Source organism: Kitasatospora sp. NPDC098652, from assembly GCF_044760155.1.
In the GTDB taxonomy this organism is placed as follows: domain Bacteria; phylum Actinomycetota; class Actinomycetes; order Streptomycetales; family Streptomycetaceae; genus Kitasatospora.
In genome coordinates this window covers 243,917-294,469 of the sequence record NZ_JBIWAQ010000011.1, presented here as the reverse complement: position 1 = coordinate 294,469, position 50,553 = coordinate 243,917, and the positions used below count along the sequence as shown (strand labels likewise).

At 70.8% G+C, this 50,553-nt stretch carries 15 protein-coding genes and 1 tRNA gene; 8 read left to right on the top strand and 8 right to left on the bottom strand.

Annotation, left to right across the window (positions count from 1 at the left end; all coding sequences use genetic code 11):
* Together ACIQWA_RS24420 and ACIQWA_RS24415 are read left to right on the top strand one after the other, a co-directional pair.
* The coding region (locus tag ACIQWA_RS24420; protein ID WP_402485686.1) for an acyl-CoA dehydrogenase family protein at nt 1-509 on the top strand (509 nt) is incomplete at its 5' end.
* An 87-nt stretch (nt 510-596) separates the two neighbouring features.
* Nucleotides 597-1,340, top strand: coding sequence for a TetR family transcriptional regulator (locus ACIQWA_RS24415; RefSeq protein WP_360245516.1), 744 nt, complete (start codon nt 597-599; stop codon nt 1,338-1,340).
* A 64-nt stretch (nt 1,341-1,404) separates the two neighbouring features.
* Here ACIQWA_RS24415 and ddaH read toward each other — a convergent pair whose 3' ends face one another.
* The 3 genes from ddaH to ACIQWA_RS24400 form a co-directional block, all read right to left on the bottom strand.
* Entirely contained in the window at nt 1,405-2,271 is an 867-nt protein-coding gene (ddaH, locus tag ACIQWA_RS24410) for a dimethylargininase (protein ID WP_402485683.1), read from the bottom strand.
* 86 nt (nt 2,272-2,357) lie between these two features.
* Nucleotides 2,358-2,570: an MbtH family protein gene (locus tag ACIQWA_RS24405; RefSeq protein ID WP_360245522.1), complete on the bottom strand. Its 213-nt coding sequence runs from the start codon at nt 2,568-2,570 to the stop codon at nt 2,358-2,360.
* 165 nt (nt 2,571-2,735) lie between these two features.
* The gene (locus ACIQWA_RS24400; protein WP_402485679.1) at nt 2,736-3,437 is read right to left on the bottom strand and encodes a thioesterase II family protein; all 702 of its coding nucleotides are present in this window, start codon (nt 3,435-3,437) and stop codon (nt 2,736-2,738) included.
* 766 nt (nt 3,438-4,203) lie between these two features.
* On the opposite strand from ACIQWA_RS24400, the gene ACIQWA_RS24395 reads away from it, so the two are divergent.
* Nucleotides 4,204-5,271 carry a ParB/RepB/Spo0J family partition protein gene (locus ACIQWA_RS24395; protein ID WP_402485676.1) on the top strand — a complete coding sequence of 356 codons (1,068 nt, stop codon included), beginning with the start codon at nt 4,204-4,206 and terminating at the stop codon, nt 5,269-5,271.
* An 87-nt stretch (nt 5,272-5,358) separates the two neighbouring features.
* Here ACIQWA_RS24395 and panD read toward each other — a convergent pair whose 3' ends face one another.
* Genes panD through ACIQWA_RS24380 form a run of 3 tightly spaced genes read right to left on the bottom strand, consistent with a single transcriptional unit; the run spans nt 5,359 to nt 7,814 of the window.
* Nucleotides 5,359-5,766 carry an aspartate 1-decarboxylase gene (panD, locus tag ACIQWA_RS24390; RefSeq protein ID WP_402485674.1) on the bottom strand — a complete coding sequence of 136 codons (408 nt, stop codon included), beginning with the start codon at nt 5,764-5,766 and terminating at the stop codon, nt 5,359-5,361.
* Nucleotides 5,767-5,797: 31 nt separating this feature from the next.
* Entirely contained in the window at nt 5,798-6,469 is a 672-nt protein-coding gene (locus tag ACIQWA_RS24385; RefSeq protein ID WP_402485671.1) for an FMN-binding negative transcriptional regulator, read from the bottom strand.
* On the bottom strand, nt 6,456-7,814 hold the full coding sequence (locus ACIQWA_RS24380) for a lysine N(6)-hydroxylase/L-ornithine N(5)-oxygenase family protein (protein WP_402485669.1): 1,359 nt from the start codon (nt 7,812-7,814) through the stop codon (nt 6,456-6,458). Before ACIQWA_RS24380 ends, ACIQWA_RS24385 begins: the two co-directional genes overlap by 14 nt.
* A 489-nt stretch (nt 7,815-8,303) precedes the next feature.
* Between ACIQWA_RS24380 and ACIQWA_RS24375 the strand changes: the two genes are divergently transcribed.
* A complete protein-coding gene (locus ACIQWA_RS24375) occupies nt 8,304-45,512 on the top strand; it encodes a non-ribosomal peptide synthase/polyketide synthase (RefSeq protein WP_402485666.1) in 37,209 nt (12,402 codons plus the stop codon).
* 177 nt (nt 45,513-45,689) lie between these two features.
* Here the strand turns inward: ACIQWA_RS24375 and ACIQWA_RS24370 are convergent.
* Nucleotides 45,690-45,777, bottom strand: a tRNA-Leu gene (locus ACIQWA_RS24370).
* A 303-nt stretch (nt 45,778-46,080) separates the two neighbouring features.
* On the opposite strand from ACIQWA_RS24370, the gene ACIQWA_RS24365 reads away from it, so the two are divergent.
* The 3 genes from ACIQWA_RS24365 to ACIQWA_RS24355 all read left to right on the top strand — a co-directional run bounded on the left by ACIQWA_RS24365 (nt 46,081) and on the right by ACIQWA_RS24355 (nt 49,093).
* Nucleotides 46,081-47,412 carry a M20/M25/M40 family metallo-hydrolase gene (locus ACIQWA_RS24365; protein ID WP_360246117.1) on the top strand — a complete coding sequence of 444 codons (1,332 nt, stop codon included), beginning with the start codon at nt 46,081-46,083 and terminating at the stop codon, nt 47,410-47,412.
* Between the two features lie 312 nt (nt 47,413-47,724).
* On the top strand, nt 47,725-47,967 hold the full coding sequence (locus ACIQWA_RS24360; protein WP_402485714.1) for a chaplin: 243 nt from the start codon (nt 47,725-47,727) through the stop codon (nt 47,965-47,967).
* A gap of 283 nt (nt 47,968-48,250) precedes the next feature.
* Entirely contained in the window at nt 48,251-49,093 is an 843-nt protein-coding gene (locus ACIQWA_RS24355; RefSeq protein WP_402485663.1) for a chaplin family protein, read from the top strand.
* 147 nt (nt 49,094-49,240) lie between these two features.
* Here the strand turns inward: ACIQWA_RS24355 and ACIQWA_RS24350 are convergent, their stop codons facing one another.
* A complete protein-coding gene (locus ACIQWA_RS24350; protein ID WP_350517275.1) occupies nt 49,241-49,450 on the bottom strand; it encodes a DUF5703 family protein in 210 nt (69 codons plus the stop codon).
* A gap of 363 nt (nt 49,451-49,813) precedes the next feature.
* On the opposite strand from ACIQWA_RS24350, the gene ACIQWA_RS24345 reads away from it, so the two are divergent.
* Nucleotides 49,814-50,413 carry a hypothetical protein gene (locus tag ACIQWA_RS24345; RefSeq protein ID WP_360246125.1) on the top strand — a complete coding sequence of 200 codons (600 nt, stop codon included), beginning with the start codon at nt 49,814-49,816 and terminating at the stop codon, nt 50,411-50,413.
* Nucleotides 50,414-50,553: the final 140 nt, after the last annotated feature.

The window sequence follows — 50,553 nt, the reverse complement described above, 5'->3', positions numbered from 1 at the left end:
AGGTGTACTTCGACAATGTGCGGATCCCGGCGGACCGGATGATCGGTGCGGAGGGTACGGGTTTCGCGACGGCGATGAAGACGCTGGACCACACCAGGGTGACGATCGCGGCGCAGGCGGTCGGCATCGCGCAGGGCGCGCTGGACTACGCGAAGGGCTATGTGCGGGAGCGTAAGCAGTTCGGGAAGGCGATCGCGGAGTTCCAGGGTGTGCAGTTCATGCTGGCGGACATGGCGATGAAGCTGGAGGCCGCGCGGCAGATGACGTATGTGGCGGCGGCGAAGTCGCAGCGGGGGGATGCGGATCTGACGTTCTTCGGTGCGGCGGCGAAGTGTTTCGCGTCGGACGTGGCGATGGAGGTGACCACGGACGCGGTGCAGTTGCTGGGTGGTTACGGGTACACGCGGGACTACCCGGTGGAGCGGATGATGCGGGACGCGAAGATCACCCAGATCTACGAGGGCACCAACCAGGTCCAGCGGATCGTGATGGCCCGCAACCTGCCGTAACGACGGCCCGACGGGCCCCGACGGCCGGCCGGTGCAGCCGACCGGCCGTCGGGGCCGCCCCGTCGAGCCGATGCTAAGTTCCGGAGAATGAGCGAGAAGGAAGAGCAGGACCTGCCCATGAACGACGGGCCCTCGAAGCCGGCCATGCGCGAGGCGCTGGTGGCCGCGGCCTTCGAACTCTTCCTGGAGCGCGGCTTCGAGCAGACGACGGTCGACGACATCGTCTCGCTCGCCGGCGTCGGCCGGCGCTCCTTCTTCCGCTACTTCCCGGCGAAGGAGGACGTGGTCTTCCCCGACCACGAGCGAAGCCTCGCCGAGATGACGGAGTTCCTGGAGTCCGGCACCGGCGAGGAGGACCCGGTCCGGCACGCCTGCGAGGCGGCCCGGCTGGTCCTGCGGATGTACGCGGAGCAGCCCTCCTTCTCCGTCCAGCGCTACCGCCTCACCCGCAAGGTCCCCGGCCTGCGCGCGTACGAGCTGTCGGTGGTCTGGCGCTACGAGCACACCCTCGCCGCCTACCTGCGCGGCCGCTTCGCCGACCGCCCGGACGGCCCGCTGCGCGCCGACGTGATCGCCGCCGCCGTGGTCGCCGCGCACAACCACGCCCTGCGCACCTGGCTGCGCTCGGGTGGCGAGAGCGACTGGGTGGCCGAGGTGGACGCGGCGATGGCCTTCGTCACCTCCACCTGGAGCGACCGCCCCGCCGACGCCGCCCCGGAGGGCGAGAGCCCGGCCGACGACGTGGTGGTGCTGGTCGCCAGCCGTCGCGCGCCGCTCTGGCGGATGGTCCAGGGCATCGAGAGCGCCATCGGCGACTCCCGCCGGATCTGACGCGGATCTAACGCGGATCTGACGCCGGATCTGACGCCGGATCTGACCGCGGCGGCTCCGCCGCTCAGCCGTTACGCAGTTCCAGGGTGCAGCACTTGACGCTGCCTCCGGCCTTGAGGAGTTCCGACAGGTCGACGCCGATCGGCTCGAAGCCGCGCTGCCTCAGCTCGTCGATCAGATGGACCGCCGACTGGGGCAGCACCACGTGGCGGCCGTCGGAGAACGCGTTCAGGCCAAAGACGAGGGCGTCCTCCTCGGTCGCCAGGATCGCGTCGGGGAACAGTTCCCGGAGCACCTTCCGGCTGCTCTCCGAGAAGGCCGCCGGGTAGTACATCACTTCGTCGTCCGAGAGCACCGCAAGGGCGGTGTCCAGGTGGTAGAAGCGGGGGTCCACCAGGTCCAGGGAGACCACCGGGACCCCGAAGAAGTCCTGGGCCTCGACGTGGGAGCGGCGGTCGGTGCGGAAGCCCGTCCCCGCCAGCAGCGTGCGGCCGGCGAGCAGGTAGTCGCCTTCGCCCTCGTTCACGTGCTCCGGCCAGCGGATGTCCCCGAAGCCGTGGTCCCGGAACCAGGCGAGGTAGGCAGGGCCCTCGGCCGTGCGCTCGACGCTCCGGAAGCGCGCGCCCAACACCCGACCGTCCACCACGGTGGCGCCGTTGGCGGCGAAGACCATGTCGGGCAGCCCGGGGAGCGGATCGATCACCTCCACGACATGCCCGAGAGCGCGGTACAGATCGCGGAGGCTCTCCCACTGGGCGAGCGCCACGGAGCCGTCGGTGGGCTTCTCGGGAGCCATCCACGGGTTGATGGAATAGGTGACGTCGAAATGCCGTGGAGCGCACATCAGAAGGCGTCGCCGTGTTGCCGTACGAGTCACTGCTTCCCCTGCCCTGGCGTACCCGTGATCGGTGCTGCCGGTCCTCGGTGACACGGAAATCTCCTTGCAATTCAGCAGACCAGCGGCCGGAGGCTCCGGCGTACCGAGGCCTCCGGCCGGTTGCGTGCGGAAAGCCGGGGTCAGTTGCCCTGCATGGCGGCGATGAGGGACTTCGGGCGCATGTCGGTCCAGGACTTCTCGGTGAAGGCGATGCACTCCTCGCGCCCGGCCTCGCCGAAGGCCACCTCCCAGCCTTCGGGCACCTCGGCGAAGGCCGGCCAGAGCGAGTGCTGCCCCTCCGTGTTGACCAGGACGAAGTAGGTGGCGGTGGGGTCCTCGAACGGGTTCGACATTCTTGGTTCCTCTGTCTGGGTCGGGTGTGGCTTCGAACGGTGCGGGACATCCCGGCGGGCCGGTCCGGCCGAACTCCGGGGCGACTGACGTCAGTTGGGCTCGTCAGCCGGGCTCAGTGGTCGGGCTCCGTGGTCGGGCTCCGTGGTCGGGCTCGTCGGTCGGGCTCAGCACCTGGCGGTGCGGCCGAGACCGGAGAAGAGGTCGTCGACGAGGGCCTGGGTCTCGTTCAGGAGGTAGAAGTGGCCGCCTTCGAAGGGCGTCACCCGGAAGTCCGAGCGCGTCACCCCGGCCCAGGCTTCCGCTGAATCGCGGTCCACGTCCGCGTCCTGTTCTCCATAGTAGGCAGTGACAGGGGCGTTCACCACGGCGTTGGTGCTCGTCGCCGTGTACGCCTCGATCAGCCGGTAGTCGGCGCGGATCGCCGGCAGAACCAGTTCGCGCAGCTCCGCGTCGTCGAAGGCCTGGGCGTCCGTCCCGCCCAACTCGGTGAGTTCCTGCATGAGTTGGGAGTCCGTGGCCTCGGAGAGCGGACGGATCCGCTCCCGCCCGGGCCCCGAGCGGCCGGAGACGAAGAGGGCCGACAACGAGAAGCGGTGCTCCTCCTGCAGGCGCAGCGCCACCTCGTAGGCGACCGAGGCGCCCATGCTGTGGCCGAAGAACGCCAGCGGGGCGTCGAGCAGGCGGGCGCACTCACGGGCTATCGGTACGGAAAGCTCGTCCATCGTCCGGGCGAGGGGTTCGAGGAGCCGGTCCTCCCGGCCGGGATAGCGGACCGCCAGCAGTTCCACGCCGGGTGGAACGAGCCGGCCCCAGGGGTGGAAGAAGCTCGCCAGGCCGCCGGCATGGGGGAAGCAGATCAATCGCATCTGCGGATTCGGGCACGGCCGGACCTTCCGGAACCATCGGCCGACCCGCATGTCGTCCTGGCTGCGCATACCACTCTTCCTCGGGTTGGAGCGGACGGCCGCTCCGGATGATTTCCGGTGCCGGGCTGTGGTTCCGGTGCCGGGCTGTGGTTCCGGTGTCGGGCGGTGATTCCGTTGCGGGCCCCGAGGTGCTCTCCTCGAATGGTTCGGAATGGGTCCGGACCGTAGTCGGACGGAAACAGCTGCAGCGCCGTATTCGGAATTCCGGTGAGCCCGAACAATCCGCGGGCGGGACGGCCGTCCCGAATCGGGGTGCGGATTCGCCTCGCCGTTCCGGGGGGCTTGCTCCGGAGAAATCCGATCGCGGTGATCGCGAGTCCGATGATGCTTCGACGCGTCTCCCGGTGTCAATGGGCCTCGTGCGTCGCCGGTTGGGCGTCACCGCCGGTTCACCGTTCGGCTACGGCCCGTGCTCCACCGGCAGGCCTGGTGCGGGCGCCTGAGAGCCCGTCGGCCCCTGCTGCCGGCGCCCCTGCGGCCGGTCGCGGCGCCCCGCCGCTGGGACACCGTGGGGCGGAGCCCGGCCGGACCCCGACGGGAGGCCGCCGATTGCAGTAAGTGCTCGACCGACCAGGCAATATGACGCAAAGTAATTTCGAGCTGATCACTGCGCAAGTGCTTACGATAGGTCCGTTCTTCGTACCCGGCCGGAACTCGGCCCAGGGGGCAAGAAGACCAGTCAGGCGATACAGGGGAGGCAGTTGCCGTGGCTAGTCGTATTGATGGTGCGAATGCATTGGGTGCGGATCGTGAAGATGGACGTTTAAGGCCGCTATCCGGGTCCCGTACCAGGACGATTCCGGTCAGCTCACTCCTACCCGGCGATTCCCCCCGGCTTCTGGGGCCGGACGAGCGGCATGTCGAAACCCTCGCGCAGGTCGACGAGCCGCTGCCGCCGATCCTGGTCCACTGGCCGTCCATGAAGGTCATCGACGGGCTGCACCGCCTGCTCGCGGCGCGGTCCAGGGGTGACCAGGAGATCGAGGTCAGCTTCTTCCACGGCGACGAGGAGGCGGCGTTCGTGCTCGCGGTGGAGGCCAACCGGGCGCACGGGCTGCCACTGACCCAGGCGGACCGCACCGCGGCCGCGACCCGCATCCTCAAGGCGCACCCCTACTGGTCCGACCGTGCGATCGCCGCCTCCGCGGGGCTCGCCGCCGTGACGGTGAAGGGGATCCGGCAGAGGGAGTCTGCCGGATCCCCGCTCGGGGCGCGGATCGGACGCGACGGGAAGGCACGCCCGATCAGCGCGGCACATGGGCGCCGACTGGCCGGCAAGCTGATAGCCGAGCAGCCGGGCGCCTCCCTGCGGGAGATCGCCAAGGTCGCGGGTATCGCTCCGGCCACCGTGCGGGACGTCCGCGACCGGATGCGCCGCGGCCAGGACCCCGTTCCCCCGAAGCAACGGGCGATGGAGCGCGCACCGCGGCCGCGGGCGGAGGAGAGCGTGCCGAGGTCGCACGTCATCGAAGTGGCCTTGAGCGGGCAGCCGCCCGGCATGGTGCGCAGTCGGATCGTGCCGCCCGACGCCGACGCGGTCACCCGGCCCGCGGACATCGTGGAGAGGCTCCGCCGGGACCCGTCGCTCCGTTTCAACGAGGCCCGCCGCTCGCTGTTGCGCTGGCTCGGCTCGCAGGCGACCGGCAGTCGGCAGTGGAGCGAGTTCGTGAACCAGGTCCCACCCCACGCGGCGGGCGCCGTGGCGGAGTTCGCGCGAGCGTGCGCACAGGACTGGAACTCGTTCGCCGAGGAGCTGGAAAGCCGATCGGCCTGAGCGGAGCGCCTGTTCAACTGTCCGTTCCGGGCAGTTGAACAGGCCCGGTGAGCCGGCTCCACCGCGAGCCGGCTCACCGCTGCTCGGCTAGGAGGCTCCGGACACCAGGCCGTGCCCCGGCGGTACGGCTGCCGGATCGGTGCCGGCGTCCAGGATGCGGTTGGCTTCGTCGACGAAGACGACCCTGGGGTCCATCGTGCGGGCCTCGGCGTCGTCGACCGTCGCGTACGAGATGAGGATCACCAGGTCGCCTTCGTGGACCAGTCGGGCCGCGGCGCCGTTGATCCCGATGATGCCGCTGCCGCGCGGTCCCGCGATGACGTAGGTCTCCAGGCGGGAGCCGTTGTTGATGTCCACGATGTGGACCAGCTCGCCCGCGAGCAGGTCGGCGGCCTCCATCAGGTCCTCGTCCACGGTGACCGAGCCCACGTAGTGGAGGTTGCACTGGGTCACGGTGGCTCGATGGATCTTCGACTTCAGCATCGTGCGCTGCATGGTTCGTCCTCCCGAGTGATGGTGGTGGGCGTTACGGAGCGAGGCCGCCGGGTTCGTCGGAGGCCGCGCGTTCGATCATGGCGGCCAGTTCCCGCCGCCGACTCCCGTCGTCCCGGCGGAAGTTGTCGATCACCTTGGCCACGACCTCGGGCGGCTGCTCCTGGCTGAGCTTGAACATGCTGTCGACGCTCCGGACCTCGATCTCGAACCCGCGGACCCCGGGCAGCAGTCGGTCGAAGTACTCGAGCGAGTCGCTCATGTCCCAGCCCGTGCCGACCTCCCGCTCGAAGGTGCGCACGGTGGCCCGCACGATCCCCCTGAGCTCGTCGGGGTCGTCGATCAACCGCAGTGCGCCGTGGACGTGAACGGAGGTGAAGTCCCAGGTCGGGGCCGCGGGGGACTTCTCGTAGACCGTCGGCGACAGGTAGGAGCCGGGCCCCTGGAAGACGAGTACGGCGTGATCGGCCCCGGCCAGGGCCTCCCAGTGGGGGTTGAGCACGTTCAGGTGTCCGAGGATCCGCCGGCCGACGAGGTGGTCCCCGGAGGCGGGAGATCCATCGGGCTCCTCGGCGAGCAGCACGGGGACGTGGGTGGCCCAGGGGTGTTGCGGCCCGTTGGTGGCCAGCAGGGCCAGCGGATGGGAACGGATCAGTTCGAGGGTCCAGGACGGGTCCTGCGGCCGGTACTGCTCAGGAACGTACATCGCTGAGTCCCTTCGACCTCGCCCGTCCGAGCTGCCCGGGAGCCGCGCCCCGGTCGCGTCCGGCCACCGACTCGACGATCTCGCCGGCCCTGACCGCCGTGGTCGACAGCAGCGAGGAGGACAGGCCGTGGGTGTGCTCCGTGCCGCCCTGGAGGTAGATCCCGCACTCCACCGAGCTCTCGGTCACCACCTTGTGGTCCCGCTGGACGCGTAGGAGACCGGAGGAGTCGCGCTTGCAGAAGTCGGCCGTCCCGCCGAGCACCGCGAGCGGATCCATCGGCCGGTAGCCGGTCGCGAAGACCACCAGATCGGTGTCGAGGTCGACGAGTTCGCCGCTGGGAAGGTGCTCCAGCCGGAGCCGGACCCGGTCGGGTTCCGAGGTCACCTGCCGTACCGCCGTCATGTGGCGGACGTGCAGACGGGGAACGCCGCGTACGGACTCCCGGTAGATCCGGTCGTACAGGTCCTCGATCACCTCGATGTCGACCACCGAGTAGTTCGTGTTCGCGTGGTACTGGAAGAACGTCTGCTGCACGTGCGGCGGCGCGGAGAAGAATTCGTCGACGGCCGCCGGGTCGAAGACGCGGTTGGCGAAGGGCGAGTCATCCGCGGGGCTGTAGCCGTAGCGCGAGAAAACCGCGTGGACGTCGGCGTTCGGAAAGGTGTCGTGAAGGTGCCCGGCTATCTCGGCGGCGCTCTGCCCCGCGCCGACGACCGTACACACCGACGGATCCCCCGGGAACTCCGCGAGTCGGTTGAGGAAGTCGGAACTGTGCCACAGGCGGTCCGTGGCCTCCAGTCCGAGCGGCAGAGTGGGAACGATACCGCTGGCGATCACCAGGTTCCGGGTCCGGTGCACGACCACCACGTCGGGGTTGTCGATTTCGCGCGAGAAAACATCCAGGTGGACGACCCTGCCGTCCTCCTCGACGGGGCGGACCTCGACCACTTCGGTGCCGTAGCGAACGAGTTCCGTGAACTGCGCTGCCACCCATTCCAGGTAGTCGTGGAACTCTATGCGCAGCGGGAACAACGTCTTGTGGTTGATGAACCGGACCAGTCGGTCGCGCTCGTGCAGATACGTCAGGAAGGTGAACCGACTGCCCGGATTCCGCATCGTGGCAAGGTCCTTGAGGAAGCTGACCTGCATCGTCGCCTGGTCGAGCAGCATGCCCTTGTGCCATTCGAAGCGCTGCTTGCGCTCGATGAAGCCGGCCCGCAGCGGGGCGCCCGAGGTGGCCTCGTTGTATTCCTCGACGGCTACCGCCAGAGCCAGATTGGAGGGACCGAAACCGACTCCCAAAATGTCGAAAACCGGACCACTGTACGTCGTTGTCGGTTGCATGTGGTGTTCTCATCCCGTTCTTGGGGCTGCCGTGCGCGGGAGGTAAATTCCGGGATGCCCCGTCGAAAACACATCTCCGCACATGTCCGGAGCAGGCGTCAAGAAGGGACGCTCCGTGCTGTCGGTCGGGCCGGTAGCAGTTGAACGGATACTCAGCAGTTAAACGGGTGTGCTCAGCAGTTGAACGGATGCTCAGCGGTTGAACAGGCGCTCCTTGACACGGTCCCGGCCGCCGGTGAGGATCACCGAGCGTTGCTGTCCTGGGATGTGTACCACCGGGGCGCGCACGATCCGTAGGTCAATCCTCCCGAGCAGGGGTCGAGAACCGGCGGGTGGCCGTCAAGGCCGCCGTCGGTCCAGTCGGTCTGCCCGGTCTGCTCGGTCTGCTCGCATTACCGATCCGAATCATTTCCGGTTCAGGCTTGAGATCAGTCGATGATTCTCGGAATTCCGCGCCTGGACGCTCGTCGCCTCTCCTGTGGAGTCTTCATGACCACCCCTGACAAGCGGTTTGCCGAGACCCTCCACCCCGGTGCGGACGGGGTCGTTCCCGTGCCTCCGCGCGGACAGGACCGGCTGCTGACCGACTGGGGCCGGAACCTGCGCGACGACATCGACGACGCCACCGTGCCGCGCCTGTTCGAGGCCCGGGTCGAGGCGACTCCACAGGCTCTCGCCCTGGAGGACGGCGACCGCTCCTTCACCTATGCCGAGGTCAACGCGCAGGCCAACCGGATCGCCCACTGGCTCATCTCGCGCGGCACCGGTCCGGGCCAGCTGGTCGCCGTGGCCCTTCCCCGCTGTGCCGAGCAGATCACCGCGATCCTGGGCATCACCAAGGCGGGCGCCGCCTACCTGCCCGTCGACCCGGGCTACCCGGCCGAGCGCATCGACTTCATGCTCGCCGACGCGAAGCCGACCCTCCTGCTGACCACGGCCGCCCTCGCCGCGAGCCTGTCCGGCGCCGGCGGCGAGACCGTCCTCGTCGAAGCGCTCCCCGGGCTCCTGGACGAGCAGGCCACCGACGATCCCACCGATGACGACAGGCTCGCACCGCTCGTCGTCGAGGACCTCGCCTATACGATCTACACCTCCGGTTCCACCGGCCGGCCCAAGGGCGTCGCCGTCACCCACACCGGGCTGGCCAGCCTCACCGCCGCGCTGGCCGACCGCTGCGCGGCGGGACCGGGCAGCCGGATCCTGCAGCTCGCCTCGCTCGGATTCGACGCCTCCGTCTCGGAGATCTTCCTCGCCCTGACCTCCGGCGCCACGCTCGTCCTGACCGACGCCGACAGCCTGGCCGGCCACGAGCTCATGCGGACGATGGCCGACCGGCGGATCACCCATGCCTTCGTCACGGCCTCCGTGCTGGAGACGCTGCCCGCCGGGAGCGAGGCGGCCCTGCCCGGGCTCGGCACCCTGACCATGATCGGTGAGGCCGTCCCCCCGGAGCTGGTGGAGCGCTGGTCCCCGGGCCGTCGGATGGTCAACGCGTACGGGCCGACGGAATGCACCGTGTACGCGACGGCGAGCGGGTACCTGACCGGACGCCGGGTCCCGATCGGGCGGCCGCTGTTCAACGCGCGGGTGTACGTCCTGGACGCCCGTCTCCGGCCGGTCGCCCCGGGCGAGGACGGTGAGCTCTACATCGCCGGCAAGGGCGTGGCCCGTGGCTACCTCAACCGTCCGGGTCTGACGGCGGAGCGCTTCGTCGCGGACCCGTTCGGTGAGCCGGGCGAGCGGATGTATCGCACGGGTGACCTGGTGCGCTGGAACCCGGACGGTGAACTGGACTACCTGGGCCGCAGCGACGACCAGGTGAAGATCCGCGGGTTCCGGATCGAGCCCGGCGAGGTCGAGGCCGTGCTGCAGCAACTGCCCGGTGTCTCCCAGGCCGTGGTCATCGCTCGCCGGGACCAGCCCGGCGGCACCCGCCTCGTGGCGTACGCGGTGCCGACGGCGGTCGACGGCTTCTCCTCGGAGCAGGTCCGCGAGCAACTGCGCGACGTCCTGCCCGGCTACATGGTCCCGTCCGTGGTCGTCCGACTGGACCGGATGCCGATGACGCCCAACGGGAAGATCGACCGCAGGGCCCTGCCCGCACCCGACTACGCCCTGGCGGGCACCGGGCGCGCCCCGCGCACGCCGCAGGAAGAGCTCCTCTGCACGGCGTTCGCCGAGATCCTGGGCGTGCCCGGGGTGGGCGTCGACGACAGCTTCTTCGAGCTCGGCGGGCACTCGCTGCTGGCCACCCGCCTGATCAGCCGGATCCGTACGGCCCTGGGCGTGGAGATCCCGCTGCGGACGGTGTTCGAGGCGCCGACCGCGGAGCAGCTCGCCCTCCGGCTGGCCGACCACGCGGGCGAACTGCGCCCGGCCCTGGTGCCGTTGGCCCGGCCGAAGACGCTGCCGCTGTCCTACGCCCAGGAACGGCTGTGGTTCCAGCACAAGCTGGAAGGCCCCTCCGCCACCTACAACATCGCACTCGCCCTGCGGCTCTCCGGCGAGCTGGACCAGCAGGCACTGCAGGACGCCCTCAACGACGTGGTCACCCGGCACGAGGCCCTGCGCACCGTCTTCCGCGAGATCGACGGACGGCCCGGCCAGCAGATCCTCACCCCCGACCGGGCTCGCACCGAGCTGCGCGTCCGGCAGGTCGGCCGGGCCGACCTCACCTCGGCCATGAACGGGGCCGCGGGTCACGAGTTCGACCTGTCCGGTCAAGTCCCCTTCCATGCCGAACTGTTGGCCGTCAGCCCGGCGGAGTCGGTGCTGATGCTGATCGTCCACCACATCGCGGGTGACGGTTGGTCGCTGGCGCCGCTGGCCCGGGACCTGATCGCCGCCTACACCGCGCGCCTGACCGGTGCCGAGCCGGACTGGCCTCAACTGCCGGTGCAGTACGCGGACTACACGCTCTGGCAGCGTGACCTGCTCGGTGACGACACCGACCCGGACAGCCCGTTCAGCCGCCAGTACGGCTACTGGGCGCAGCAGTTGGCCGGTCTGCCGGAGCAGGTCACCGTCCCCACCGACCGGCCCCGCCCGGCCGTGGCCAGCCACATCGGTGACACCGTCGCCTTCGGCCTCGACGCGGACCTGCACCGGGACCTCGCCGAGCTGGCCCGCACCACCGGCAGCACCATGTACATGGTGCTCCAGGCCTCCATGGCCGCGCTGATGACCCGGCTCGGCGCCGGGACGGACATCCCGATCGGCAGCGGTGTGGCCGGACGCACCGACGAGAACCTCGACGACCTGGTCGGCTTCTTCGTCAACACCTTCGTCCTGCGGACGGACACGGCGGGCAACCCCGTCTTCACCGACCTGCTCGGGCAGGTCCGCCGGACCAGCCTGGAGGCCTACGCCCACCAGGACGTCCCCTTCCAGTACCTGGTGGAGAAGCTCAACCCGCTGCGCTCCGCGGCGATCCACCCGCTCTTCCAGGTCGCGCTCGTCCTCCAGAACAACGAAGAGGCCCACTTCGACCTGCCCGGCCTGCGGGCGGACTCCGAGACCTGGCCCACCGGCACGGCACGGTTCGACGCGTTCATCAGCATGTACGAGAGCCACGACTCCGACGGCATGCCCATGGGCATGTCCGGCACGGTCGAGTTCGCGACGGACCTGTACGACCGGGCCACGATCGAGACGCTGATCGAACGGTGGACGCAGGTGCTGCGGGGGGTGGTCGCCGACCCGTCCCAGCGGATCGGTGCCCTGAGCATCCTCACCCCGCGGGAACACCCCGACCGGGCGGTGCAGCCCGAGCGGGTCGAGATCGAGGACGCGGCTCTGCCGGTGCTGTTCCAGGCCCGCGTGGCGGCCGCCCCGGACGCCGTCGCGTTGGAGGCCGACGGTGCGTCGTGGACGTATGCGGAGTTGAACGCGTGGGCGAACCGGATTGCGCACTGGTTGATCTCGCGGGGTGTCGGTGCCGAGGATCTCGTGGGTGTGGTGTTGCCGCGTAGCGCGGTGCAGGTGGCGGTGGTGCTGGGCATCGTGAAGGCGGGTGCCGGCTACCTGCCGGTGGATCCGGACTATCCGGCGGAGCGGATCGCGTACATGCTCGCGGACGCGGCCCCCGTCCTGCTGCTCACCAGTGGGGAGTTGACGCCGGGGCTGCCGGACGGACTGGCGGACGGGCTGGCGGTCGAGGAGCTGGCCGAGGTCTGGCAGGCGCAGCCCGCCACCGACCCGACGGACGCCGACCGGATCGCCCCGCTCGCGGCCGCGAACACGGCTTACACGATCTACACGTCGGGTTCGACGGGTCGGCCCAAGGGTGTGGCGGTTACGCATTCGGGGTTGGCGTCGTTGGCGGTGACGCTGGTGGAGCGGTTCGGGGTGTCGGCGGAGAGTCGGGTGTTGCAGTTCGCTTCGCCGGGGTTCGATGCGGCGGTGTGGGAGCTGGTGATGGCACTGGCGACCGGTGCGGCGTTGGTGGTGGCGGGGTCGCGGCGCTTGGCGGGTGAGGAGCTGGGCCGGGTGCTGGCCGAGCGGGAGGTCACGCATGTGACGCTGCCGCCGTCGGCGTTGGCGAGTCTGCCGGTGGGGGTCGAGGCCACTTTGCCGGGTCTGGAGACCGTGGTGGTGGCCGGTGAGGCGTGCCCGCCGGATCTGGCGGAGCGGTGGTCGGTGGGTCGTCGGATGATCAATGCGTACGGTCCGACGGAGTCGACGGTTGGTGCGACGGCCAGTGAGCCGCTGTCGGGTGCGTATGTGCCGATCGGTCGGCCGGTGGTCAACACGCGGGTGTACGTGCTGGACGAGAACCTGCGCCAGGTGCCGCCGGGCATCCCCGGCGAGCTCTACCTCGCCGGCCGGGGCCTGGCCCGCGGCTACCTGAACCGTCCCGGTCTGACGGCCGAGCGCTTCGTGGCGGACCCGTTCGGTCGGGTCGGGAGCCGGATGTATCGCACGGGTGACCTGGCGCGGTGGAGCCGGGACGGTGAGCTGGAGTACCTGGGCCGTACGGATGAGCAGGTGAAGATCCGTGGGTTCCGGATCGAGCCCGGTGAGGTCGAAGCTGCCCTCACCCGGCATGCCGAGGTCGCGCAGGCAGTGGTGGTTCCGCGTGAGGACCAGCCTGGTGACATTCGTCTGGTGGCCTATGTCGTCCCGGGGAGTGACAGTGCTGCCGAGGTCGATGCGGCTGAGCAGGTCGGGGACTGGCGGGAGTTGTACGACTCGGTGTACGGGCAGGCCACGGCGTCGTTGGGTGAGGACTTCGCGGGGTGGGACAGCTCGTACACGGGTGAGGCGATCCCGTTGGAGGAGATGCGGGAGTGGCGTGCGGCGACGGTGGAGCGGATCCGCTCCTACGGGCCGAGGCGTGTGTTGGAGATTGGTGTCGGTTCGGGTCTGCTGATGGCACCGCTGGCGGAGGAGGTGGAGTCGTACTGGGGCACGGATCTGTCTCAGGCGGTGGTGACGCGTCTGGTCGAGCAGGTCGCCGAACGCGGCTGGGAGCACGTGCGGGTGTCCTGCCAGAGCGCCGAGGACTTCACCGGTCTGCCGGCGGGCTACTTCGACACGGTCGTGATCAACTCCGTCGCGCAGTACTTCCCGAACCGTGACTACCTGACTATGGTTCTGTCGGGGGCGTTGGAGTTGCTGGCGGACGGTGGTCGGGTCGTTGTCGGTGACGTTCGCCATCTCGGGCAGTTGCGGGTGTTCCAGACGGCCGTGCAGGTGCCGAGGGCCGCTGATGTCGCGCAGCTCCACGCTTCGGTGGAGCGTGCGGTGGTGGTGGAGAAGGAACTCCTGGTCCACCCGGACTACTTCACCGCTTTCGCCGCCGAGCGTGGTGCGGGTGTGGATGTTCGGATCAAGCGGGGTTCGGCGCACAACGAGCTGACTCGTCACCGCTATGACGTCACCCTCCACAAGACCGCGGGGGCGCTGACGGATCTGAGCGGCGTGCCGGTGGTGCGCTGGGGGGCCGACGTTACGTCGCTGGAGGAGCTCGGGGAGCGTCCGGTCGAGGGCGGTCTGCGTGTGACGGGTGTCCCGAACGCCCGTCTGACGGGCGAGGTCGCTGCCGTCGATGCGCTTTCGGTGGGTGCGGATTTGGTCGGAGTGCGGGAGGCGCTGGCGGCCGGCGGGGGTGTGGATCCCGAGGTGTTCCACCGCTGGGCCACCGAGCACGGCCTCGACGCGGTCACCACCTGGAGCTCCGAGCGGCCGGCCGCCTTCGATGCGGTTCTGCTGCCGGTGGGCAGCGCTCTGGCGGTGACGGGTGTCTATCGGTCGTCGGGGGTGGCCGGTTCGGTTCTGACGAACGCTCCGGCGCGGGCGCGGACCGGTGGTTCGCTGGTGGCGGCGTTGCGTCAGGTGTTGCAGGCGCAGTTGCCGGACTACATGGTGCCGTCGGCGATCGTCACGCTGGACCGTCTTCCGTTGACGCCGAACGGGAAGATCGACCGCAAGGCCCTTCCGGCGCCGGACTACGCGTCCACCGCTGGGGGTCGTGCGGCTCGCACGCCGCAGGAGGAGGTCCTCTGCACCCTGTTTGCCGAGGTCCTGGGTGTGCCCGGGGTCGGGATCGATGACGACTTCTTCGCGCTGGGTGGCCATTCGCTGTTGGCGACCCAGCTCAGCAGTCGGGTGCGGAGTACCCTCGGCACCGAGCTGCCGCTCCAGGTGCTGTTCGAGGCGCCGACCGTCGCCCGGCTCTCCGCGCGGCTGGGCGAGGGCGCGGCGCGTCCCGCTCTGGTCGTGATGCCTCGTCCCGAGGTGCTGCCGCTGTCCTTCGCGCAGCAGCGGCTGTGGTTCCTGCACCAGCTCGAGGGCCCCTCGGCCACCTACAACATGCCGTTGGCCCTGCGGCTGACCGGTGAGCTGGACCGGCAGGCGCTGCTGGACGCCCTCAACGATGTGATCTCCCGGCACGAGGCCCTGCGCACCGTCTTCCTGGACGTCGACGGACAGGCCCGTCAGCACATCCTCGACCCCGTCGAGGCCCGCATCGACCTGGCGGTCGTCCCCACGGACGAGGACCGGATCCACGGGCAACTGGACCTGGCCGCGCGCCACGAGTTCGACCTGTCCGGCCAAGTTCCGCTGCACGCAGAGTTGTTCACGGTCAGTCCGACGGAGTCGGTGCTGTTGCTGGTGCTGCACCACATCGCCGGTGACGGTTGGTCGATGGCGTCGCTGGCCCGTGACCTGGTCACGGCCTACTCCGCCCGGCTGGAGGGCGCGGCGCCGCAGTGGCCGCAGCTGCCGGTGCAGTATGCCGACTACACCCTGTGGCAGCGTGAGCTGCTGGGCGACGACAGTGACCCGGACAGCCCGTTCGTGCGCCAGCAGCAGTACTGGGCACGGCAGTTGGCCGGTCTGCCGGAGCAGGTGACGGTGCCCACCGACCGGCCCCGCCCGGCGGTGGCCGGCTACGCGGGCGACGTCACCACCTTCGGTATCGACGCCGATCTGCACCAGGCGCTGTCCGAGTTGGCCCGTTCCAGCGGCACGACGATGTTCATGGTGTTGCAGGCGTCGTTCGCTGCCCTGATGACCCGGCTCGGTGCCGGCACGGACATCCCGCTCGGCGCGCCGATCGCCGGACGTACGGACGAGAACCTCGACCAGCTGATCGGCTTCTTCGTCAACACCCTGGTCCTGCGCACCGACACGGCGGGCAACCCGGCCTTCACCGACCTGCTCGCCCGGGTCCGTCGGACCAGCCTGGAGGCCTACGCCCACCAGGACATCCCCTTCGAGCACCTGGTGGAGGCGCTCAACCCGCACCGCTCCTCCAGCCACCACCCGCTGTTCCAGATCTCCCTGGGGCTCCAGACCGCCCAGCAGCCGTCCTTCGACCTGCCCCGGCTGCAGGTGGACAGCGAGATCTGGCCCACCGGAACCTCGATGTTCGACCTCGCCATCACCGTCGGCGAGGAGCGTGGCGAGAACGGTGCACCTGCGGGAATCAACGGGTTCGTCGAGTTCGCGACGGATTTGTACGACCGCACCACCGTCGAGGCGCTGACTGCGCGCTGGGTCCGGCTGCTCAGGTCGATTGCCGCCGATCCGTCCCGGCCGATCGGATTCCTCGACGTCCTCACGCCCGGTGAGGCCGCCCGGCTCCGGGACTGGTCGGCTGCCCCGAGTGCGGAGATCGACGACGCCACGCTGCCGGAGCTGTTCCAGGCCCGCGTGCAGGCGACCCCCGATGCCCTCGCGTTGGAGGTCGGCGAGGCGTCCTGGACGTACGCCGAGCTGAACGCGCGGGCGAACCAGGTCGCGCACTGGCTGATCGGCCGGGGGATCGGTGTCGAGCAGCTGGTCGGGGTGGCTCTGCCCCGGTGTGCCGAGCAACTCGCCGTGATCCTGGGCATCGCCAAGGCGGGCGCCGGCTACCTGCCGGTCGACCCGGACTACCCGGCCGACCGCATCGCCTACATGCTCGCCGACGCCGCCCCCGCCCTCCTGCTCACCACCGCGGAACTGGCACCGGGGCTGCCGGACGGGCTGGCGGTCGAGGAACTGGCCGAGGTCTGGCAGGCACAGCCCGCCACCGACCCGACCGATGCCGACCGGATCGCCCCGCTGCGACCGGCCAACCCGGCGTACGTGATCTACACCTCGGGTTCGACGGGCCGCCCCAAGGGAGCCACGGTCACCCACACGGGTCTGGCGTCGTTCGCCTCGACCCTGGTCGAGCGCTGCCTGACCACGGCGGACAGCCGGGTCGTGCAGCTGGCCTCGCCGAGTTTCGACGCCTCCGTCCTGGAACTGCTGATGGCTCTCAGCAACGGCGGCACGCTGGTCGTGCCCCCGCCGGGTCGTCTCGCGGGTGAGGACCTCTTCCGGGTCCTGGCCGACCGGCGGATCACCCATGCGTTCATCCCGCCGTCGATCCTGGCCACCCTCCCGGCCGGTGCCCCCGACACGCTGACCGACCTGTCCAGCCTCGTCGTCGGTGCCGAGGCCTGCCCGCCGGACCTGGCCGAGCGGTGGTCGGTGGGTCGTCGGATGGTGAACGCGTACGGTCCGACGGAGTCGACGGTCGGTGCGACGGTCAGTGAGCCGCTGTCGGGTGCGCATGTTCCGATCGGTCGGCCGGTGGTCGACACGCGGGTGTACGTGCTGGACGAGAACCTGCGCCAGGTCCCGCCGGGCATCCCCGGCGAGCTCTACCTCGCCGGCCGGGGCCTGGCCCGCGGCTACCTCAACCGGCCCGGTCTGAGTTCCGAACGCTTCGTGGCGGATCCGTTCGGCGGGGCCGGGAGCCGGATGTATCGCACGGGTGACCTGGTGCGCTGGAACCCGGACGGTGAACTGGACTACCTGGGCCGTACGGATGAGCAGGTGAAGATCCGCGGGTTCCGGATCGAGCCCGGCGAGATCCAGGCTGCTCTCACCCGGCACCCCGAGGTCGCCCAGGCCGTCGTCATCGCCCGCGAGGACCAGCCCGGCGACACCCGCCTGGTGGCCTACGTCGTCGCGGAGACGGAGTACGGCTTGTCCACCGAGGAGGTGCGCGACCGGCTGCGGGAGCAGCTGCCGGACTACATGGTCCCCGCGGCCGTCGTGGCTCTGGAGCGGATGCCGGTGACCCCGAACGGGAAGGTGGACCGCGACGCCCTGCCCGCACCCGACTACGCCCTGACCGGCACCGGGCGCGCCCCGCGCACGCCGCAGGAGGAGATCCTCTGCACGGCGTTCGCCGAGATCCTGGGCGTGCCCGGGGTGGGGGTCGACGACGGCTTCTTCGACCTGGGCGGCCACTCGCTGCTGGCCACCCGTCTGATCAGCCGCATCCGCACGGCGCTCGGCACCGAGATTCCGCTGCGCGCGATCTTCGAGGCCCCGACCGTGGCCCAGCTGGCCCGCCGGCTGGCCGACCACGCGGGCGAACTGCGCCCCGCACTCGAACCGGTCGTACGGCCGCAGGTGCTGCCGCTGTCCTACGCCCAGGAACGGCTGTGGTTCCTGCACAAGCTGGAAGGCCCCTCCGCCACCTACAACATGGCGTACGCCCTGCGCCTGACGGGCGCCCTGGACCAGCAGGCACTGCAGGACGCCCTCAACGACGTGGTCACCCGGCACGAGGCGCTGCGCACCGTCTTCCGCGAGATCGACGGACGGCCCGGCCAGCACGTCCTCGCCCCCGACCAGGCGCGCATCACACTGCGGACCGTCCCCACGGACGAGAGCCGGCTGCACGACCAGCTCCGTCGCGCCGCGCAGCACGAGTTCGACCTATCCGCCCAAGTACCGCTGCACGCACGGCTGTTCACCGTCAGCCCGGCGGAGTCGGTGCTGATGCTGATCGTCCACCACATCGCGGCCGACGGCTGGTCGATGGCGCCGCTGGCCCGTGACCTGATCTCCGCCTACAGTGCCCGTCTCACGGACGACGAGCCCGGCTGGTCGCACCTGTCGGTGCAGTACGCGGACTACACGCTGTGGCAGCGTGACCTGCTCGGTGAGGACACCGACCCGCAGAGTCCGTTCAGTCGCCAGTACGGCTACTGGGCACAGCAGTTGGCCGGTCTGCCGGAGCAGGTGACCGTCCCCACCGACCGGCCCCGGCCCGCCGTCGCCGGCAAGGCGGGTGACACCATCGCGTTCGGCCTCGACGACGGTCTGCACCGGGACCTGGCCGAGCTGGCCCGTGCCACCGACACGACCGTGTTCATGGTGCTGCAGGCCTCCCTCGCCGCCCTGATGACCCGCCTCGGCGCCGGAACCGACATCCCGATCGGTTCTCCCATCGCCGGGCGCACCGACGAGAACCTCGACGACCTGGTCGGCTTCTTCGTCAACACCCTCGTGGTGCGGACCGACACGGCGGGCAACCCGGCCTTCACCGACCTGCTCGCCCAGGTCCGCCGGACCACCCTGGCCGGCTACACCCACCAGGACGTCCCCTTCCAGTACCTGGTGGAGAAGCTCAACCCGCACCGCTCCGCCGCTCACCACCCGCTCTTCCAGGTCATGCTCGCCCTCCAGAACAACGAGCAGGCCGACTTCCGGCTGCCCGGACTGCACGTCAGCCCCGAGCCGACTCCCACCGGCACGGCGCGGTTCGACCTGTTCATCACCGTCGGGGAGGAGCACGGCGAGAACGGTGCGCCTGCGGGAATCAACGGGTTCATCGAGTTCGCGACGGACCTGTACGACCGGGTGACCGTCGAGGTCATGGCCGAGCGCTGGGTGCGCCTGCTGCGGGCCGTGGTCGTCGACCCGCGGCTGCCCCTGGACGAGGTCGAGATCCTCGACCGGGCCGAGCGCCACCGCATCCTCGGCGAGTGGAACGACACCGCCGCCGAGGTCCCGTCCGCCACGTTGCCCGAGCTGTTCCAGGCCCAGGCGACCCGTACGCCGGACACGACGGCCGTGGTGTTCGAGGGCGTCGAGCTCTCGTACGCGGAGCTGAACGCCCGGGCCAACCGTCTGGCCCACCTGCTGATCAGCCGTGGAGCCGGCCCGGAGCAGCTGGTCGCGCTGGTGCTGGAGCGCTCCGTCGAGATGGTGGTCGCACTGCTCGCCGTCACCAAGGCCGGCGCCGCCTACCTGCCGGTCGACCCGGAGTACCCGGCGGACCGCATCGCCCACCTGCTGGAGGACGGCGCCCCCGCGCTGGTGCTCGCGACATCCGCCACCGCCGGGCTCACCGCGGCCCCGGCCCTCGTCCTGGACGCGCCCGGCCTGGTCGAGGAGCTGGCGGGCCTGCCCGACGGCGACCCCGTCGACGCGGACCGGATCCACCCGCTGCGAGCGGCCAACCCGGCGTACGTGATCTACACCTCGGGTTCGACCGGCCGGCCCAAGGGTGTGGCGGTTCCGCACAGCGGCATCGTCAACCGGCTGACCTGGATGCAGAGCGAGTACCGGATCGGTGCGGACGACCGGGTCCTGCAGAAGACGCCGTTCGGCTTCGACGTCTCGGTCTGGGAGTTCTTCTGGCCGCTGCTGGAGGGCGGAACGCTCGTCCTCGCCCGCCCGGGCGGGCACAAGGACCCCGCCTACCTGGCCGAGCTGATCCAGCGCGAGCGGATCACCATCGCCCACTTCGTCCCGTCCATGCTCCAGGCGTTCCTGCACGAGCCGGCCGCGGCCGGTTGCACCGGACTGCGTGCCGTCCTGTGCAGCGGGGAGGCGTTGTCGGCCGACCTGCGTGACCGCTTCGACGACGTGCTCGACGTTCCGCTGCACAACCTCTACGGCCCCACCGAGGCATCGGTGGACGTCACGGCCTGGGCGTGCCGGGAGTCCGACACGGGTGCGAGCGTGCCCATCGGACGCCCCGTCTGGAACACCCGTGTGTACGTACTGGACGCGGCACTCCAGCCCGTCCCACCGGGCGTGCCGGGCGAGTTGTACCTCGCCGGGGTCCAGCTGGCCCGCGGCTACCTGAACCGTCCCGGCCTGACGGCCGAGCGCTTCGTCGCGGATCCGTTCGGTCAGCCGGGCGAGCGGATGTACCGGACCGGGGACGTCGTGCGCTGGACCGCTGAAGGTGTCATCGTCTACACCGGCCGCGCCGACGACCAGGTGAAGATCCGCGGTTTCCGCATCGAACTCGGTGAGGTCGAGGCCGCCCTGGCCGCCCACCCCGAGGTCGCCCACGCTGCCGTCGTCGCCCGTGAGGACCAGCCCGGTGACGTCCGCCTGGTGGCGTACGTCGTGCCCGGCACCGCCGTGGACGGCCAGGAACAGGCCGCCGCTGAGCAGGTCGAGGGTTGGCGGGAGTTGTACGACTCGGTGTACGAGCGGCCCACGGCGCCGTTGGGTGAGGACTTCGCGGGGTGGGACAGCTCGTACACGGGTGAGGCGATCCCGCTGGAGGAGATGCGGGAGTGGCGTGCGGCGACGGTGGAGCGGATTCGTTCCTACGGGCCGAGGCGTGTGTTGGAGATTGGTGTCGGTTCGGGTCTGCTGATGGCACCGCTGGCGGAGGAGGTGGAGTCGTACTGGGGCACGGATCTGTCCCAGGCGGTGGTGACGCGCCTCGTCGACCAGGTCGCGGAGCGCGGTTGGGAGCATGTGCGGGTGTCCTGCCAGAGTGCGGAGGACTTCACCGGTCTGCCGACGGGCTACTTCGACACGGTCGTCATCAACTCCGTCGCGCAGTACTTCCCCAACCGTGACTACCTGACTGCGGTGCTGTCGCGGGCCTTGGAGCTGCTGGCGGACGGTGGCCGCGTCGTCCTGGGTGACATCCGCCATCTCGGGCAGCTGCGGACCTTCCACACCGCGGTGCAGACGCCGAAGGCCGCTGATGCCGCGAAGTTGCGTGCCGCGGTGGAGCGCGCGGTGGTGGTGGAGAAGGAACTCCTGGTCCACCCGGACTACTTCACCGCTTTCGCCGCCGAGCGCGGTGCGGGTGTGGACGTCCGGATCAAGCGCGGTTCGGCGCACAACGAGCTGACCCGCCACCGCTACGAGGTCACCCTCCACAAGACCGCCGGGGCGCTGACGGATCTCACCGACGCGCAGGTGGTGCGCTGGGGGACGGACGTTACGACCCTGGAGGAGCTCGGCCGGCAGCCGGTCGAGGGCGGCCTGCGTGTCACGGGCGTCCCGAACGCCCGCCTGACGGGCGAGGCCGCCGCCGTTGAAGCGCTTTCGGTGGGTGCGGATCTGGCGGTCGTACGGGAGGCGCTGGCGGCCGGCGGGGGTGTGGATCCCGAGGTGTTCCACGAGTGGGCCGCGGCTCAGGGTTTGGACGCGGTCGCCACGTGGAGTTCGGAGCGACCGGGCGCGTTCGATGCGGTCCTGCTGCCGGTGGGCAGTGGTCTGGCGGTGACCGGTGTCTATCGGTCGTCTGGGGTGGCCGGTTCGGTTCTGACGAACGCTCCGGCGCGGGCGCGGACCGGTGGTTCGCTGGTGACGGCGTTGCGCCAGGTGTTGCAGGCACAGCTGCCGGACTACATGGTGCCGTCGGCAATCGTCACCCTGGACCACATCCCGCTGACGCCGAACGGGAAGGCCGACCGCAAGGCCCTTCCGGCGCCGGACTACGCGTCCACGGCCGACGGCCGCGCACCGCGCACGCCCCAGGAGGAGATCCTCTGCACCCTGTTCGCCGAGGTCCTCGGCCTGCCCGGGGTCGGGATCGACGACAACTTCTTCGACCTCGGCGGCCACTCCCTGCTCGCCACCCAGCTCAGCAGCCGGATCCGCAGCACCCTCGGCACCGAGGCGCCGCTCCAGGTGCTGTTCGAGGCGCCGACCGTGGCGAAGCTCGCGCCGCGTCTGACCCAGGACGGCGAGCTGCGTCCGCCGCTCCTGCCCGTCACCCGGCCCAACCCGCTTCCGCTCTCCTACGCCCAGCAGCGGCTGTGGTTCCTGCACCAGCTCGAGGGCCCCTCGGCCACCTACAACATGCCGTTGGCCCTGCGGCTGACCGGTGAGCTGGACCAGCAGGCACTGCTGGACTCCCTCAACGACGTCATCGCGCGCCACGAGGCCCTGCGCACCGTCTTCCTGGACGTCGACGGACAGGCCCGTCAGCACATCCTCGCCCCCGAGCAGGCCCGCATCGACCTGGCGGTCGTCCCCACGGACGAGGGCGGACTCGCCGACCACCTGCGCCGGGCGGCCCGGTACGAGTTCGACCTGTCCGGCCAAGTGCCGCTGCACGCCGAGCTGTTCACGGTCGGTCCGACGGAGTCGGTGCTGATGCTGGTGCTGCACCACATCGCCGGTGACGGTTGGTCGCTGGCGCCGCTGGCCCGGGACCTGATATCCGCCTACAGTGCCCGTCTCGCGGACGACGAGCCGGACTGGCCGCAGCTGCCGGTGCAGTACGCCGACTACACGCTGTGGCAGCGCGAGCTGCTGGGCGACGACAGTGACCCGGACAGTCCGTTCGTGCGCCAGCAGCAGTACTGGGCACAGCAGTTGGCCGGTCTGCCGGAGCAGGTGACCGTCCCGACCGACCGGCCCCGGCCCGCCGTCGCCGGCTACGCGGGCGACGTCACCACCTTCGGTATCGACGCCGATCTGCACCAGGCGTTGTCCGAGTTGGCCCGTTCCAGCGGCACGACGATGTTCATGGTGTTGCAGGCGTCGTTCGCTGCCCTGATGACCCGCCTCGGTGCCGGCACGGACATCCCGCTCGGCGCGCCGATCGCCGGACGGACGGACGAGAACCTCGACCAGCTGATCGGCTTCTTCGTCAACACCCTTGTGCTGCGCACCGACACGGCCGGCAACCCGTCGTTCACCGACCTGCTCGCCCGGGTCCGCCGGACCAGCCTGGAGGCCTACGCCCACCAGGACATCCCCTTCGAGCACCTGGTGGAGGCGCTCAACCCGCACCGCAGCACCACGCATCACCCGCTCTTCCAGGTCATGCTCGCCGTCCTCAACACCGAGCAGCCGAACTTCGAGCTGCCCAACCTGCAGGTCGCGGCAGACGGTGTCGCGATGGGCACGTCCAGGTTCGACATGTTCATCAACATGGGCGAGCACCGGGACGACAACGGCACCCCGGCCGGTATGTCGGGCACGGTCGAGTTCGCGACGGATCTGTACGACCGCACCACCGTCGAGGCGCTGACCGCGCGCTGGGTCCGGCTGCTCAGGTCGATTGCCGCCGATCCGTCCCGGCCGATCGGATTCCTGGACGTCCTCACGCCCGGTGAGGCCGCCCGGCTCCGGGACTGGTCGGCTGCCCCGAGTGCGGGGACCGGTGCGGCCACGCTGCCGGAGCTGTTCCAGGCCCGGGTGCAGGCCACCCCCGATGCCCTCGCGCTGGAGGTCGGCGAGGCGACCTGGACGTACGCCGAGCTGAACGCGCGGGCGAACCAGGTCGCGCACTGGCTGATCGGCCGGGGCATCGGTGCCGAGCAGTTGGTCGGGGTGGCTCTGCCCCGCTGTGCCGAGCAGCTCGCCGTGATTCTGGGCATCGCCAAGGCGGGTGCCGGCTACCTGCCGGTGGACCCGGACTACCCGGCCGACCGCATCGCCTACATGCTCGCCGACGCCGCCCCCGCCCTCCTGCTCACCACCGCGGAACTGGCGGTGCAGCTGGCACCGGGGCTGCCGGACGGACTGCCGGACGGGCTGGCGGTCGAGGAGCTGGCCGAGGTCTGGCAGGCACAGCCCGCCACCGACCCGACCGATGCCGACCGGATCGCCCCGCTGCGACCGGCCAACCCGGCGTACGTGATCTACACCTCGGGTTCCACCGGCCGCCCCAAGGGCACCGCCGTTCCCCACACCGGACTGGCCGGCGTCACCGCCAGCCTGATCGAGTGCTGCGCGACCGGGCCCGACAGTCGTGTGCTGCAACTGGCGTCCCCCAGCTTCGACGTCTCGATCATCGAGATCCTCATGGCCATCAGCCGGGGCGGCGCTCTCGTGGTACCCCAGCCCGGCCGCCTCGCGGGGGAAGAGCTCGCGCGCGTCCTGGCCGATTGCCGCGTCACCCACGCGTTCATCCCGCCGTCGGCGCTGGCGAGCATGCCCGAGGGCACCACCGCCGCACTGGGCGACCTGCGCACGGTGCTGGTGGCGGGCGAGGCGTGCCCGCCCGAGGTGGTGGAGCACTGGTCGCAGGGCCGCCAGATGATCAACCTGTACGGGACGACGGAGACCTTCGTCAGCTCCATCAGTTCACCGCTGTCGGGCCGGCACGTCACGATCGGGCGACCGATCGTCCACACCCGGCTCTACGTGCTGGACGAGTACCTCCAGTTGGTGCCGCCGGGCATCCCCGGCGAGCTCTACAACGCGGGCACCGTGATGGCTCGCGGGTACCTGGACCGGCCGGGTCTGACGGCGGAACGCTTCGTGGCGGACCCGTTCGGCGGGGCCGGGGACCGGATGTATCGCACGGGTGACCTGGTGCGCTGGAACGGGGACGGTGAGCTGGAGTACCTGGGCCGCACCGACCACCAGGTGAAGATCCGCGGGTTCCGGATCGAGCCCGGAGAGGTCCAGACCGCCGTAGCCCGGATCCCGGGGGTCGCGCAGGCGCTGGTGGTCCCGCGTGAGGACCAGCCCGGTGACGTCCGCCTGGTGGCCTACGTCGTCCCGGAGACGGAGCACGGGGTGTCCACCGAGGAGGTGCGCGACCGGCTGCGGGAGCAGCTGCCGGACTACATGGTCCCCGCGGCCGTCGTGGCTCTGGACCGGATGCCGGTGACCCCGAACGGGAAGATCGACCGCAGGGCCCTGCCGGCTCCGGTCTACGGCGCGGCCGGCGCCGGGCGCGGTGCCCGTACCCCGCAGGAGCAGATCCTCGGTGCGGCGTTCGCCGAGATTCTCGGCCTGTCGAGCGTGGGGGTCGACGACGGCTTCTTCGACCTGGGCGGCCACTCCCTGCTGGCCACCCGCCTGATCAGCCGGATCCGTACGGCCCTGGGCGTGGAGATCCCGCTGCGCGCGATCTTCGAGTCCCCGACCGTGGCCCAGCTGGCCCGCCGGCTGGCCGACCACGCGGGCGAACTGCGCCCGGCCCTGGTGCCGTTGGCCCGGCCGGAGGTGCTGCCGCTGTCCTACGCCCAGGAGCGGCTGTGGTTCCTGCACAAGCTGGAAGGGCCCTCCGCCACCTACAACATGGCCTTCGCCCTGCGCCTGACAGGCGACCTGGACCGGGAGGCGCTGCAGGAGGCCCTCAACGACGTGGTCACCCGGCACGAGGCGCTGCGCACCGTCTTCCGCGAGACCGAAGGACAGCCCGGCCAGCACATCCTCGCCCCCGGCGATCAGGCCCGGGTCGCCCTGCACGTTCAGCAGATCGACGAGGCCGACGTCACGCCGACGCTGAACCTGGCCGCTCGCCACGAGTTCGACCTGTCCGCCCAAGTACCGCTGCACGCAAGGCTGTTCACCATCAGCCCGGCGGAGTCGGTGCTGATGCTGATCGTCCACCACATCGCGGCCGACGGCTGGTCGATGGCGCCGCTGGCCCGGGACCTGATCGCCGCCTACACCGCACGCCGGACCGGCGCCGCGCCCGACTGGCCGCAACTGCCCGTCCAGTACGCCGACTACACCCTTTGGCAACGCCACCTTCTCGGCAAGGAGACCGACGTGACCAGCGCGTTCACCCGTCAGTACGAATACTGGGCCGAGCAGCTCGCTGGTCTGCCGGAGCAGGTCACCATCCCCGGTGACCGGCCCCGCCCCGCCGTCGCCAGCTACGCCGGCGATGTCGTCCGGCTGAACTTCGACGCGGACCTGCACCGGGACCTCGCCGAGCTGGCCCGTGCCACCGACACGACCGTGTTCATGGTGCTCCAGGCCTCCATGGCCGCGCTGATGACCCGGCTCGGCGCCGGGACGGACATCCCGATCGGCAGCGGTATCGCCGGGCGCACCGACGAGAACCTCGACGATCTCATCGGGCTGTTCGTCAACTCGCTCGTGCTGCGCACCAACACGGCTCGCAACCCCGTCTTCACCGATCTGCTCGCCCAGGTGCGCCGGACCAGCCTGGCGGCCCACGCCCACCAGGACATCCCGTTCCAGTACCTGGTGGAGAAGCTCAACCCGTACCGCTCCGCCGGGCACCACCCGCTCTTCCAGGTGGCCTTCGTGCTGCAGAACACGGAGGAGGCGGACTTCACGCTGCCGGACCTCCGGGTCCGCCCGGAGGAGACGCACACCAGCACCTCACGCCTCGACGTGCTCATCAGCCTGGGGGAGGAGCACGACGTCGATCGCGCCCCGAGGGGCATCAGCGGGTTCATCGAGTTCGCGACGGACCTGTACGACCGGGCCACGATCGAGACGCTGATCGAACGGTGGACGCAGGTGCTGCGGGGCGTGGTCGCCGACCCGTCCCAGCGGATCGGCGCCCTGAACATCCTGACCTTGTGGGAACGCCTCGACCGGGTGGTCAAGTCGGAGCGGGCCGAACAGCCGACGCTGCCCGAGCTGTTCCAGGCGCAGGTGCAGGCCGCGCCGTCCGCCGAGGCCGTGGACGCGGGTGAGGTGTCGTGGACGTATGCGGAGTTGAACGCGCGGGCGAACCAGGTCGCGCACTGGCTGATCTCGCGGGGTGTCGGTGCCGAGGACCTCGTGGGTGTGGTGCTGCCGCGTAGCGCGGTGCAGGTGGCGGTGGTGCTGGGCATCGTGAAGGCGGGTGCCGGCTACCTGCCGGTGGATCCGGACTATCCGGCGGAGCGGATCGCGTACATGCTCGCGGACGCGGCTCCCGCTGTGCTGCTCACCAGCGGGGAGCTGGCGTCCGGGCTGCCGTCCGGGCTGTCGTCCGGCTTGGCGGACGTGCTGGCGGTGGAGGAGCTGGCCGAGGTCTGGGAGGGGCAGTCGGTCACGGATCCGACCGATGCGGATCGGGTTGCGCCGCTGTCCTCGTTGAACACGGCTTACACGATCTACACGTCGGGTTCGACGGGTCGGCCCAAGGGTGTGGCGGTTACGCATTCGGGGTTGGCGTCGTTGGCGGTGACGCTGGTGGAGCGGTTCGGGGTGTCGGCGGAGAGTCGGGTGTTGCAGTTCGCTTCGCCGGGGTTCGATGCGGCGGTGTGGGAGCTGGTGATGGCGCTGGCGACCGGTGCGGCGTTGGTGGTGGCGGGGGCGCGGCGCTTGGCGGGTGAGGAGCTGGGCCGGGTGCTGGCCGAGCGGGGGGTCACGCATGTGACGCTGCCGCCGTCGGCGTTGGCGAGTCTGCCGGTGGGTGTCGAGGCTGCCCTGCCGGGTCTGGAGACCGTGGTGGTGGCCGGTGAGGCGTGCCCGCCGGATCTGGCGGAGCGGTGGTCGGTGGGTCGTCGGATGATCAACGCGTACGGTCCGACGGAGTCGACGGTTGGTGCGACGGCCAGTGAGCCGCTGTCGGGTGCGTATGTTCCGATCGGCCGGCCGGTGGTCAACACCCGGGTGTACGTGCTGGACGAGAACCTGGAGCAGGTGCCGCAGGGTGTTGCGGGTGAGTTGTACCTCGCCGGCCGGGGTCTGGCTCGTGGCTACCTCAACCGGCCCGGTCTGAGTTCCGAACGCTTCGTGGCGGATCCCTTCGGTGTGCCGGGCGAGCGGATGTATCGCACGGGTGACCTGGCGCGGTGGAGTCGGGACGGTGAGCTGGAGTACCTGGGCCGTACGGATGAGCAGGTGAAGATCCGTGGGTTCCGGATCGAGCCCGGTGAGGTCGAAGCTGCCCTCACCCGGCATGCCGAGGTCGCGCAGGCAGTGGTGGTTCCGCGTGAGGACCAGCCCGGTGACATCCGTCTGGTCGCCTATGTCGTCCCGGGGAGTGACAGCGCTGCCGAGGTCGATGCGGCTGAGCAGGTCGGGGACTGGCGGGAGTTGTACGACTCGGTGTACGAGCAGGCCACGGCGTCGTTGGGTGAGGACTTCGCGGGGTGGGACAGCTCGTACACGGGTGAGGCGATCCCGCTGGAGGAGATGCGGGAGTGGCGCGCGGCCACGGTGGAGCGGATCCGCTCCTACGGGCCGAGGCGTGTGCTGGAGATCGGTGTCGGTTCGGGTCTGCTGATGGCACCGCTCGCGGAGGACGTCGAGTCGTACTGGGGCACGGACCTGTCCCAGGCGGTGGTGACGCGCCTCGTCGACCAGGTCGCCGAACGCGGCTGGGAGCACGTGCGCGTGTCCTGCCAGAGCGCCGAGGACTTCACCGGTCTGCCGACCGGCTACTTCGACACGATCGTCATCAACTCCGTCGCGCAGTACTTCCCCAACCGCGACTACCTCACCTCCGTCCTCACCCAGGCCTTCCACCTTCTCGCCGAGAACGGCCGGGTCTTCCTGGGCGACATCCGCCACGCCGGGCTCCTGAGCACCCTCCAGACCGCGGTGCAGACGCCGAGGGCCGTCGATGCCGCGAAGCTGCGTTCCGCGGTGGAGCGCGCGGTGGTCGTGGAGAAGGAACTCCTGGTCCACCCGGACTACTTCACCGCTTTCGCCACCGAGCACGGTGCGGGTGTGGACGTCCGGATCAAGCGCGGTTCGGCGCACAACGAGCTGACCCGCCACCGCTACGACGTCACCCTCCACAAGAACCCGGCGGAGCCGACCGACCTGGCCGGGTCGGGTGACCTGGCCGGCGTGCCGGTGGTGCGCTGGGGAACCGACGTGACGACGCTGGAGGAGCTCGGGGAGCGTCCGGTCGAGGGCGGTCTGCGTGTGACGGGTGTCCCGAACGCCCGCCTGACGGGCGAGGCCGCCGCCGTCGAGGCCCTGGACACCGGCAAGGACCTGACCGCCATCCGTTCGGCGCTCGGCTCGGCCACCGGCATCGACCCGGAGGCCTTCCACCGCTGGGCCACCGAGCACGGCCTCGACGCGGTCACCACCTGGAACTCCGAGCAGCCGGCCGCGTTCGACGCGGTCCTGCTGCCGGTGGGCAGCGGTCCGGCGGTGACCGGTGTCTATCGGTCGTCGGGGGTGGCCGGTTCGGTTCTGACGAATGCTCCGGCCCGGGCGCGGACCGGTGGTTCGCTGGTGACGGCGTTGCGTCAGGTGTTGCAGGCGCAGTTGCCGGACTACATGGTGCCGTCGGCGATCGTCACGCTGGACCGCCTTCCGCTGACGCCGAACGGGAAGATCGACCGCAAGGCCCTTCCAGCGCCGGACTACGCGTCCACCGCTGGGGGTCGTGCGGCTCGCACGCCGCAGGAGGAGATCCTCTGCACCCTGTTCGCCGAGGTCCTGGGTGTGCCCGGGGTCGGGATCGATGACGACTTCTTCGCACTCGGCGGCCATTCGCTGCTGGCGACCCAGCTCAGCAGCCGGGTCCGGAGTACCCTCGGCACCGAGCTGCCGCTCCAGGTGCTGTTCGAGGCGCCGACCGTCGCCCGGCTCTCCGCGCGGTTGGGCGAGGGCGCGGCGCGTCCCGCTCTGGTCGTGATGCCTCGTCCCGAGGTGCTGCCGCTGTCCTTCGCGCAGCAGCGGCTGTGGTTCCTGCACCAGCTGGAAGGCCCCTCGGCCACCTACAACATGCCATTGGCCCTGCGGCTGACCGGTGAGCTGGACCGGCAGGCGCTGGGGGAGGCCATCAACGACGTCATCGCGCGCCACGAGGCGTTGCGTACGGTCTTCGAGGAGGTCGACGGGCAGCCGCGGCAGCGCGTTCTCGCCCCGGAGCAGGCCCGTGTCGACCTGCACGTCCGCCCGTGCGAGCAGGACGACGTCATGCCGGCCCTGGAGCTGGCCGCGCGCCACGGGTTCGACCTGTCCGGCGAAGTTCCGCTGCACGCCGAGCTGTTCGCGGTCAGCCCGACGGAGTCGGTGCTGTTGCTGGTGCTGCACCACATCGCAGGTGACGGTTGGTCGATGGCGCCGCTGGCCCGTGACCTGGTCACGGCCTACTCCGCGCGCCTGACCGGTGCCGAGCCGGACTGGCCGCAGCTGCCGGTGCAGTACGCCGACTACACGCTGTGGCAGCGCGAGCTGCTGGGCGACGACAGTGACCCGGACAGTCCGTTCGTGCGCCAGCAGCAGTACTGGGCGCAGCAGTTGGCCGGTCTGCCGGAGCAGGTGACGGTGCCCACCGACCGGCCCCGGCCGGCGGTGGCCGGCTACGCGGGCGACGCCACGACCTTCGGTATCGACGCGGATCTCCACCAGGCGTTGTCCGAGTTGGCCCGTTCCAGCGGCACGACCATGTTCATGGTGTTGCAGGCGTCCTTCGCCGCCCTGATGACCCGCCTGGGCGCCGGCACGGACATCCCGCTCGGCGCGCCGATCGCCGGACGCACGGACGAGAACCTCGACCAGCTGATCGGCTTCTTCGTCAACACCCTGGTCCTGCGCACCGACACGGCCGGCAACCCGGCCTTCACCGACCTGCTCGCCCAGGTGCGCCGGACCAGCCTGGAGGCCTACGCCCACCAGGACATCCCCTTCGAGCACCTGGTGGAGGCGCTCAACCCGCACCGCTCCTCCAGCCACCACCCGCTGTTCCAGATCTCCCTGGGGCTCCAGACCACCCAGCAGGCGCCCTTCGAGCTGCCCGGACTCCACGTCGAGTCCGGCGGTATCGGCACCGGTACAGCGCGATTCGACCTCTCCGTCGTCGTGGCCGAGGATCGTGGCGACAACGGTGAGCCCTCCGGTATGAACGGTGTGATCGAGTTCGCGACGGAGTTGTACGACCGGTCGACGATCGAGGTGCTGATCGCGCGTTGGGTCCGGTTGCTGCGGGCGGTCGCCGCCGATCCGTCCCGGCCGATCGGTTCGCTGGACGTCCTCGCCGAGGGGGAGGAGGTCCAGCTCCGGGAGTGGGCGACCACGGCCCGGCCGGAGATCGACGACGCCACGCTGCCGGAGCTGTTCCAGGCCCGGGTGCGGGCCACCCCCGATGCCGTCGCGTTGGAGGTCGGCGACGCGTCCTGGACGTATGCGGAGCTGAACGCGCGGGCGAACCGGATCGCGCACTGGCTGATCGGCCGGGGCATCGGTGCCGAGCAGCTCGTCGGCCTGGCGCTGCCGCGTGGCGCCGAGCTGTTCGCGGCGATCCTGGGCGTGGTGAAGGCGGGTGCCGGCTACCTGCCGGTCGACCCGGACTACCCGGCCGACCGCATCGCCTACATGCTCGCCGACGCCGCCCCCGTGCTCCTGCTCACCACCGCGGAACTGGCGGTGCAGCTGGCACCGGGGCTGCCGGACGGACTGGCGGACGGGCTGCTGGACGGGCTGGCGGTCGAGGAGCTGGCCGAGGTCTGGCAGGCGCAGCCCGCCACCGACCCGACCGATGCCGACCGGATCGCCCCGCTCACCCCGGCGAACACCGCGTACACGATCTACACCTCTGGCTCCACCGGCCGCCCCAAGGGCGCGACGGTCACCCACACGGGTCTGGCCTCGCTGGCCTCGACCCTGGTCGAGCGTTGCCTGACCACGGCGGACAGCCGGGTCGTGCAGCTGGCCTCGCCGAGTTTCGACGCCTCCGTGCTGGAACTGCTGATGGCTCTCAGCAACGGCGGCACGCTGGTCGTGCCCCCGCCGGGTCGTCTCGCGGGTGAGGACCTGCTCCGGGTCCTGGCCGACCGGCGGATCACCCACGCGTTCATCCCGCCGTCGATCCTGGCCACCCTCCCGGCCGGTGCCCCCGACACGCTGACCGGGCTGTCCAGCCTCGTCGTCGGTGCCGAGGCCTGCCCGCCGGACCTGGTCGCCCTGTGGGCGCCGGGCCGTCACATGGCCAACCTCTACGGTCCGACCGAGACCACCATCTCCACCACCATCAGCCGCCCCCTGGACGACCTGCGTACGCCCATCGGCGCTCCCAACCACAACACCCGTGCCCGCGTCCTGGACGAGAACCTGCGCCAGGTGCCGCCGGGCATCCCCGGCGAGCTCTACCTCGCCGGCCGGGGTCTGGCCCGCGGCTACCTGAACCGTCCCGGTCTGACGGCCGAGCGCTTCGTCGCGGACCCGTTCGGTGAGCCGGGCGAGAGGATGTACCGCACGGGTGACCTGGTGCGCTGGAACGGGGAAGGTGAGCTGGAGTACCTGGGCCGTACCGACCAGCAGGTGAAGATCCGCGGGTTCCGGATCGAGCCCGGCGAGATCCAGGCCGCCCTCACCAGGCACCCCGAGGTCGCCCAGGCCGTCGTGATCGCCCGCGAGGACCAGCCCGGCGACACCCGCCTGGTGGCCTACGTCGTCCCGGAGACGGAGCACGGTGTCTCCGCCGAGGAGGTGCGCGACCGGCTGCGACGGCAGCTGCCGGACTACATGGTCCCGGCTGCGGTCATGGTGATCGACAGCATCACGCTGACGCGCAACGGGAAGGTCGACCGCGACGCCCTGCCGGCCCCGGTCTACACCGCGGCCGTCGCCGGACGCGCTGCCCGCACCCCGCAGGAGCAGATCCTCGGTGCGGCGTTCGCCGAGGTCCTCGGTCTGTCGAGCGTGGGGGTCGACGACGGCTTCTTCGACCTGGGCGGCCACTCCCTGCTGGCCACCCGTCTGATCAGCCGCATCCGTACGGCCCTGGGCGTGGAGATCCCGCTGCGCGCGATCTTCGAGGCGCCGACCGTGGCCCAGCTGGCCCGCCGGCTGGCCGACCACGCGGGCGAACTGCGCCCCGCACTCGAACCGGTCGTGCGGCCGCAGGTGCTGCCGCTGTCCTACGCCCAGGAACGGCTGTGGTTCCTGCACAAGCTGGAAGGCCCCTCCGCCACCTACAACATGGCCTTCGCCCTGCGCCTGACGGGCGACCTGGACCGGGAGGCGCTGCAGGAGGCCCTCAACGACGTGGTCACCCGGCACGAGGCGCTGCGCACCGTCTTCCGCGAGGCCGACGGACAGCCCGGCCAGCACGTCCTCGCCGCCGACCAGGCGCGCATCACACTGCGGACCGTACCGAGCAGTGAGGACCTGCTCACCGCGCAACTCGACGAGGTGGCCCGCCACGAGTTCGACCTCTCGGACCAGGTGCCGCTGCACGCCGAGCTGTTCGCCGTCGGCCCGACGGAGTCGGTGCTGATGATGGTGCTGCACCACATCGCGGGTGACGGTTGGTCGCTGGCGCCGCTGGCCCGGGACCTGATCGCCGCCTACACCGCGCGCCTGACCGGTGCCGAGCCGGACTGGCCGCAGCTGCCGGTGCAGTACGCGGACTACACGCTGTGGCAGCGTGACCTGCTCGGTGACGACAGTGACCCGGACAGCCCGTTCAGTCGCCAGTACGGCTACTGGGCGCAGCAGTTGGCCGGTCTGCCGGAGCAGGTGACCGTGCCCACCGACCGGCCCCGGCCCACCACGGCCGGCAACGCCGGTGACGCGTGCGACTTCTCCTTCGACGCGGACCTGCACCGGAACCTCGCCGAGCTGGCCCGGTCGGCCGGAGCGACGGTGTTCATGGTGCTCCAGGCCTCCGTGGCCACGCTGCTGACCCGCCTCGGCGCCGGGACGGACATCCCGATCGGCTCTCCGGTCGCCGGGCGCACCGACGAGAACCTCGACGACCTGGTCGGCTTCTTCGTCAACACCCTGGTCCTGCGCACCGACACGGCGGGAAACCCGGCCTTCACCGACCTGCTCGCCCAGGTCCGCCGGACCAGCCTGGCGGCCCACGCCCACCAGGACACTCCGTTCCAGTACCTGGTGGAGAAGCTCAACCCGCACCGCTCCGCGGCACACCACCCGCTCTTCCAGGTCGCGCTGGCCCTGCAGAACAACGAGCAGGCCGAGTTCGAGCTGCCGGGACTGCAGGTGCGCTCGGAGAGCGCGCACACCGGCACCTCGCGCTTCGACCTGATGGTCACCCTGACCGAGGAACACGGCAACGACCACGAGCCGGTGGGCATCAGCGGAGCCATCGAGTTCGCGACGGATTTGTACGACCGGTCGACGATCGAGGCGCTGATCGCGCGCTGGGCGCGGCTGCTGCGGGCGATCGCCGCTGATCCGTCCCGGCCGATCGGCTCGCTGGACCTCCTCGCCGAGGGGGAGGAGGTCCAGCTCCGGGAGTGGGCGACCATGGCCCGGCCGGAGATCGGCGACGCCACGCTGCCGGAGCTGTTCCAGGCTCGCGTGCAGGCCACCCCGGACGTGGTTGCGTTGGAGTTCGGCGAGGCGTCCTGGACGTACGCCGAGCTGAACGCTCGGGCGAACCGGATCGCGCACTGGCTGATCGGCCGGGGCATCGGTGTCGAGCAGCTGGTCGGGGTGGCTCTGCCCCGGTGTGCCGAGCAGCTCGCCGTGATCCTGGGCATCGCCAAGGCGGGCGCCGGCTACCTGCCGGTCGACCCGGACTACCCGGCCGACCGCATCGCCTACATGCTCGCCGACGCCGCCCCCGCCCTCCTGCTCACCACCGCGGCACTGGCGCCGGAGCTGCCGGGCGGGCTGGCGGAGGGGCTGGCGGTCGAGGAGCTGGCCGAGGTCTGGCAGGCGCAGCCCGCCACCGACCCGACGGACGCCGACCGGATCGCCCCGCTCACGGCCGCGAACACCGCGTACACCATCTACACCTCGGGCTCCACCGGCCGCCCCAAGGGCGTCACCGTCACCCACACGGGTCTGGCCTCGCTCGTCGTCACTCTGGTGGAACGCTGCGCCCTCGGCGAGGGCAGCCGCGTGCTGCAGTTCACCTCTGCCAGCTTCGACGTCTCGGTCATCGAGCTGGTGCTCGGATTCACCGTCGGCGCCACCCTCGTCGTGCCCCCGCCGGGTCGTCTCGCCGGTGAGGACCTCGCCGACGTGCTGTCCGACCGGCGGATCAGCCACGCCTTCCTTCCCCCGTCGGCCCTGGCCAGCCTGCCGGCCGGCACCGAGACCACGCTGCCCGCCCTCGGCACCGTCGTCGTGGCCGGCGAGGCCTGCCCGCCGGACCTGGCCGAGCGCTGGTCGCAGGGCCGCCGGATGATCAACGCCTACGGTCCGACCGAAGCCACCATCTACGCTTCGACCGGCGGTCCGCTGTCCGGTCCGAAGGCCCCGATCGGGCGGCCCGTGGTCAACACGCGGGTGTACGTCCTGGACGAGAACCTGCGCCAGGTGCCGCCGGGCATCCCCGGCGAGCTCTACCTCGCGGGCCGGGGTCTGGCCCGCGGCTACCTGAACCGGCCCGGTCTGACGGCGGAGCGCTTCGTCGCGGACCCGTTCGGTGAGGCCGGGGACCGGATGTACCGCACGGGTGACCTGGTCCGGTGGAACGGGGACGGTGAGCTGGAGTATCTGGGTCGTACCGACCAGCAGGTGAAGATCCGTGGGTTCCGGATCGAGCCCGGCGAGATCCAGGCCGCCCTCACCCGCCACCCCGAGGTCGCCCAGGCCGTCGTGATCGCCCGTGAGGACCAGCCCGGTGACACCCGCCTGGTGGCCTACGTCGTCCCGGGCAGCGACAGCGCTGCCGAGGGTGACACCGCGGAACAGGTCGAGGACTGGCGGGAGTTGTACGACTCCTTGTACGAGCGGCCCACGGCGCCGTTGGGTGAGGACTTCGCGGGGTGGGACAGCTCGTACACGGGTGAGGCGATCCCGCTGGAGGAGATGCGGGAGTGGCGCGCGGCGACGGTGGAGCGGATCCGCTCCTACGCGCCGAGGCGCGTGTTGGAGATTGGTGTCGGTTCGGGCCTGCTGATGGCACCGCTCGCGGAGGACGTCGAGTCGTACTGGGGCACGGACCTGTCCCAGGCGGTGGTGACACGCCTGGTCGACCAGGTCGCCGAACGCGGCTGGGACCACGTGCGCGTGTCCTGCCAGAGCGCCGAGGACTTCACCGGTCTGCCGACCGGCTACTTCGACACGATCGTCATCAACTCCGTCGCGCAGTACTTCCCCAACCGCGACTACCTGACCGTGGTTCTGTCGCGGGCCTTGGAGCTGCTGGCGGACGGCGGCCGCATCGTCCTGGGCGACATCCGCCACCTCGGACAGCTGCGGACCTTCCACACCGCGGTCCAGGCGACGCGGGCGGCCGGCACCACCCAGCTCCACGCCTCGGTGGAGCGCGCGGTGGTCGTGGAGAAGGAACTCCTGGTCCACCCGGACTACTTCACCGCCTTCGCCGCCGAGCACGGCGCGGGTGTGGACGTCCGGATCAAGCGCGGCTCGGCGCACAACGAGCTGACCCGCCACCGCTACGAGGTCACCCTCCACAAGACCGCGGAGACCCTGACCGATCTCACCGACGCGCCGGTGCTGCGCTGGGGGACCGACCTTACGTCGCTGGAGGAGCTCGGCCGGCAACAGGTCGAGGGCGGCCTGCGTGTCACGGGTGTCCCGAACGCCCGTCTGACGGGCGAGGTGGCCGCCGTCGAGGCCCTGGACACCGGCGAGGACCTGACCGCCATCCGCTCGGCGCTCGGCTCGGCCACCGGCATCGACCCGGAGGCCTTCCACCGCTGGGCCACCGAGCACGGCCTCGACGCGGTCACCACCTGGAACTCCGAGCAGCCGGCCGCCTTCGACGCGGTCCTGCTGCCCGAGAACAACTCCTCGACCGTGACCGGCACTTACCGGCCGGGATCGGCCGGCACCGCCGTGACCAACTCCCCGGCCCGATCCCGGACCAGCGGGGCACTGGTGACGACGCTGCGCCAGGTGTTGCAGGCACAGCTGCCGGACTACATGGTGCCGTCGGCGATCGTCACCCTGGACCACATCCCGCTCACCCCGAACGGGAAGATCGACCGCAAGGCCCTCCCCGCACCGGACTACACGTCCACCGCCGACGGCCGCGCACCGCGCACACCCCAGGAGGAGATCCTCTGCACCCTGTTCGCCGAGGTCCTCGGCCTGCCCGCGGTCGGGATCGACGACAACTTCTTCGACCTCGGCGGCCACTCCCTGCTCGCCACCCAACTCACCAGCCGGATCCGCAGCACCCTCGGCACCGAGGCGCCGCTCCAGGTGCTGTTCGAGGCGCCCACTGTGGCGAAGCTCGCGCCGCGTCTGACCCAGGACGGTGAGCTGCGTCCGCCGCTCCTGCCTGTCACCCGGCCCAACCCGCTTCCGCTCTCCTACGCCCAGCAGCAACTCTGGTTCCTGCACCAGATGGAGGGGCCGTCGGCCACCTACAACATCCCGTTGGTGCTGCGGCTGACCGGTGAGCTGGACCGGCAGGCGCTGGGGGAGGCCATCAACGATGTGATCTCCCGGCACGAGGCCTTGCGTACGGTCTTCGAGGAGGTCGACGGGCAGCCCGGTCAGCACATCCTCGCCCCCGAGCAGGCCCGCATCGACCTGCACGTCCGTCCGTGCGAGCAGGACGACGTCATGCCGGCCCTGGAGCTGGCCGTCCGCCACCGGTTCGACCTCTCCGCGCAGGTTCCGCTGCACGCCGAGCTGTTCACGGTCAGTCCGACGGAGTCGGTGCTGATGCTGGTGCTGCACCACATCGCCGGTGACGGCTGGTCGCTGGCGCCGCTGGCCCGTGACCTGGTCACGGCCTACTCCGCCCGCCTGACCGGTGCCGAGCCGGACTGGCCGCAGCTGCCGGTGCAGTACGCGGACTACACGCTCTGGCAGCGTGAGCTGCTGGGCGACGACAGTGACCCGGACAGCCCGTTCGTGCGCCAGCAGCAGTACTGGGCACAGCAGTTGGCCGGTCTGCCGGAGCAGGTGACCGTGCCCACCGACCGGCCCCGGCCCGCCGTCGCCGGCTACGCGGGCGACTCCACCACCTTCGGTATCGACGCCGATCTGCACCAGATGCTGTCCGAGCTGGCCCGTTCCAGCGGCACCACGATGTTCATGGTGTTGCAGGCGTCCTTCGCCGCCCTGATGACCCGCCTGGGCGCCGGCACGGACATCCCGCTCGGCGCGCCGATCGCCGGACGCACGGACGAGAACCTCGACCAGCTGATCGGCTTCTTCGTCAACACCCTGGTCCTGCGCACCGACACGGCCGGCAACCCGGCCTTCACCGACCTGCTCGCCCAGGTGCGCCGGACCAGCCTGGAGGCCTATGCCCACCAGGACATCCCCTTCGAGCACCTGGTGGAGGCGCTCAACCCGCACCGCAGCACCACGCATCACCCGCTCTTCCAGGTCATGCTCGCCCTCCTCAACACCGAGCACCCGAACTTCGAGCTGCCCAACCTGCAGGCGCAGCCGACCGGCGTGGCCCTGGGCACGTCCAGGTTCGACATGTTCATCAACATGGGCGAGCACCGGGACGACAACGGCACCCCGGCCGGCATGTCCGGCACGGTCGAGTTCGCCACCGACCTGTACGACCGGTCGACGATCGAGGCACTGCTCGCACGCTGGATCCGGCTGCTGCGGGCGATCGCCGCCGACCCGTCCCGGCCCATCGGCGGGCTGGACATCCTCACCGAGGGTGAGCGCCGCCGGCTCCGCGACTGGTCGGCCGACCCCCGGCCGGAGATCGGCGACGCCACTCTGCCGGAGCTGTTCCAGAACCGCGTGCGGGCCACCCCCGACGCCGTCGCACTGGAGGCGGGGGACGCGTCCTGGACGTACGCCGAGCTGAACGCCCGGGCGAACCAGATCGCGCACTGGCTGATCGGCCGGGGCATCGGTGCCGAGCAGCTCGTCGGCCTGGCGCTGCCGCGCAGCGCCGAGCAGCTCGCCGTGATCCTGGGCATCGCCAAGGCGGGCGCCGCCTACGTGCCGGTCGACCCGGACTACCCGGCCGACCGCATCGCCTACATGCTCGCCGACGCCGCCCCCGCCCTCCTGCTCACCACCGACGGGTTGAGCGAGAGCCTCCTCGCCGCCGCGGGCACCGGTGGCGAGATCCTCACCATCGAGTCCCAGGCGGAGCGGTGGGACGAGCAGCCCGCGACCGACCCGACCGACGCGGACCGGATCGTGCCGCTCACCCCGGCGAACACGGCCTACACCTTCTACACCTCGGGTTCCACCGGTCGACCGAAGGGCAGCGTCATCGCCCATTCCGGGCTGGCCGGCCTCATAGCCACCGCGGTCGAGCGCTGCGAGGCCGGTCCGGAGAGCCGCGTCCTGCAACTGGCCTCGCCGAGCTTCGACCCCGCCGTGGTCGAGATCTTCATGGCCTTCGCCGCGGGTGCCACGCTCGTACTGCCGTCCGGCGGCCGCCTCGCCGGCCTCGAACTGGCCAGGGTCATTGCCGATCGGCGGATCACCCATGCCTTCATCACGGCGTCGCGGCTCGCGAGCCTGCCCGAGGGGAGCGAGGCCGACCTGTCCGAGCTGGGCGTACTGGGCATGATCGGTGAGCCCACACCTCCGGCCCTGGTGGACCGCTGGGCGCCGGGCCGCCGGATGATCAACGCCTATGGCCCGACGGAGTGCACCGTCTACGCGACGATCAGCCGCCCGTTCGCGGCGGGCCGGGCCCCCATCGGGTATCCGATCGCCAACGCCCGCCTCCACGTGCTGGACGACTACCTGCAGCCGGTGCCGCCGGGGATCGCGGGTGAGCTCTACGTCGCGGGTGAGGGCGTGGGCCGCGGCTACCTGAACCGGCCGGGTCTGACGGCCGAGCGGTTCGTCGCGGACCCGTTCGGCGGGGCCGGGAGCCGGATGTATCGCACCGGTGACCTGGTGCGCTGGAACCGGGACGGTGAGCTGGAGTACCTGGGCCGTACCGACCACCAGGTGAAGATCCGTGGGTTCCGGATCGAGCCCGGAGAGATCCAGGCCGCCCTCACCCGGCACCCCGAGGTCGCCCAGGCCGTCGTGATCGCCCGCGAGGACCAGCCCGGCGATGTCCGCCTGATCGCCTACGTCGTGCCGAGCGGCGGAGGCGCGCCCGCACTGCCGCAGCTCCGGCAGGACCTGCGGCAGCAGCTCCCGGACTACATGGTCCCGGCCGCGATCCTGGTGATCGACGGCATCCCGCTCACCCCGAACGGGAAGATCGACCGCGCGGCGCTCCCGGTTCCGGACCACACCGCCGTCTCCACGGGGCGTGGCCCCCGCACCCCGCGCGAGGAGATCCTCTGTGCGCTGTTCGCCGAGGTCCTCGGTCTGTCGAGCGTGGGGGTCGACGACAGCTTCTTCGACCTGGGCGGCCACTCCCTGCTGGCCACCCGCCTGATCAGCCGGATCCGAAAGACCCTGGGCATCGAGGCCCCGCTGCGGGCGTTCTTCGAGGCGCCGACCGTGGCCCAGCTGGCCGAGCGTCTGGCGGACGGTGACGAGCGGACGCGGCTCGCCCTGGTGCCGGTCACCCGGCCCGAGGCCATCCCGCTGTCCTTCGCCCAGGAACGGCTGTGGTTCATCCACAAGATCGAGGGCCCCTCGGCCACCTACAACATGCCGTTGGCCCTGCGGCTGACCGGCGAGCTGGACCGGCAGGCGCTGCTGGACGCCCTCAACGACGTCATCGCGCGCCACGAATCGCTGCGCACCGTCTTCCGGGACGTCGACGGACAGGCCCGTCAGCACATCCTCGACCCCGTCGAGGCCCGCATCGACCTGGCGGTCGTCCCCACGGACGAGGGCCGGATCCACGAGCAGCTGAACCGGGCCGCGCGCCACGAGTTCGACCTCTCCGCGCAGGTTCCGCTGCACGCCGAGCTGTTCGCCGTCAGCCCGACGGAGTCGGTGCTGATGCTGGTGCTGCACCACATCGCCGGTGACGGTTGGTCGATGGCGCCGCTGGCCCGGGACCTGATCGCCGCCTACACCGCGCGCCTGACCGGTGCGGCGCCGGACTGGCCGCAGTTGCCGGTGCAGTACGCGGACTACACCCTGTGGCAGCGTGACCTGCTCGGTGACGACACCGACCCGGACAGCCCGTTCAGCCGTCAGTACGGTTACTGGGCGCAGCAGTTGGCCGGTCTGCCGGAGCAGGTCACCGTGCCCACCGACCGGCCCCGGCCGGCGGTGGCCGGCAACGCCGGTGATGTCTGTGACTTCTCCTTCGACGCGGACCTGCACCGGGATCTCGCCCAGCTGGCCCGGTCGGCCGGAGCGACGGTGTTCATGGTGCTCCAGGCCTCCGTGGCCGCGCTGATGACCCGGCTCGGTGCCGGCACGGACATCCCGATCGGCAGCGGTATCGCGGGACGCACGGACGAGAACCTCGACGACCTGGTCGGCTTCTTCGTCAACACCCTGGTCCTGCGCACCGACACGGCGGGCAACCCGGCCTTCACCGATCTGCTCGCCCAGGTGCGCCGGACCAGCCTGGAGGCCTACGCCCACCAGGACGTCCCGTTCCAGTACCTGGTGGAGAAGCTCAACCCCCGCCGCTCCGCGGCACACCACCCGCTCTTCCAGGTCATGCTGGCCCTGCAGAACAACGAGCAGGCCGACTTCCAGCTGCCCGGCCTGCGGGTCAGCCACGAGCCCGCGACCACGGACACGTCCCGGTTCGATCTGTTCGTCAACATCGGTGAGTTCCACGAGCGCGACGGCTCGCCCACCGGGGTCGCCGGGTACATCGAGTTCGCGACGGAGTTGTACGACCGGTCGACGATCGAGGCGCTGATCGCGCGTTGGGTCCGGTTGCTGCGGGCGGTCGCCGCTGATCCGTCCCGGCCGATCGGCTCGCTGGACGTCCTCACCGAGGGGGAGGAGATCCGGCTCCGGGAGTGGGCGACCACGGCCCGGCCGGAGATCGACGACGCCACGCTGCCGGAGCTGTTCCAGGCCCGGGTGGGGGCCACCCCCGATGCCGTCGCACTGGAGGCGGGGGACGCGTCCTGGACGTATGCGGAGCTGAACGCGCGGGCGAACCAGGTCGCGCACTGGCTGATCGGCCGGGGCATCGGTGCCGAGCAGCTCGTCGGCCTGGCGCTGCCGCGTGGCGCCGAGCTGTTCGCGGCGATCCTGGGCGTGGTGAAGGCGGGTGCCGGCTACCTGCCGGTGGACCCGGACTACCCGGCCGACCGCATCGCCTACATGCTCGCCGACGCCGCCCCCGTGCTGCTGCTCACCACCGCGGAACTGGCGGTGCAGCTGGCGCCGGGGCTGCCGGACGGACTGGCGGACGGGCTGCTGGACGGGCTGGCGGTCGAGGAGCTGGCCGAGGTCTGGCAGGCGCAGCCCGCCACCGACCCGACCGATGCCGACCGGATCGCGCCGCTCACGGCCGCGAACACCGCGTACACGATCTACACCTCGGGTTCGACGGGCCGCCCCAAGGGCGCGACGGTCACCCACACGGGTCTGGCCTCGCTGGCCTCGACCCTGGTCGAGCGTTGCCTGACCACGGCGGACAGCCGGGTCGTGCAGTTGGCCTCGCCGAGTTTCGACGCCTCCGTCCTGGAACTGCTGATGGCTCTCAGCAACGGCGGCACCCTGGTCGTGCCCCCGCCGGGTCGTCTCGCGGGTGAGGACCTGCTCCGGGTCCTGGCCGACCGGCGGATCACCCACGCGTTCATCCCGCCGTCGATCCTGGCCACCCTTCCGGCCGGTGCCCCCGACACGCTGACCGACCTGTCCAGCCTCATCGTCGGTGCCGAGGCCTGCCCGCCGGACCTGGTCGCCCTGTGGGCGCCGGGCCGTCACATGGCCAACCTCTACGGTCCGACCGAGACCACCATCTCCACCACCATCAGCCGCCCCCTGGCCGACCTGCGTACGCCCATCGGCGCTCCCAACCACAACACCCGTGCCCGCGTCCTGGACGAGAACCTGCGCCAGGTCCCGCCGGGCATCCCCGGCGAGCTCTACCTCGCCGGCCGGGGTCTGGCCCGTGGCTACCTGAACCGGCCGGGTCTGACGGCGGAGCGCTTCGTCGCGGACCCGTTCGGCGGGGCCGGGGACCGGATGTATCGCACGGGTGACCTGGTCCGGTGGAACCCGGACGGTGAACTGGACTACCTGGGTCGTACCGACCAGCAGGTGAAGATCCGCGGGTTCCGGATCGAGCCCGGCGAGATCCAGGCCGCCCTCACCCGCCACCCCGAGGTCGCCCAGGCCGTCGTGATCGCCCGCGAGGACCAGCCCGGCGACACCCGCCTGGTGGCCTACGTCGTCCCGGGCAGTGACAGCGCTGCCGAGGGTGACACCGCGGAACAGGTCGAGGACTGGCGGGAGTTGTACGACTCCTTGTACGAGCGGCCCACGGCGCCGTTGGGTGAGGACTTCGCGGGGTGGGACAGCTCGTACACGGGTGAGGCGATCCCGCTGGAGGAGATGCGGGAGTGGCGCGCGGCGACGGTGGAGCGGATCCGCTCCTACGCGCCGAGGCGTGTGCTGGAGATCGGTGTCGGTTCGGGCCTGCTGATGGCACTGCTCGCAGAGGACGTCGAGTCGTACTGGGGCACGGACCTGTCCCAGGCGGTGGTGACACGCCTCGTCGACCAGGTCGCCGAACGCGGCTGGGAGCACGTGCGGGTGTCCTGCCAGAGCGCGGAGGACTTCACCGGTCTGCCGACCGGCTACTTCGACACGGTCGTCATCAACTCCGTCGCGCAGTACTTCCCCAACCGCGACTACCTGACCGTGGTGCTGTCGCGGGCCTTGGAGCTGCTGGCGGACGGCGGCCGCATCGTCCTGGGCGACATCCGCCACCTCGGACAGCTGCGGACCTTCCACACCGCGGTCCAGGCGACGCGGGCGGCCGGCACCACCCAGCTCCACGCCTCGGTGGAGCGCGCGGTGGTCGTGGAGAAGGAACTCCTGGTCCACCCGGACTACTTCACCGCCTTCGCCGCCGAACGCGGCGCGGGTGTGGACGTCCGGATCAAGCGCGGCTCGGCGCACAACGAGCTGACCCGCCACCGCTACGAGGTCACCCTCCACAAGACCGCGGAGACCCTGACCGATCTCACCGACGCTCCGGTGCTGCGCTGGGGCACCGACGTGACGACGCTGGAGGAGCTCGGCCGGCAACAGGTCGAGGGCGGCCTGCGTGTCACGGGCGTCCCGAACGCCCGCCTGACGGGCGAGGCCGCCGCCGTCGAGGCCCTGGACACCGGCGAGGACCTGACCGCCATCCGCTCGGCCCTCGGCTCGGCCACCGGCATCGACCCGGAGGCCTTCCACCGCTGGGCCACCGAGCACGGCCTCGACGCGGTCACCACCTGGAACTCCGAGCAGCCGGCCGCCTTCGACGCGGTCCTGCTGCCCGAGAACAACTCCTCGACCGTGACCGGCACTTACCGGCCGGGATCGGCCGGCACCGCAGTGACCAACTCCCCGGCCCGATCCCGGACCAGCGGGGCACTGGTGACGACGCTGCGCCAGGTGTTGCAGGCACAGCTGCCGGACTACATGGTGCCGTCGGCGATCGTCACCCTGGACCACATCCCGCTCACCCCGAACGGGAAGATCGACCGCAAGGCCCTCCCCGCACCGGACTACACGTCCACCGCCGACGGCCGCGCACCGCGCACACCCCAGGAGGAGATCCTCTGCACCCTGTTCGCCGAGGTCCTCGGCCTGCCCGGGGTCGGGATCGACGACAACTTCTTCGACCTCGGCGGCCACTCCCTGCTCGCCACCCAACTCACCAGCCGGATCCGCAGCACCCTCGGCACCGAGATGCCCCTCCAGGCGCTCTTCGAGGCGCCCACCGTCGCCGAGCTCTCCGCGAGCCTCGACGCCGGCACGCCCAGCAGCGCCTACGACGTCCTGCTGCCGCTTCGGAAGCGGGGGCTGCACGCTCCGCTGTTCGTCGTGCACCAGGGGGCGGGCATGTGCTGGTCGTACGCCGGTCTCCTGCCGCACCTCAGCCAGGACTTCCCGGTGTACGGACTCCAGGCCCACGGGCTGGCTCATCCCGATGAGCTCAGGAACAGCGTCGAGGAGGTGGCCGACGACTGCATCGAGCAGATGCTGACGGTGCAGCCCGAGGGTCCGTACCACCTGATGGGGCACTCGTTCGGAGGGATCCTGGCCCACGCGATCGCGGCCCGGCTGGAGGAGCGGGGTGAGCGGGTCGACCTGCTGGTCTTCCTGGACTCCGATCCCGCCAAGCCGATCCCCGAGCACCTGCTGCAGGGCCAGGACGAGATGAAGCTGATGTACGGCGCGATCCTGGAGGCGCTCGGGGTCAACACCGAGCAGCTGGCCAACCGGATGCCCACGTTCGAGGAGTTTTCCGAGCTCGCCCGTGGGACGAACACCGTCCTCGGCAGTCTTGAGGAGAGCCGGTTCGTCGCCCTGATGAGCGTCATCAAGAACAACATCATGCTGATGGGCAGGTACCGCCACGAGCGGGTCTCGACGGACGCGATGATCTTCGCGGCCACGCGTCACCGCTCCGGATACGTCATCCCGGCGGACGCCTGGGACGCGTACGTGGACGGTGACGTCGTCCACCACGAGGTGGACTGCACCCACCAGACCATCACGACGCCGCGCATGTTCCGGGAGATCGGCCCCCTCGTCGAGGCCAAGCTCCGGAAGCTCACCGAGAACACGATCGCCCCGCGCGGCGAGAAGGAGTAGCGCGAGGACGGCCGCGGCCGAGCGAAGACCGCGTCCCGGGTGCACGGATCGATCCGTGAACCCGGGACGCGGTCCCGTCCCCGGCCCGACCGACCCATCGGTGGCTCCGGAAAACGGAAAAATGCCGGTCGAGAAGGATCTCGACCGGCACTTTCCCTGAGCCCACAGGCTCACAGCTGGTGTCCGAGGGGGGACTTGAACCCCCACGCCCGATAAAGGGCACTAGCACCTCAAGCTAGCGCGTCTGCCATTCCGCCACCCGGACCGGGTGTCGTCCTCGCGGCTTCCGATCTCTCGTCCGTCGCGCTGACAGATGTAACTGTAGCAAAGATCGGCTTGAGCTCCCAAAACGGCTCCGGAACGGGCGGACGTGCTGGTGGCGGGGCCGGCGGCCGGGGCCGGGGGCGGTCTGTGGCGGGGGTGTGACCAGCGGGTTTCGGGGGCGTGCGGGGGGTGGATCGTGGTCGAGGGCTGGGGGAGGATGGGCGGACGTGCTCGTACGGCCCGGGTGCAGGTCCTGGGGGTGGCGCGCTGGCGCGTCGGTGCGGGCCCAAGACGAGGAGTGACCGTGAGCGAGCGGAGCGAGTCGGCGGCGCCGAAGGTGACGGCTGAGTCGGAGGTCGCCGAGATCTGTCGCGATCTGATCCGGATCGACACCAGCAACTACGGGGACGGCTCCGGTCCGGGCGAGCGCAAGGCAGCCGAGTACGTGGCCGAGCAGCTCGCGGAGTTCGGGATCGAGCCGCAGATCTTCGAGTCGGCCAAGGGGCGGGCCTCGACGGTGGTCCGGATCGAGGGCGAGGACCGGTCCCGCCCAGGCCTGCTGATCCACGGCCACACCGACGTGGTGCCGGCCAACGCCGCGGACTGGACGTACGACCCCTTCGGCGGCGAGATCGCCGACGGCTGCGTCTGGGGGCGCGGCGCGGTCGACATGAAGGACATGGACGCGATGACCCTCGCCGTCGTCCGTGACCGCCTGCGCACCGGCCGCAAGCCCCCGCGCGACCTGGTGCTCGCCTTCCTCGCGGACGAGGAGGCCGGCGGCACCTACGGCGCCCGCTTCCTGGTGGACAAGCACCCGGAGCTGTTCGAGGGCGTGACCGAGGGCATCGGCGAGGTCGGCGGCTTCTCCTTCACCGTCAACGACCAGGCCCGGTTCTACCTGGTGGAGACGGCCGAGAAGGGCATGCACTGGATGCGCCTGACGGTCGAGGGCCGGGCCGGGCACGGCTCGATGTCGAACGACGACAACGCGATCACCGAGCTGTGCGAGGCCGTCGCCCGGCTCGGCCGCCACAAGTTCCCGCTGCGGATCACCCCGAGCGTGCGGGCCTTCCTGGACGAGCTGTCGGACGTCCTCGGGTACCGGCTGGACCCGGAGGACATGGACGAGGTGGTCCGCGTGCTCGGCGGCATCGCCAAGATGATCGGCACCACGTTCCGCAACACCGCCCAGCCGACCATGCTCGGCGCCGGCTACAAGGTGAACGTGATCCCCGGTCAGGCGACCGCCCACGTGGACGGGCGCTTCCTGCCCGGCTACGAGGAGGAGTTCCTCGCCGAGCTGGACAGCGTGCTGGGCCCGCGCGTGAAGCGGGAGAGCCTGCACTCGGACCGGGCGATCGAGACCGACTTCGACGGCGCGCTGGTCGAGGCGATGCAGACCGCGCTGCGTGCGGAGGACCCGATCGCCCGGGCGGTGCCGTACTGCCTGTCGGGTGGGACGGACGCCAAGTCCTTCCAGGACCTCGGCATCCGCTGCTTCGGCTTCGCGCCGTTGCAGCTGCCGCCGGAGCTGGACTTCGCCGGGATGTTCCACGGCGTGGACGAGCGGGTGCCGGTGGACGGGTTGAAGTTCGGCGTCCGGGTGCTGGACCGCTTCATCGACGCCTGCTGATCGATCGAGGCCTGCCGATCGACCGGTGCCTGCCGGTCGATCTCGGCTCCCGCTCAGACTGATCAGGCGACTGGGTCGGCCCGCTCCCGGACTGCCGGGGGCGGGCCGACCGCATTGTCGGAGCGCATGATTGTGGGACGGGTGGAAAGCGGTCAACAGAAACGATTCTGCTTGTAATTCCTCGCCGAGCATCTGTGCGAAGGATCACCGTTGCGGGTGAATGGGAAATCTGTTCCGTACCCCGTTTGCCGCAGCGTCGTTCATTCCTTTGCAGCCCGCCGAACGGGTTGCGTTGTCCATACAGGAGGAATGATGAAGGTCAAGAAGATCGCCGCTGTCGCCGCCGCCACCGGTGGCCTGGTGCTCGCCGCCGCCGGTGTGGCGTCCGCTCACGGCGGTGCCGCTGCCGATGGTGTGGCCGCGGGCTCCCCGGGTGTCGTCGCGGGCAACCAGGTCCAGGTCCCGGTCCACGTGCCGGTGAACCTGTGCGGCAACACCGTCAGCGTGATCGGCGTGCTGAACCCGGCGTTCGGCAACCACTGCGCCAACTTCTGAGCCGATCTCCGGGCCGCTGAGGCCCGTTGAGCCGGGCTCGGTACGGCCCCCGGGCGGCGGACGCGCCGCGCCGGGGGCCTTTGCGTGTCGGGTTCGACAAGATCGAACGCCCCGATCACTCGATCGGGTGAAGCTGCTTCGTTCGGCTCAACCTCCCCGTTGGCCTCTCGTTAACTCCTGTGCAGTCAAAGGCCTTGCGCGATTTCCGGATATTCGGAAATTCCGACTTTCATACGGGTTCATGCCAAGGTCGCCACGCCGTCTCGAAACGTCAGGGGAAATCATGAGGAATGTAGCCAAGAAGGGGATCCTCACTGCCGTGGCCACCGGCAGCGTGCTGGCCTCGACCGCCGGCTACGCCTACGCGGGCGCCGAGGCGCAGGGAGGTGCCGCGGGATCACCGGGTGTCGCCTCGGGGAACTCGGTGCAGGTGCCGGTCGAGGTGCCGATCAACGCCTGCGGCAACACGGTCGACGTGATCGGCGTGCTGAACCCGGCGTACGGCAACCACTGCGCCAACGCCTCCGGCAGCGGCCGCCACGCCGCCCCGCGGCCCGGCCAGGGCGGCCACTCCGGGGGCAGTGCCGGTTCCGGCGCGGGCGCCACCCGGGGCTCCTCCGCCTCGGGTGCCTCCGCGAGCGGCACCGCGGCGAACTCGCCCGGGGTGATCTCCGGCAACAGCGTCCAGGCCCCGGTGCACGTCCCGGTCAACGCCTGCGGCAACTCCGTGAACGTGGTGGGCGCCGGCAACCCGGCCTTCGGCAACGAGTGCGGCAACGTGGCCCACCCCGCCCCGAAGCCGAGCGACGACTGCCCCGAGGACCACACCCCGCCGCCGTCGACCGGTGGTGACACCGGTACGGGCGGCTCCCGCAACGGCGGCCCGTCGACCGGCGCCATCCCGAGCACCCCGGTCGCCCAGCCGTCGAGCAACGGCGGCACCCAGGTCGTCCCGGCCGCCGCCCACACCAACTCCCCGGCCGCCCCGGCCGCCCAGAGCGTCGCCGCGAACGGTGAGCTCGCCCACACCGGCGCCGGTGGCGTCGAGATGCTCGGCGCCGCCGGGCTCGCGCTGCTGATCGGTGGCGGCGTGCTCTACCGCCGGGCCCGCGCCGGCGCCCGCTGAACCGTCCGAGCCCGCTGAGCCCGCTCGTGGGGCCCGTCGACGGACAGAGTTGAACAGCTGAACACCTGAACAGATGAACGGACGCACCTGCGGCCGCCCGGTGAACGGGCGGCCGCAGGTGCGTGAAGGCTCGGCGTGTGCCGCCCGTCACCAGCTCCGGATCTGCCGGATGATCCGCCGCTTGAGTCGGACCGTCCGGCTGCCGTCGGGGAACAGTCGCAGCCGGTCGAGCTCCCAGTGCCCGTACTCGGCGTGCTCGGTGAGCAGTTGGCGCGCCGCGTTGCGGGTGGTGCCGCGCGGCATGCGCAGCGACTGGTACTCGTACTCCGGCTGCCGGACCGGCTTCGGTGGGGTCAAAACGCTCCTCCTGAGGATCACCTGCACGCAAGCCTACGGCCTGCCCCGGACAGTCGGCCCGGGTATTTCCGGCCGTCCTCCCGTCCCGGTGCGGCGGTTCGACGGCTCCCGGCCCGGAGGCTCGTCTGACAGTGCATCAGTTCTGTTGCTGCTGTGGAGGGGATACCCCGATACCGGCGCGCGAAGCGGTATCCGGACGGCCCCGCCGGGCCGGGTGCACGCCCTCTGCGCCCGTCCCGCGCCGGTCCCGACGGGGGACAGAACACCCTGAATCGGACATCAGGGGGGAAGTTGCGGTGAAATCGCGGGTGTAGGTGACAACCGCTGTGCGTACCGGCGCTGCGGGGAGATAGCGTCTGCACCATGTCTGATGCCGCGCAGCCCACCATTGCCGAGGTACGCGCCGCCGCTGAGGCGGTCAAGGCCGCCATCGACCGTCATCTGGAAGCGGTGTCAAGCCCCAACGCAGCTGATGATCCCGCCGTCTCCGCTGCCTACGAGCAGCTCGCGACGGCGGCCATCGCCTACGACCAACTCCTGTACGAGGTCTACGACGAGGTCACCCCGTTCGAGATCCCCGGCGACGAGGGGCCGGGCGGTTACCACGGCCCGGAACAGCCCGAGGCGATCAGCGTGCTGATCCGCCGCGACTACCACGTGGTCGACCCCAAGCGGCTGCGCGCGCAGGCCGAGCGGCTCGACGAGTCGCTGACCCCGGGTGGTGCCGGCGGCGTGAACTCCGCGATCGGCGTGCTGTTCGGCGAGTACGAGCCGGACGAGATCGCCGCCCGCAGTGAGGAGTTCGGCCTGGAGGAGGCGGACTCGACGCTCTGGGTCGCGGCGGCCGAGCCGACCGAGCCGGGGGAGTGGCTGCCGGAGCCCTTCGAGCACGCCGACCCGCAGTTGCTGATCTGCCGGTTCGACGTGAGCGAGGTCTACGACGACGAGGACCCCGACGACTGACATCGGACGAACGTGCGAGGGGGGGGGGCCGGGCCGCGGGGCCCCCCCCCCCCCGGGGGGGGGGGGGGCCCCCCGGGGGGGGGGCCCCCCCACGGGGCCCCGGGGGACCCGCCGGTCGCCCCGAGCCCGGGGGGGGGCGG

Excerpts from the sequence above, each read along its gene's own strand:
- ACIQWA_RS24415 (WP_360245516.1), top strand. The coding sequence starts at position 597 with ATGAGCGAGAAGGAAGAGCAGGACCTGCCCATGAACGACGGGCCCTCG.
- ACIQWA_RS24405 (WP_360245522.1), bottom strand. The coding sequence starts at position 2,570 with ATGTCGAACCCGTTCGAGGACCCCACCGCCACCTACTTCGTCCTGGTC.
- ACIQWA_RS24400 (WP_402485679.1), bottom strand. The coding sequence starts at position 3,437 with ATGCGATTGATCTGCTTCCCCCATGCCGGCGGCCTGGCGAGCTTCTTC.
- panD (WP_402485674.1), bottom strand. The coding sequence starts at position 5,766 with ATGCAGCGCACGATGCTGAAGTCGAAGATCCATCGAGCCACCGTGACC.
- ACIQWA_RS24385 (WP_402485671.1), bottom strand. The coding sequence starts at position 6,469 with ATGTACGTTCCTGAGCAGTACCGGCCGCAGGACCCGTCCTGGACCCTC.
- ACIQWA_RS24380 (WP_402485669.1), bottom strand. The coding sequence starts at position 7,814 with ATGCAACCGACAACGACGTACAGTGGTCCGGTTTTCGACATTTTGGGA.
- ACIQWA_RS24375 (WP_402485666.1), top strand. The coding sequence starts at position 8,304 with ATGACCACCCCTGACAAGCGGTTTGCCGAGACCCTCCACCCCGGTGCG.
- ACIQWA_RS24360 (WP_402485714.1), top strand. The coding sequence starts at position 47,725 with ATGAAGGTCAAGAAGATCGCCGCTGTCGCCGCCGCCACCGGTGGCCTG.
- ACIQWA_RS24355 (WP_402485663.1), top strand. The coding sequence starts at position 48,251 with ATGAGGAATGTAGCCAAGAAGGGGATCCTCACTGCCGTGGCCACCGGC.
- ACIQWA_RS24345 (WP_360246125.1), top strand. The coding sequence starts at position 49,814 with ATGTCTGATGCCGCGCAGCCCACCATTGCCGAGGTACGCGCCGCCGCT.